We start from the raw sequence: 57,179 nt of genomic DNA, 5'->3' as shown, positions 1-57,179 counted from the left end.
CACCTCAACCTTGGGTTGGCCGACTGTGCTATCCAGCGCATGGGCCTGACGATTGCTGTTACTGACGCAAACATCATCCAGATCAAATAGGGAAATCTCACCCACCCCGGAACGTGCCAGCGCCTCGGCTGCCCACGAGCCCACGCCGCCAATACCAACCACCGCCACATGCGCAGCCGCCAGCCGTTCGGCACCCAAGCGACCATAAAGACGGGCAATGCCGGCAAAGCGTTGTTCATCCACAGGCATTCTTTTCTCTCACAAGCCAGACGCGGCGCGCATTATAGGTAGCGTACAGCTAGCACCCAAGCACTCTATTGCGCATCCTGCGGCGAACCGATGAACAGCAGTAGCAAATAGCCATAAACTGAACCTTATGGGTGCTGCGGCGTCCCATCAAAATGCCCACAGGCCGGGCTATACAGCCCTGTAGCGGCGGCGTAGCATGCGCCACCCGACGCCCGTCGTTTTTCACTGCCCATTCGCTGGACCTGCTCACTATGCCTTCGCGTAAGTTTGGACTGAATCTCGTCGTATTCTTGGCGATTGCCGCCTTGTTCACCGGCTTCTGGGCGCTGTATAACCGCCCGGTAACAGCACCTGATTGGCCGGAACAAATCTCCGGTTTCTCTTTCTCGCCCTTCCGTACCGGGCAGAATCCACAGCAGAACACCTACCCCAGTGACGCCCAGATGCGTCAGGACCTGGAACTGCTGAGCCGGCAGACCGACAATATCCGCACCTACTCGGTTGACGGTGACCTCGGCAAAATTCCTTACCTGGCAGAAGAGTTCGGCCTGCGGGTAACCCTGGGTATTTGGATCAGTCCAGACCTGGAGCGCAACGAAAGGGAAATCGCCAAGGGCATAGAGATCGCTAATGATTCGCGCAGCGTCGTGCGCGTAGTAGTCGGTAACGAGGCCCTGTTCCGCGAGGAAGTAACGCCAGCAGAGTTGGCCGCCTACATCGACCGCGTGCGCGCAGCAGTCAAGGTGCCGGTAACCACTTCAGAACAGTGGCATATCTGGGAAAAATACCCTGAGCTGGCTGATCACACCGACCTGATCGCCGCCCACGTACTGCCCTACTGGGAGTTCATCCCAATGGAGGACGCCACTAAATTCGTCCTCGACCGCGCCAGGGACCTGAAAAAACTCTTCCCGAAAAAACCGCTGTTGCTTTCGGAAGTAGGCTGGCCGAGCAACGGTCGTATGCGCGGCGGTGCTGACGCCTCGCAAGCCGACCAGGCCATCTACCTGCGCACCCTGGTTAATGCGCTGAACGCTAAAGGCTACAACTACTTCGTTATCGAGGCATTCGACCAACCGTGGAAGGCCAGCGACGAAGGCTCGGTCGGCGCTTATTGGGGGGTCTACAACCTCGACCGGCAACCCAAGTTCGCCTTCACCGGGCCGGTGGTAGCCATTCCACAATGGCGCCTGCTGGCTATCGGTTCGGTCGTACTGGCGCTGCTCAGCCTGACGCTGCTGATGATCGACGGTAGCGCCCTGCGCCAGCGCGGCCGCACCTTCCTAACTTTTGTCGCCTTCGCTGGCGGCTCTGCCCTGGTGTGGATCGGCTACGACTACAGCCAGCAATACAGCACTTGGTTCAGCATGCTCGTCGGCCTGCTACTCGGCATCGGTGCTTTTGGCGTATTTATCGTGCTGCTCACCGAGGCTCATGAATTAGCCGAAACCGCCTGGACCCTGGCTCGCCGCCGGCCTTTCTGCCCAGTGGTTAGCGACAGCGCCTATCGGCCCAAGGTGTCAATCCACGTGCCCTGCTACAACGAGCCGCCGGAGATGGTCAAGCAGACCCTCGATGCCCTCGCTGCACTGGATTACCCGGACTACGAAGTCATCATCATCGATAACAACACCAAGGACCCCGCCGTATGGGAGCCTGTGCAGGCTTACTGCGAAGTGTTGGGCCCACGCTTCCGCTTCTTCCACGTGGCACCGATTGCCGGCTTCAAGGGCGGCGCGCTGAACTACATCCTGCCGCACACCGCGCCGGATGCCGAAGTCGTGGCCGTTATCGACGCCGACTACTGCGTGGACAAAAACTGGCTCAAGTACATGGTGCCGCACTTCAGTGACCCGAAAATCGCCGTGGTGCAGTCGCCGCAGGATTATCGTGACGGCAACGAAAACATCTTCAAAAAACTCTGCTACGCCGAATACAAAGGCTTCTTCCATATCGGCATGGTGACCCGCAACGACCGTGACGCGATCATCCAGCACGGCACCATGACGATGATCCGCCGCACGGTGATGGATGAGCTGAAATGGGCCGACTGGACCATCTGCGAAGACGCTGAGCTGGGCCTGCGCGTGTTCGAGAAGGGCTACTCCGCCGCTTACGCCCACGAAAGCTTCGGCCGCGGGCTGATGCCCGACACCTTTATCGACTACAAGAAGCAGCGTTTCCGCTGGGCCTATGGTGCCATTCAGATCATGAAGGGCCATGCCCGCAGCCTGTTCCTCGGTAAAGAATCCGAGCTCAAGACCGGCCAGCGCTACCACTTTATTGCCGGCTGGCTGCCTTGGGTGGCGGATGGTCTGAATATCTTCTTCACCGCTGGTGCCCTGCTCTGGTCGGCCGCGATGATCATCGTGCCGCAACGGGTTGACCCACCGCTGATGATTTTCGCCATACCGCCGCTGGCACTGTTCTTCTTCAAGCTGGGCAAGATCCTGTTCCTCTACCGCAAGGCTATGGGCGTTGACCTGGTGCGTTCGTTCCAGGCCGCAATCGCCGGCCTGGCGCTGTCGCATACGATTGCCAAAGCAGTGCTGTACGGGACATTCACCAAAACTATCCCATTCTTCCGCACACCAAAAATGGCCAGCAACCACGGCATCCTGGTAGCTCTGTCCGAAGCTCGCGAGGAAGTGTTCATCATGCTTCTGCTGTGGGGTTCGGCCATTGGTATCAGCGTTGTCCAGGGTCTGCCTAGCGCTGACGTGAAGTTCTGGGTCGCCATGCTGTTAGTGCAGTCACTGCCCTACCTGGCGGCACTGATCATGGCCCTGCTGTCGTCGCTGCCGGCAGCGCAGGCAAGCCCGCAGGAAACCGCCGCTGCCAGCTGATTAGAGGCGGGCTTGAATGCCAGACGGCGGCCAATGGCCGCCGTTTTGCTTTAAGATGGCGACCTTTCCGCTTGATGCCGCCCCGGAGCCGCAATGACCACCCACGCCACGCCCCTCTCCCCGACGCTGGAGCTTGCCTGCGAGCTGATTCGTCGCCCATCCGTCACCCCGCTCGATGAAGGCTGCCAGGAGCTGATGACGCGCCGCCTGGCCGCCTGCGGCTTCACCATCGAGTCGATGCGGATTGAGGACGTGGACAATTTCTGGGCCAGCCATGGCAGCCAAGACGGTCCAGTACTGTGCTTTGCCGGGCACACCGACGTAGTGCCAACTGGCCCAGTACAAAGCTGGCAGCACCAACCTTTCGATGCCCTGATTGATGAACACGGCATGCTCTGTGGTCGTGGCGCAGCGGACATGAAAGGCAGCCTGGCGTCGATGATCATCGCCGTTGAGCGCTTTGTCGCCGAATACCCAAATCACAAAGGCCGTATCGCCTTTCTGATCACCAGCGATGAAGAAGGCCCCGCGCACCACGGCACCAAAGCCGTAGTCGAGCGCCTGCGTGCACGTAACGAACGCCTGGACTGGTGCATCGTCGGTGAGCCGTCGAGCACCACCTTGATTGGTGATGTGGTGAAGAACGGTCGGCGCGGCTCGCTCGGCTGTACCCTCACCGTACGTGGCAAGCAGGGCCACGTAGCCTACCCGCACCTGGCCAAAAACCCGATTCACCTGGCCGCACCCGCGCTGGCCGAACTGGCCGCCGAACACTGGGACGAAGGCAATGCATTCTTTCCGCCGACCAGTTTCCAGGTCTCCAACCTGAATGCCGGCACGGGCGCGACCAACGTGATCCCTGGTGAACTGACGGCGATCTTCAACTTCCGCTTTTCCACCGAATCCACCGTAGACGGCTTACAGCAGCGGGTTGCGGCGATTCTCGACAAACACGGCCTGGACTATCACCTGAACTGGGCGCTATCGGGCATGCCATTTCTCACAGAACCCGGCGCACTACTCGACGGCGTGGCCGCCAGCATCAAAGCGGTAACCGGCCGTGACACTAAGCCCTCGACCAGCGGCGGCACCTCCGACGGGCGCTTTATTGCCACCCTCGGCACCCAAGTGGTCGAACTCGGTCCGGTCAACGCCACTATTCACCAAGTCGACGAGCGCGTATTGGCCAGTGATCTGGATGTGCTCAGCGAAATCTATTATCAAACCCTGGTGAACCTGCTCGCATGAGCCTGACCTGCCCCATCTGCCAAGGCGTACTGAGCCTCGTTGACAATGGCGTGGCCTGCCCGGCCAACCATCGCTTCGACCGTGCCCGCCAGGGCTACCTGAACCTGTTGCCCGTGCAGCATAAAAACAGCCGCGACCCTGGCGACAATGCCGCCATGGTCGAAGCACGCCGGCGCTTCCTCGACGGTGGCCATTACGCGCCGCTGGCCAAGCGCCTGGCCGAACTGGCTGCTAGCTATAACCCGAGCCGTTGGCTAGACATTGGCTGTGGCGAGGGTTACTACACCGCGCAAATCGCCGACGCCTTACCACAAGCCGATGGCTATGCCCTGGACATCTCCCGCGAGGCAATCAAGCGCGGCTGCAAGCGCGCCCCCCAGCTCAACTGGCTGGTGGCGAGCATGGCCCGCGCGCCGCTCAGCGATGCCAGCTGCCAGCTGCTCGCCAGTGTTTTCAGCCCGCTAGACTGGCAGGAAGCCAAACGCCTGCTCGCCCCCGGCGGTGGCCTGCTGCGCATGGGGCCAACACGTGAGCACCTGATGCAGCTGCGGCAAAAGCTTTATGACGAAGTGCGTGACTACGATGATCAGAAACACTTGGAGCTGATCCCCGCAGGCATGCGCCTGGCCCACAGCGAAACCCTGACGTTCAACCTGCAACTGGATAGCAGTGAAGCCCGCGCCGATCTGCTGGCCATGACCCCACACGGCTGGCGCGCCAGTGCTGAACGCCGTGCGGCAGTCGTTGCCGAACCCTGCGAAGTGACCGTTGCCATCCGCTACGACTGGATCGAGAAGCTATGACCATGCGCCAACCGGACATCGAGATTTACCTGAAAGACGCCGACCACAACGCTATTGGTGAGTGGCTGAGCAATGCACTGGGCAGCTGCACGCCCTGGCAGCAGAAAGGCCAAACCTACAAATGCACGGCCGGTGACGTACCGGTCACTTGGCTGCCTAAGGCTGTCGGTAAATGGCACAGCCTGTTCCTGGAAAGCGACGCCACGCCCTGGGCCGACGACCTCACCTGCGCCAAAGCGGCCTTCGCCGCACTAAATGTCGAAGTGCGCTGCGCACCGGGCGGCTGGCAGGAAGAAGAAAGCGACGAACAAGCCGACCGCTGGATGCGCATCAGCGCCGATGGCGTGGAAGAAATCACCTGGCGGACAGGTTAACGGCGCAACTCACAGCTGTTGCGGCTTAAGCAACCTAGGGCACTCGATTTTTAGCTTATGGCTATTGTCAGTCGACCAGCAGCTTGGTCCCAGCACCTGAGCAATGCCTGATAAAAAGTCAGTCGCAGCAGTAACTTGCCAGCCCGCAAAAAAAACACTACACATAAAGACAATTAAAACCCATCAAACTTGGCACCCTTATGCAGCTGTGGTTTAACACATCATTACAACGAAAAATAAACGGCTTACTAGCAGTGCTGCTGTCCTTTCTTTTTGTCGTTATTATTTATTCAATCTATAAACTAAAGCTGATAGATGCTGAAATGCATGAAGTGGCAGAACTCGACGTCCCGCTAACAGAAGTAATCAGCGAACTAGAGATGATGCAACTTAAACAGCACTTACTCATTGAGCAATTCCGCTTAAAAAACAATAAAATCAAAAAAAACCTGGAACCTGAAGAGGCCTTTGCCACACAGCGCGAAGCACTGAAATACTTACTAGATAGAGCCGTACGCGTCCTCAATAAAAGCCTACAACAGCATCAGGTACGTTTTGCGCCGACAGAACATCAACAGATATTAACCAGCATTGAACAGTTTCATCAGCAGAGTGATAGCTTCGAGAAAAGTCTACAACTTGCTTTAAAGGCAGGAAGCACCACAGAACAACGCTGGCGACAGCTTGAAGAGCAGACAGCCAGCTTAGACCAAAGAATTTCTGCCGTTTTACAGCACATGGATAAGCTAACGCTGAAAGCCAGCCGATATACCGACAAACACGAAAATGAATTTATGCTGGTGAATACCAGTCTTGGCTTCTGTGCTTTTGTCCTGGGACTATACCTGACCTTTTATATTATGCAGATTTTCCGCCTACGCATTGGCCGTATCCAGGCTGGAATTAAAAACGTGCACAACGCTATTGAGCAAGGCGCGCCGATTGAAAACCTGCACTTTAATCGCCCAAATCATCAGGACGAACTGAGCGAACTGGAAAATGATCTAAAAATGATGGTGCAGCGCCTCTCAGAAGAGATCACTAACCGTAAGGAAATAGAGGAGCAACTCCTAGTACTGGCTACCCGTGACAAGTTAACTGGCGCATTTAACCGACATAAATGGGACGAGCAGTTACGCATGGAGCTCAGTTTAGCGGAGCGTGGCGGTATCTTTAGCATTGCGCTATTGGATGTGGATTACTTCAAAAAAGTTAATGATCAATTTGGCCACCACATCGGCGATAAGGTACTGCAAGTCTTAACTGAGCGGATCAATCAGCGACTGCGTAAAACAGACCGCTTATTTCGCATGGGCGGTGAAGAGTTTGTAATTCTGCTGCCGCAGCAAACAGCAGATGCTGCCTGCCAGATGGCGGAACTACTCAGGGAATATATTGCAACCCTGAACGAGCCTGAACTACCCACATTCACCATAAGTTTTGGCGTTACTCAATACTGCGCCGGGGATGATGATGACTCGATATTACGCAGGGCTGACCAAGCCTTGTACAAAGCTAAGAACACAGGCCGTAACCAGGTACAAGTGAGCTAGTCACCGGCGTACTCACTTGCGTTAAGCAGAAAAAACCCCGCCGAGGCGGGGTTTTGTTTAACCGGGCGTTTACTTCTTGCCCAGTTTCTTCAGTTCTTCGTCACGCAGCTCGCGGCGCAAGATCTTGCCGACGTTGGTGGTTGGCAGAACATCGCGGAACTCTACGGACCTTGGCACCTTGTAACCGGTGACGTTAGCGCGCATGTGTTCCATGACCTGCTCTTTGGTCAGGGTTTCCCCCGGTTTGACCACTACGAAGATCTTGATCGCCTCGCCCGACTTCTCATCCGGCACACCAATCGCTGCGCACTGCAGCACGCCCGGCAGCGTAGCCAGCACGTCTTCCAGCTCGTTCGGGTATACGTTAAAACCGGACACCAGAATCATGTCCTTCTTGCGGTCGACGATGCGCATGTAACCGTCTTCCTGGATTACTGCGATATCGCCGGTTTTCAACCAGCCCTCGGCGTCGAGGATTTCGTCGGTGGCTTCCTGGCGCTGCCAGTAGCCCTTCATCACCTGCGGGCCTTTTACGCACAGCTCGCCAATAGAACCCAGCGGCTGCTCGACACCTTCGTCGTCAATCACCTTGCACAAGGTAGACGGCACCGGAATACCGATGGTGCCGATCTGGATATTGCTGAACGGGTTAACCGAGGCCACGGGGCTGGTTTCGGTCATACCAAAACCTTCGCAGATCGAACAACCCGTGACCTGCTTCCAGCGCTCGGCGGTCGCCAGCTGCAGAGCCATACCGCCGGAGAAGGTGGCCTTCAGGGTGGAGAAGTCCAGCTTGCGGAAGTCCTCGTTATTGCACAGGGCAACGAACAGGGTGTTAAGACCGACAAAACCAGTGAACTTGTACTTGGCCAAGTCCTTGGTCATCGCTGGCAGATCACGCGGGTTGGTGATCAGCACGTTGTGCCCACCAATCAGCATCATCGCCATGCAATGGAAGGTGAACGCGTAGATGTGATACAGGGGCAATGGGGCGATCAGCACTTCACTGCCTTCGCTCATTTCCGCGCCCATCAGCGCCTTGACCTGCAGCATGTTGGCGATCAGGTTACGGTGGGTCAGCATTGCACCCTTGGCCACACCGGTGGTGCCACCGGTGTATTGCAGCACGGCGATATCGCCATTGTTCGGCGCGGCGTCCTTGGACGCCTGACCGCGGCCCTTGGCCATGGCTGCAGTGAACTTGACGGCATTCGGCAGGCTGTAGGCCGGCACCATCTTCTTCACGTGCTTGACCACGCTGTTAACCAGCAGGCGCTTGAGCGGCGACAGCATGTCACCGACTTCAGTGATGATGACCGTTTTGATTGCGGTTTTCGGCAGTACTTGCTCAACCAAATGAGCCATGTTGGCCAGGCTGACCAGGGCCTTGGCACCGGAGTCATTAAATTGGTGTTCCAGCTCGCGTGCGGTGTACAGCGGGTTGGTGTTGACCACCACCAGGCCGGCGCGTAGCGCACCAAAAACCACCACCGGATACTGCAGCACGTTCGGCAGTTGTACGGCGATACGGTCGCCGGGCTGCAGGTTGGTGTTTTGCTGCAAGTACGCAGCAAAGTTGCCGGATAATTCGTACAACTCACCATAGGTAATGGTTTTACCCATGTTGCTAAAAGCTGGCTTGTCGGCGAAGCGTTGGCAGGACTCTTTCAGTACCGCCTGAATATTCGGGTACTGGTCAGGATTGATTTGCGCAGCAATCCCAACGGGATACTTATCCTTCCAAAAATTTTCGATCATGGAAGCCCACTCCTCGGCAACAGCTGGTCTTCACCGTGCATAGACGGTTGTTTATTGTAGATTTGCGTGTTTCTTGCGATTTGAACGACAAAAAATTGCCCGAAGCAATTTTTGCAGATGCGCAGCAACGGCCCAAAAGGGTAGTAGCCATGGATGGCAGATCACAAAAAATCCGCCCGAGAGTAGCAGCTTTGCCAAACAGCGACCAGCACCAATAAGCGCCTATCCGGTCAAAAAAGTGACCGCAAACAAAAATCTGGTCACTTTCATTAACTGGACTGAGAGGCCCGAGCTACAGGCCTCACAAGCGGATCAGGCGATATCGCGTAGCTCGCGACGGAGGATCTTACCCACCGGGGTCATCGGCAGGGCATCACGGAATACGATCTGCTTGGGCACTTTGTAACCCGTGAAGTTTTCCTTGCAGTAAGCCTTGAGTTCTTCAGCGCTGAGGCTGCTATCACGGGCTACCACAAACAGTTTGACCACTTCCCCAGACTTCTCATCAGGCACACCGATGGCCGCACAGCTGGCGACTTTGGGGTGAGCCATGACCACATCTTCAATCTCGTTGGGATACACGTTGAAGCCCGAGACGATAATCATGTCCTTCTTACGATCGACAATGCGCACAAAACCGTCGGGGTCGATCACCGCCACATCACCGGTTTTGAACCAGCCTTCGGCATCCAGCACTTCAGCGGTCGCTTCCTCGCGGTTCCAATAGCCTTTCATCACTTGCGGGCCTTTGATGCACAGTTCGCCACGTTCACCCAGAGCTTGTTCCACCCCATCATCATCGATGACCTTAAACGCTGTGCCCGGTACCGGAATGCCCACAGTGCCTAGGCGCGCTTTGTCACCATAGGGGTTGGTACTGGCTACCGGTGACGTTTCGGTCAGGCCATAGCCCTCGCTCACCGGACAGTTGGTCATCGCCTGCCAACGCTCGGCCGTGGCTTTGACCAATGCCGTACCGCCCGAATTGGTCAGTTTGAAGTGGGAAAAGTCCAGATTTTTGAAGTCTGGGTGATCCATCAGGGCCACGAACAAGGTGTTTAATCCCAACAGCGCCGAGAACTGCCACTTGCCCAGTTCCTTGACGAACCCGCTTATATCCCGTGGGTTGGTAATCAATACGTTGTGATTGCCATTGACCATCATGCACATACAGTTCGCGGTAAACGCATAGATATGGTAGAGCGGCAGCGGCGCAATCATGATCTCTTGGCCTTGCTTCATCAGCGGGGTACCGTCTTCACCCAGCTGCGACAGGCAGGCATCAACCTGCAGCATGTTGGCCACCAGGTTACCGTGGGTCAGCATCGCGCCCTTGGCCACCCCCGTGGTGCCGCCGGTGTATTGCAGCACGGCAATATCTTGCTGGTCGACTTTGACCGCCTTGAGGGCGTGACCCTGGCCCTGCTTGAGCGCCCCTTTAAAGGAAACAGCCTGCGGCAAGTAATAGTCGGGGACCATTTTCTTGATCTTTTTCACCACAGTGTTGACCAGCCAGCCTTTCAAGCTCGGCAGCAGGTCACCCATTTTGGCTTCGATCAAGTAGTCGATTTCAGTGTCCGGCAGCACGTCCTGCACCAACTTGCCGAACATATTCAGGTACACCAACGCGCGCACCCCTGCATCTTTGAACTGATGACGCATCTCGCGGGCGGTGTACAGGGGATTGGTGTTAACCACAATTAGGCCGGCACGCATCGCACCGAATACCGCAATTGGGTACTGCAACACGTTGGGCATCTGTACCGCGATGCGCTCGCCCGGTTGCAGGTCAGTGTGCTTTTGCAGGTAGGCAGCAAAGGCCGCCGAGAGCCGATCCAGTTCGGCATAAGTCAGGGTCACACCCAGGTTGCTAAAGGCGGGACGGTCGGCGAACTTCTTGCACGAACGCTCGAATACCTCAATTACCGACTTGTATGCACCCAGGTCGATGTCATCAGGTACCCCAGCAGGACGCTTGTCGCTCCAGAAATCAGGCTGCATTATTTTTATCCTCTTGCCCTGAAATGATCCCATCCGCTGAACGGAGTTGGCTGGAAAGTAACAGCTAACGTCAGGCAGGCAAATAGCCTGGCAGCGTCATTGACGCACTGAATCTTACTGCTTCTTGCGCAACTATCCTGCCGCCCGCCGTAAGACGGGACAAACCGTCCGCCAGCGCTGGCGAGCCGCGCCGAAGTGCAGCCTCTGTGCTCATCACGTGGTCGGCATCGCGGCCTAAACTGGACTCACCCCATCCGGACTTTGCGCCGTGCCGCGCGGGGTGCACAATGCACCGTTCATGCAGGCTCAAGGGACTCGCCATGCTCCACCAAGCGTTCTGGCTCAATAGCACCGATGCAGCGCCCCTTTACGTCAACCGTTGGTATCGCGAGCAATCGCCCAAAGCCTTGCTGATGCTGGCCCACGGCATGGCCGAGCACAGCGGGCGCTATGCGCGCCTGGCTGAAGCACTAGTGGCGCAAGGCTTTGAGGTGTATGCACATGATCAACGCGGACATGGCAAAACCGCCGAGCACGGCCTGCTTGGCCACTTTACCGACAGTAAAGGTTGGGAACTGGTCGTCAATGACCTGGCCAACCTCAACCACCATATGCGCCAAGCCCATCCGCAGGTGCCCATTTTCCTGTTGGGTCACAGCATGGGTAGTTACATCAGCCAGGCTTACCTGATGCATCACAGCTGCAGCCTGCAGGGGGCAATTCTCTCCGGTTCCAACTACCAGCCTGTGGCGCTATACCGTGCTGGCCAACTGCTCGCCCGCTTCGAGCGCTGGCGTCAAGGCCCGCTGGGACGTAGTTCATTGCTGGAGTTCATCTCGTTTGGCTCGTTCAACAAGGCCTTTAAGCCCAATCGAACAGCCTTCGACTGGCTGAGCCGCGATCCTCTGGAAGTCGACAAGTACATCAATGACCCGCTGTGCGGCTTTCGCTGCAGCAATCAGTTGTGGATTGACCTGCTCGGCGGCCTGCAACAGATCACCCCATTGCAGAGCCTGGCGCAGATCGACACGGGCCTACCGTTGCTGGTTATCGGCGGAGCCTGTGACCCGGTCAGCGATGGCCACCGTCAGCAAGACCTGACTAACGCCTTGCGTGACGCGGGCCATCAGCACGTACAGCTCAAAATCTACCCGGATGCGCGTCACGAACTGCTCAACGAGAGCAATCGCGACGAAGTCACCACTTATCTCATCGACTGGTTGCAGCAGGCCCTCAGCCAGCCGCGCCAGTGCCATTCACAGACTCAAGAGAGCCGCCCATGACACAAAGCAGTAATACACCCTATGACGTTCTCGAAGTCGGTCAAACTGCCAGTTACAGCAAGACCGTCAGCGAGCGTGACATCCAGTTGTTTGCCGAAGTATCCGGCGACCACAACCCAGTGCACCTGGATGCCGAATACGCCGCCACCACCATGTTCAAGCAACGTATTGCCCACGGCATGTTCAGCGGTGCGCTGATCAGCGCCGCAGTTGCCTGCGAGCTGCCTGGCCCGGGCACCATCTATATCGGTCAAACCATGCGTTTCACCGCGCCGGTAAAACTTGGCGACACCCTGACCGTGCGCCTGGAAATTCTTGAGAAGCTGCCGAAGTTCCGCGTTCGCGTTGCCACCCGCGTGTTCAACCAAGACGATCAAATGGTCGTGGACGGCGAAGCAGAAATTCTCGCGCCGCGCAAAGCGCAGACCGTAGAACTGACTAAACTGCCGCCGATCACCATCGGCTAAGAACTGGCCTCGGATCTGCTGCGCCACTGCGGCGCAGCCCCGCTACACAACCGCGCCGAGGCAATCCGCTTCGACGCCTCTGGAGAAACCCATGTCCCTGTCCATGTACCAAGCATCCATCCCGGTATTCACCCGCCAGCTCAACAACCTTTCAACCATCCTCGGCATCGCAGCAGCCCACGCTGAAGAGAAAAACATCGAACAAAGCGTATTCCTCAATGCCCGCCTCGCGCCTGACATGTTCGCACTGAGCCGCCAGGTGCAGATTGCCTGTGATGGCGCCAAGGCCGGCGCTGCTCTGCTGGCAGAAGTGGAAGCACCGAGCCATGCCGACGACGAAACCAGCTTCGCCGAACTGCAAGCGCGTATCGCCAAGACCCTAAGCTTTCTGCAAAGCCTCAGCGCTGCGCAGATTGATGGCAGCGAAGAACGCACCGTGACCCTCAAACGTCGCGACAAAGAAACCCACTTCCAGGGCCAGGCATTCCTGCTCGATCACGTGCTGCCGAACTTCTACTTCCACCTCACCACCGCCTACGCCATCCTGCGTCACAACGGCGTGGCTATCGGCAAGCGCGACTTCCTCGGCACCCGCTAAGCTGCAGACCGCTAGTCCGCCACACGCACGCTAGCGGTCATCCCGGCACTGAGCAGTAAACCCGGTGGCACGGAACGCAGTTTGATCCGCACCGGGATGCGCTGAGCCAAGCGCACCCAGTTGAAGGTCGGCTCGACATTGGCGAGCAACTGACCGTCTGGGCTGGCATTGCGGTCAGTGATGCCATGACTGATGCTCTGCACTTCCCCTTCTAGCGGCTCGCCGGAGCTCATCAACCAAACCTCGACCGGCGCACCGATGCGAATCTGCGGCAGCTTGGTTTCCTCAAAATAGGCCTGCACGTAGAACGATGCATCATCCACCAGCGCCATTACCGGCTGCCCAGCGCTGACGTAATTGCCCTGTGCTAGACGCAGGTTGGTGATCTGGCCATCGCGTGGCGCGCGCAATTCACTGCGCGTCAGGTTGAGTTCGGCTAGACGCACCATCGCCTGAGCCTCGCGGTACTGACCACGGGCAATCTGCGCGGTGATTTGGGCATTCTCGCGCACCTCAGCACTTATCGCCTGCGGCCCCAGACGGGCACGCCGCGAGGCCTCATGCTCGCGTAAGCTCAACTCCTCCCGGCGCGTTTCGGCCACAGCCTGAGCTTGTTGCAAGGCCGCCTCAAAGCGCTCACGGTCAATGCTCATCAGCAGATCACCGCGCTTGACCTGCTGATTGTCCTGAACCGCCAGGGCCACTACCGCACCGGAAACATCCGGGGCGATGGTCACTACATCAGCGCGAATCCGCGCATCGCGGGTCCAGGGCGAGTACAGGTAATAGCTCCACAACCAAGAGCCGGCCAGCAATGCCAGCGCGACCACGGCCAACGTGATGCCTACACGGATCGTCGAACGCATACAGCCACTCCTTTAATGTCCCAGTAGCGCCACAACAGCGGCCAGGACGCAAACATACAAGGCACAGTCAAACAGTGCTTCGTGCCAAATCCAGCGCGACACGCCGACCCGCTGCAAGCCCAAACGCAACAAGCCAGTCAGGCCTAGCGCCAATAACGCATAGATCAACATCGGGCTGAGCAGAACCCCGCCCAGCGACCACTCACGCAATCCCATCAACTTCTCCTCGCTGCAGGCACCAGTGCCGCCAGCCACTTTGCAGTTGCAACAGCGCCGCCTGCGCCAAACGCCGGTCGATGCTTTGTGCCGCCTCACGCAACGCTTGTAACAGCTGCGCGACAGCCGGGTCCAAGGCAGCGGCCTGCTCGGGCGTGGGGCCTTTCAGCAGAAGTTGCTCAAAGCGCCGCAGAAAGCGCTCCTCGGCTAGCCCCAGGGGCGTGTCGGCAGCCGCCAGGCAGGCGCGCAGATGCAGCAGTTCGTCGCCAATATCGAGGCTGGCGACACCATCATCCCAGCGACTGCGCGAGCGACTGGGCAACGCCGGATAATGGCGCGCCAAGAGCAGTAAGCGGTCGGCAATACGCCCACCAAACCAGTTTTCGGCCCCGGCCAGGCTACGCCGGGTCAGGCGCGCGAGATCCTCCAGGGTCGCTTTGAGCAAACGCTGGCCATGCCACACGGGGTCGCGCAGGCCGATCAAATGGAAGGCCATAACCGCGCAGCCAACGCCAATCAATATGGCCTGCGCCTCATTGAAGAAGAACGCGACGTCATAACGCATGCTGTTCTGCGGCGCGCAGAGCACGATGAAATGCAGGCTGAAGGAAGTCGCCGTGGCGCCCAAAGATGGGCTGGCCATACCCAGCGCGGCGAAGAACAGCGGCACCCCGAGCGCCAGGCAGAGCATGGCAAAGCTGCTGAGTTGCGGCAGCACTATTTGCCCGACGAAGAACGCCACGGGTAAAGCGACGAAGATCCCACGCAAAAACATCATGCCGATCTGCGCCGCATTTTCGCGGCTGGCAAATAAGCTGCAAACCACCGTGGCAAGTAGCAAAGCACCGCTAGCAGCCGTCCAGCCAGTGGCCAACCAGAATGCCGACAGGACGAGAAAAGTCAGCGCGCTGCGCGCACCGTAGACCAGCGCAGTTTGCCAGTCGCGGTGCCAGGACAGCGCAGCCGGCGCATCGACCGGCGCTTCACCACGTTCGACGGCACGCAATGCCTGACTGGCCTCCTGTAAACGCTGTAGTAACACCGCCAGACGCTCCAGGCAGAACTGCTGCTCGGCCGTCAGTTGTGGCTCATGGGCGGCCTTGCGCAGCTGTTCGCCAAGCGCCGACAAGTCGTCGGGCAGTTCACCATCCAGCAGTTCGCGCACCGTATCCAGCCAAGGCAATAGCGCGCGGGCTTGCTGCTCATCAAGCTGCCGCCATTGCCGCTCCACCCCGCGCGCCAAGCGCAACACACTGAGCAGGTCACGGCTGAGCACCCGCAGTGCCATGGCCCGCTGCCGACCGCGACTACCTTCAAACCAGGCGTGCTCGCGCTGTGCGTCCACCGCAACGATGCGCCCGAGCACCTCCAGCAAGCCCCGCCGGGCCTCAGGCTCACCGCGCAAGGCCTGACTGGCCGCCTTGATTCCAGCCTGCCAGGCTGCACGCGCCTGTTGTGCCAGCTGACGCTCGACCCGCTGCGGCCAAAGCAAGGCACTGACCAACGTGGCACAGAGAATACCCAAGGAAATTTCCGTACACCGCGCCACGGCCTGATCGAACACCGTCAGCGGCTGGTCAATCGCTGGCAAGCCGATGATGGCCACCGTGTAGCCCGCCAGCACAAAAGAGTAAGCCCAAGCGCTACGCAGCATGGTCGACGCTGCCGTACATAGCGCCAGCCACAGGGCCAGAGCCCCTATAAATAACCAGGGCATTTGGGCAAACAGCCCCACCATGACGACCGACATGAGTGTGCCGACAAGCGTGCCGAGCAACCGCGCCAGACCTTTCTGCACCACCATGCCGGACAACGGCTGGGCGACGATAAAGGCGGTCATCAGCGCCCACTGCGGTTGCTCCAGGCCGAACCGCATAGCGCACCAAAGCGCCAGTCCTCCGCCCAACAGGGTCTTGATAGCGAACTGAACGGCATGGGGGCTAGGCGCAATAAAGGCCAGCAGGGAAGCACGCATGGCGGATACCGAGAGGAACTCAATAAGACAGTAGCGGATTGTCCGCAGAGAGCCTACAGAGCAGGCTAACTATTAGCCTGCTAATGTTAATCCATCACGCTCGCGCAGAACATGCCTCGGTTAAATTCAATGCCCTGCCCTGCCTTGCCACTCCACGATCCGCATCGCACGCGCACAATTGCTTGTTGCGCTTACAACTGCGCCAAATGTCCAGCCTGGCGATGCGCCTGCAAATACGGCAATACCGCCGCCAGCAGCGGCTCCTTGAACGCCTCCTGAAAGCGATGGGCCAAGCCCGGAATCAACTTCAACTCACTGCCCTTGATATGCGCGGCCACATGCACGCCATGCATCACTGGCAGCAACGGGTCGGCCGTGCCATGCACCACCAGGGTTGGTACGCGCAGGCGGTTGAGCAGTTCGACCCGGCTCGGCTCAGCCAGGATCGCCAGCAATTGGCGCTCTACACCTTCTGGGTTGAAGGCACGGTCGTAAGCGATTTCGGCCTGATGCAACAACAGCGCACGATCATCCCTGACCTCCGGGCTGCCCAACGCTGCCAGCAGATCGGCCTGTTGCTCCAGGGCCACTTCACGGCTCGGTGCCTCGCGCCGGGCCAGCAAGGCGAGCAATGCCGGGCTGGGTGCAGGTAAACCCTGAGCACCGGAACTGGTCATGATCAACGTCAGGCTCTGCACCCGCTCAGGAGCAAGATCGGCCATGTGCTGGGCAATCATCCCGCCCATACTCGCACCCAACACGTGAGCCTGGCGAATGCCCAATACATCCAGCAAGCCCAAGGCATCCTTGGCCATATCGCGCAGTCCGTAAGGGGCGCTTACAGCAAGACCCAACCGATAGCGCAAGGCCTCATAGGTCAGATTGATAGTGGGCGGCGTATGGGCCCAGCTGCTCAGGCCGACATCACGGTTGTCGAAGCGAATCACCCGAAAGCCCTGCTGACACAGGCGCACGACCACCTCATCGGGCCAGTGGATCAACTGCCCACCCAAGCCCATCACCAACAACAGCGCCGGGTCACTGTCACGCCCGATACTTTGATAGGCCAGGCTCACCTCACCCACGGCAGCCATTTGCGTCGGTACTTGCACATCACAGCGCTGCGCTGCAAAAACCGGTAGGCCGCACAACAGTGCAGCGAGAAGAATCAACCCACGCATAACATCACCCAATGCCGGGACAGCAGAACGCAGCACCCCATTAAGACGCCAGTGTGGTGATGTCTGTACAAGCGCACTGCCACACAACCGTGACAGTTTGATGAAGGGAGACGAGCGGTTGCCTGGCACCCACAAAAAATTGCAGCCGCTACACCTTTATGGATGCAGACAGTCGCGGCTAAAGCCCCTCCCACGGTCCGTTTGCTGTTGTGGGAGGGGGCTTTAGCCGCGATAGAACAGCGCTTAGGCCAACTCAGTACGCAGCTGACGGGCCGCTGCCACCATGTTCACCAGCGCCGCTTCGGTCTCGGGCCAGGCGCGGGTTTTCAGGCCACAATCCGGGTTGACCCACAGACGCTCAAGCGGGATGCGCTGCGCGGCCTTGCGCAACAAATTGGCCATATCGGCCGTGTCTGGCACCCGTGGCGAGTGAATGTCGTAGACGCCCGGGCCGATGTCGTTGGGGTAGTCGAAACGCTCGAAGGCCTCCAGCAGTTCCATGTCCGAGCGCGAGGTCTCGATGGTGATGACGTCGGCATCCATGGCGGCGATGGAGTCGATCACATCGTTGAACTCGCTGTAGCACATATGCGTATGGATCTGCGTTGCATCACCCACACCCGAGGCGCACAGGCGGAACGCCTCGGTGGCCCAATTCAGATAAGCCTGCCACTGTGCCTGACGCAGCGGCAGGCCTTCACGGAAGGCGGCTTCGTCGATCTGGATGATCTTGATGCCCGCCGTTTCCAGGTCCAGCACTTCGTCACGAATCGCCAGGGCCAACTGACGCGCCTGTTGCTCACGGGAAATATCGTCCCGTGGAAAGGACCACATCAGCATGGTCACCGGGCCGGTCAGCATGCCTTTCATAACTTTCTTGGTGAGAGTCTGTGCGTAGCCAATCCACGCTACGGTCATGGCCTTGGGGCGACTCAGGTCGCCATAGATGACGGCCGGTTTGACGCAGCGCGAGCCGTAGCTCTGCACCCAACCGAAGCGGGTGAAGGCGTAGCCATCAAGCTGCTCGGCGAAATACTCAACCATGTCATTGCGCTCGGCCTCACCGTGCACCAGCACATCCAGGCCGAGGTTTTCCTGTACCTCGACGGCATGGCGAATCTCGCGGTGCATGGCTTCGGTGTAGTCCGCCAGCGACAGCTTGCCGGCCTTGAACGATTGGCGCGCTAGACGGATTGCTGCAGTTTGTGGAAACGAACCGATGGTGGTGGTCGGCAATGCCGGTAACTGCAAGCGCGCCCGCTGCTGCTCGATACGTGTGGCAAATGGCGATTGACGTTGGCTGTCAGAGGCAGTAATCGCGGCCAGGCGCGCCTGCACGGCCGGTTTGTGAATGCGCGGCGATTGCGCACGGCTGGCCTGCACGGCATTGCTGACTGCCAATTCGGCTTGCACCTGAGCATCCTGCGGGTCATTCAGGGCCGTCGTCAGCAGCGCGACTTCCTCGCACTTCTGCACGGCGAAGGCCAACCAGCTTTTCAGCTCATCATCCAGTTGGTCTTCACGGTTCAGATCAACCGGGCAGTGCAACAGCGAGCAGCTCGGTGCCACCCACAGGCGTTCGCCCAGGCGCTCCTGAGCCTGCTGCAGAACCTCCAGCGCCTGCTGCAGATCAGTGCGCCAGACGTTACGCCCGTTGACCACCCCCAGCGACAGCACCTTATAAGCCGGCAAGCGGTCGAGAATGGTCGGGAACTGCTCAGGCGCACGCACCAGGTCGATATGCAAACCATCCACCGGCAGGCTGGCGGCCAGGCCGAGGTTGTCTTCCAGGCCAGCAAAATAGGTGGCGATGAGCTTCTTGCCCGGCTCGCGCTGCAGCAAGTTGTAGGCGCGCTCGAAGGCATTCTTCCAGTCTTGCGGTAGGTCCAGCGCGAGAATCGGCTCGTCAATTTGCACCCACTCCACACCCAGCGAGGTCAGGCGTTGAAGGATTTCGCCGTAGACCGGCAGCAGCCGCTCCAGCAGGTCCAAGCGCTCAAACTCGCTACCCTTGGCCTTGCCCAGCCACAAGTAAGTCAGCGGACCGATCAGTACCGGCTTGACCTTGTAGCCCAGAGCGTGCGCCTCCCCTACCTCATCGAACAGTTGCTCCCAGCTCAGCTGGAACTGCTGATCGGCCGTGAACTCAGGGACCAGGTAGTGGTAGTTGGTGTCGAACCACTTGGTTAGCTCTTGTGCAGAAGCGGGCTGCGCATGCGTACCAGCGCAGCAAGTGTTCTGACTGACGCCACGCGCCATGCTGAACAAGGTATCCAGCGTTGGCTTGCCACTGAGCGGGCGGAAGCGTTCGGGGATCACGCCGAAGGTCAGCGAGTGAGTCAGCACCTGGTCATACCAGGCGAAATCGCCGACCGGCAACAGGTCAATGCCCGCCTCTTTCTGCACCTGCCAGTTAGCAGCACGCAGCTCGCGCCCAACCGCCTGCAAACCGGCCTCATTAAGCTCACCGCACCAATAGGCTTCCAGGGCTTTTTTCAATTCACGGTCGCGGCCAATACGCGGAAAACCGAGGGAATGGGACAAGGCCATGTCAGAACGCTCCAGCAACTGAATAAGATGGAGGCTATTCTCGGCAACCTCTACGAGTGAAACAAACTCAACATATTCGTCTTGATCTACAGTTTTATTCATGTAGGGTGAGTGACGTTTTATCCATCCACCAGCCATCGCATAGCCTTCTGCTGGATCAACACAGCACCACCTACCCTTCTCTGAGGCCCGCCATGCTTGAGTTCCGCCACCTAAAAACCCTGCATGCCCTACGTGAAAGCGAAAGCCTGGTGGACGCCGCCGAACGCCTGCACCTGACGCAATCGGCACTGTCGCACCAGTTCAAGGAGTTGGAAGAGCGTTTGGGCATGCAGCTGTTTGTGCGCAAGACCAAACCCGTGCGGTTTACCAGCGCTGGGTTGCGCCTGTTGCAACTGTGCGACACGGTATTGCCACTGTTGCGCGGTGCCGAGCGCGACCTAGCGCGCCTGGCTGGCGGCACTGCGGGTCGCCTGCATATGGCGATCGAATGCCACAGCTGCTTCCAGTGGCTGATGCCGACCATCGACCAGTTCCGCGATGCCTGGCCGGAAGTGGAACTGGACTTAGCCTCGGGTTTCTCCTTCGCCCCGCTACCGGCTTTGGCCCGTGGCGACCTCGACCTAGTGGTAACCAGCGATCCGCTGGAACTGGCCGGCATCACCTATGTGCCGCTATTTACCTACGAAGCCATGCTGGCCGTGGCCAACCAGCACCCGCTGGCCAGCAAACCGTGCATCAAGCCGCAGGACCTGGCTACGGAAACCCTGATCACCTACCCGGTGGAACGCGACCGCCTGGATATCTTCACCCGTTTCCTCGAACCCGCCGATGTCGAACCCGCCCAGGTACGCACTTCAGAACTAACGGTGATGATGATGCAACTGGTGGCCAGCGGGCGCGGCGTTTGCGGCCTGCCGAACTGGGCGCTGCATGAATACAGCTCGCGCGGTTATGTGACTGCCAAGCGCCTGGGCGACAAAGGCCTGTTCGCCACCCTGTATGCCGGCATCCGCACCGATATGCTCGACGCACCGTTTATGCGCGACTTCCTGCTAACGGCCAAGGACACCTCATTTGCCAACTTGGAAGGCGTCAGCGTGGCACGCTAAACCAGCAGTCAGCACCACCGTAAGATGACTTAGCCACGCAGCGCGATAACTCATCATTTACGTGATGGGTATCGCTGCGCACAACCTGCGCGGCCGCCCCTTCCTATCGAATTCGCTCGGCAGCCAAGAGCCGCCACAAGACAACGAATTGACCGCATTCTGGGCCTTACAGCCCACGTTGCTAGGGCAAACGTCACGCGATTTCGCTGAGTAACCCAAGCAAGACGTCAACATCCGCTGCAACCGCGGCAAAGCCTGTTACAACTGTCGAGTGGCAAAATATGACCGGCGGTCATAGGATGACCACCGGTCACGACTATCGATAACTCGCTCATGCGCTATCAAGATCAACTTTTCGAACAACGCGAAAACCTCATCCTCGACACCGCTCGCCAACTCTTTGCCGAGCAGCCCTGGGATCGCGTCACCATTGCCGAAGTAGCCCTTGCCGCCGGTATCGGTAAAGGCACGGTGTACAAACACTTCCCCAGCAAAGAAGCGCTGTATGCGCGCCTGGTACTCGACCTCAACCGGATCAACCTGCGCGAGCTGCGCGCCCTGCATGCCGCCAGCTCAGCACAAGATGCCATGCACAAGGTTATCCGCCGCGCCTTCGAACAGATGCTGGCCAATCCGATAGAAGCGCAGCTGTGCTTGCACTGCGACCGCCTGGAGTTCCAAGAGCGCCTCGAAGCACCATTGCGCCAGTTGTTTCTCGACTTGGAAGGCGAATACCAGCTGTTCTTCGCCGACTTACTCAGCACCACGTTCGACAACCAGACGCTCAGCCAAGCCGACACGCAAAACCTGCTATGGGGCGTAGAAGCCTGCATAAACGGCGTAATGACGCGCATTGCCTCGGGTGGTTTCACGCATTGGGCCGAGCCTATTGCCCTGGATGACTACTTCGCCCGCGTTACCGATTTCATTATTGCCGGCCTACGCGCGCAGGCCAGCGAACTAATTGCGCAACCGCATCGTCACGAGTAACTGCCATGTTCAGTCAACTATCCAAACGTCCCTGGTTGATCGCGGTTGCCATCAGCCTGCTACTGCTGTTGTGGCTGCTCAGTGGCTCCCTGTTGAAAACCCAACAAGCCGCCAGTGCTGATACCCCCGCCCAAGAACAAGGCTTGACCAAGGTTGAGGTGCAGTGGCTGGAAGCCAGCCCAATGCAACGCCAGCAAGTCATCCAGGGGCAAGTCGAAGCCTGGCGGCGCGTCGAGCTACGTGCGCAGATCAGCGGTACGGTTCTTCGCCTGGATCACGACAAGGGCAGCACCGTCAAACAAGGCCAAGTACTGCTCAGCCTGTCCACCGACAACCGCCCAGCCCAGGTGGCCAAAGGCGAAGCCGATGTACGCCAGCGCGCCGCCGATGCCAGCGCCGCCGAGCGCCTACGGCAACGCAACCTGGTCTCCAGTAATGAACTGATCCGCCTGCAGAGCGAGCTGGCCAAGGCCCGTGCCGAACTCGACCTGGCGCGCATTCAACTGGGCAATACGCAGATCAGCGCGCCCTTTTCCGGGGTGTACGACCAACGCATGGTCGAGTTGGGGGATTTCGTCCAGCCGGGACAAAGCCTGCTGACATTGGTCGATATCAGCCAGCTCAAGGTCAGCGCGCAAATTGCGCAACAAGACGTCGGCCAACTCCACCTTGGCCAGCCAGTAAAGGTCGAGCTACTCGATGGCCGCGAACTGCAGGGTGAGCTGCACTTTATCGCCGCTGCCGCCGATCCCGACTCACGCAGTTTTCGCATTGAGGTCAAGGTGGCTAATCCGCAAGCCATGCGCCTGGCCGGTGCCAGCGCGACCCTGCACATTCAAACCGGCGAAGCCCTGGCGCATCGCCTGTCGCCAGCCCTGCTGAGCCTGGATAAAGCCGGCCGGCACGGCGTTAAGTGGGTCAATGAACAGCAGCAGGTGGTCTTCACCCCAGTGCAGCTGATCAGCGTCGATGACCAGGGTGCCTGGGTCAGTGGCCTGCCAAACAAGGTCGCACTGATCACCCTCGGCCAGGGTTTTGTCGTGCCTGGCCAGCAGGTCATCAGCCAGTTGGCCAAAGGGAGCAACTGATATGCACAGCTTGATTGCGGCGGCGCTGGATCGCAGCCGCACCAGCTTGCTGGTGTTGCTGTTTCTGATGATTGGCGGAGTGGCGGCCTACTTCGTGATCCCCAAGGAGTCCGACCCGGATGTAAGCATCCCAATCATTTATGTATCGGTAAGCCTTGAAGGGATCAGCCCGGAAGATGCTGAACGCTTGCTCGTACGCCCGCTGGAGCAGGAGTTGCGCAGCCTCGAGGGGATAAAGGAAATGCGCTCCATGGCCAGCGAAGGCCATGCTTCGGTGACCCTGGAATTCGATGCTGGCTTCAATGCCAAGCTGGCGCTGGCCGATGTGCGTGAGAAAGTCGATACAGCCCGCAGCAAGCTACCGGAGGAAGCAGACGAGCCGACAGTCAATGAAGTTAACGTGGCGCTGTTTCCGGTGTTGTCGATCGGCTTGTCCGGACCGATTGCCGAAACCGAGCTGGTGTATATCGCCCGTCGCCTGAAAGAAAACGTCGAAGGCATCGCCGAAGTGCTGTCGGTAGAAATTGGCGGCGACCGGGAAGACCTGCTGGAAATCGTCGTCGACCCGCAGGTGCTCGACAGCTACGGCATCGATTACAACGAGCTGTTCAATCTGGTCAGCCGCAACAATCGCCTGGTGGCCGCCGGCAGCCTGGACAACGGTGCCGGACGCATGAGCATGAAAGTCCCGGGGGTAATCGAAAACCTCGAAGACGTGCTGTCCATGCCGATCAAGGTCGTGGGCAATAGCGTGGTGACCTTCGGCGATGTCGCCACCATTCACCGTACCTTCAAAGACCCCACCGGCTACGCACGGATCAATGGTCAGCCTGCCGTGGTGCTGGAGGTCTCCAAACGCAGCGGCGCGAACATCATCGACACCATCGAGCAGGTCAAGGCACTGATGCTCAAGGCCCAACCGCTGCTCCCGGAAGGCCTCAAAGTCAGCTACATCATGGACCAGTCGCAGCAGGTCAAAACCATGCTCAGCGACCTGCTCAACAATGTGCTGACCGCCATCGTTATGGTGCTGATTCTGGTGGTAGCGAGCATGGGCATGCGCTCGGCGCTGCTGGTCGGGCTGACCATTCCCGGGGCCTTTCTGACGGGCATCCTATTGATCTGGATGCTCGGTTTCACCCTCAATATTGTCGTGCTGTTCAGCCTGATCCTGGTCGCTGGCATGCTGGTAGACGGCGCTATCGTGGTGTCCGAGCTGGCTGACCGCTACCTGCATCAGGGGCAAACCCCTCGCCAGGCCTGGGCCAATGCGGCCACGCGGATGGCCTGGCCGGTGATTGCCTCCACCGCTACCACCCTGGTGGTGTTTTTACCCTTGCTGTTCTGGCCAGGCGTGGTCGGGCAATTTATGAAATACCTGCCAGCCACGGTAATCGTCTGCTTGCTCGCTTCCCTGACTATGGCCTTGGTGTTTCTACCGGTACTCGGTGCGGTAACCGGCGGCCAACCGCAGCCACAAGCAACCCAGCCCAGCCGCGCTGCAGTGGGTTATCGGCGACTGCTGGGCACCCTCCTGCAGCGTCCCGGCCTAACGTTACTGGGCATGCTCGCGCTCATTGCGCTGATTTATACAGCCTACGGCCGTTTCAACCATGGCGTGGAGTTCTTCCCCGAGACCGAGCCGGAGAATGCACAAATTTGGTTGCGTGCCCGCGGCGACTTATCGGTGCAGGAGAAGGACGCTCTACTGCAACAGGTGGAAAAACGCCTGCTCGGCATGAGCGAGGTCAAGGCTTTGTATGCGCGCTCCCTCGCACAGCCCGATGGCCAACTCGGCGCGGACGTGATCGGCACCCTGCAATTTCAGTTCGTTGAGTGGAATGAACGCCGTTCAGCCAGCAAAATCCTCGCTGACATGAGCGCGCGCACAGCGGATATTCCCGGCATCATTCTGGAGTTTCGCAAGCAAGAGGGCGGCCCAAGCAGCGGCAAGCCGGTCAAACTGCAAATCAGCTCACTTGACCCAGCCAAGACCGATCAGTGGGTCGAGCGGCTGCGGGCCAGCATGCAAGAGCTGGGCGGTTTCAAGGACATCGAAGATGACCGTGCCCTGCCGGGTATCGAATGGCGGGTAAAGGTCGACCGTGAAGCCGCCGCGCGTTTCGGTGCGGACGTGCTGAGCGTAGGCAACGCCGTGCAGATGGTCACCAATGGCCTGAAGCTGGCGACCTACCGACCAGAAGACGCCACCGACGAAGTGGATATTCGCGTACGCCTACCGGCCAACTGGCGCTCCCTGGATCAACTCGGCCGACTGACCCTGCGCACTACGGCTGGGCAGGTCCCGCTGAGCAACTTCGTCTCGCTGCAACAAGCCCCCAAGGTCGGCACGTTGCGCCGGGTCGATGGCAATCGCACCATTACCCTGCAAGCTGACATGGCCGAAGGCGCTCGCCTGGATGAACGCCTGCACGCTCTGCGGTCAGCAATCGGTGAAGTGCCGAGCGATGTGCAGGTGAAATTCGCAGGCGAAGATGCCGATCAACGCGAGGCCGCTACCTTCCTCGGCAGCGCTTTTGCGGTGGCCATTTTTCTGATGTTTATCATTCTGGTGACCCAGTTCAACAGCATCTATCAATCGCTACTGGTGCTTTCAGCCATCGTCCTGTCAACGGCTGGCGTGCTGATGGGCCTTCTGGTTAACGGTCAGTCATTTGGTATCGTCATGGTCGGCATGGGGCTGATCGCTCTGGCTGGCATTGTGGTGAACAACAACATCATCCTGATCGATACCTACAACCAGTTACGCCGCCAGGGCCTGGAGCCGCGTAAAGCCGCGCTAGAAACCGGCAGCCTACGCCTACGTCCAGTATTGCTCACGGCAATCACTACGGTGCTGGGGCTGATCCCGATGGTGATTGGGGTCAACGTCGACCTGCTCACCCCAAGCCTGGGCTTTGGTGCACCGTCGACCCAATGGTGGACGCAACTGTCCAGCGCCATCGCCGGCGGTCTGACGTTCGCGACCGTACTAACCCTGTTGCTGACGCCTTGTCTGCTGGTACTCGGCTCGCGCTTCGAGCGTCGCCCGCCGCCGCTAGAAACCTTTGACGACGACCTGCTCGACCTGCCCGAGCACCTGCTGGCCAACAGCACCAGCAATACAAAATTGCAGCACACGCCATAAACCCTAGGCCCAGGTCAGTAATGGCCTGGGCAGTAGCTTACGACTGGGTAGTCGGCCCAACAGCCCGTACACTCAGCCCACTACTGCCGAGGACCTCGCATGCGCACGCTTTACCAATTCCCGATTTCCCACTACTGCGAGAAAACCCGCTGGCAGCTGGATCACAAGGGCCTCGATTTTCAGGTCGACAACCTGTTCCCCGGCCTGCATCGCCTAAAGAGCAAGCGCCTGGCGAACATTGTAACCCTGCCGATCCTCAAGGATGGCGAGCAGGTAATCGGTGATTCCACGCAAATCGCCCTCTATCTGGAACAGCGCTACCCGGAACGCCCACTGCTGCCGGCTGATGCCGCACAACGCGCCGAAGTACTGGAGCTAGAAGAACAGTTCGACCGCCTTGGTGTGCATGTACGTCGCTGGCTGTACGGCCAGATCAAGCAGTGGGATTCGGTGATGCACGCCATGCTCAAGGTCTACCGACCCATGCTGGGCCTGCGCGATCTGATGAAGCCGGTGCTGATTCACGGTGTGCAGCGCCTGTATGGCGTGACTCCGCTGCGCGTGGCCAAATCCAGGGCCGAGCTGCTTAAGGGGCTGGCGCTGATCGAATCACGCATCAACGGCGACCCATCACGCTATCTGGTGGGTGAACAACTAACACTGGCCGACATCAGCGCCGCTGCGCTGTTCGCGCCACTATTCACCCCGCCAGGCACACCCTGGGCAGAGATTGCCGGGCATAATGCCAAGACCCAGGCTTTTCTTGATGAGCTACACGCCCACCCGGCCGGCCAGTGGATACTGCGCCGTTATGCCGAAGACCGTCAGCGCCGCAGCTGAGCCGTTTCAGTAAAGGAGTCAAACAATGAACATCAGCGATATTCCCTTCGGCGTCACCGACTGGAGCCAGATCGAATGCAGCGAACATGCAGGTGAACGCGGCACGGCCTATTGGCGCACGCAGGTGTTTGGCACGGTGCGCGTGCGGATGGTCGACTACAGCGCGGGTTATCTGGCCGATCACTGGTGCCACAAGGGGCACATCCTGCTGTGTCTGGAAGGCGAACTGCATACCGAGCTGGAAGATGGTCGGCGTTTTGTTATGACCGCAGGCATGAGCTATCAGGTGGCCGACCAAGCCGAAGCCCACCGTTCCTCGACCGAGACAGGCGCACGTCTGTTTATCGTCGATTAAAACCACACGTGTTGAGCCGGCATACCCGCCTCAGTTGCGCTCAGAATTCAGCAGTAACAACAGCGACACCGGCTGCTCACTCTCCGGATGTAAAGGCTCTTGCAGCCATTGCAAGCGCCAGCCTGTTTCGCTGAACAACCCCAACCAAGACTCCAGCGTGCGGAAAAACCAAGGCATGGGCTCGGCAAAACCCTCGCCAAAACCGGCAAAGGTTTCCACCCGCCACCCGTCGCGGTAACCCGCATCATTGCAGGCGCGCCAAGGGTGCAAGGTTTGGATAAGCAAACGACCATCGGCGGCGAGCAAGCCATGCAAGGCTTTCAAGGTTGGCGCAAGGGGTTCTTCCAGCAAAGCGAAGTTGCACACAATCACATCAAAACGCCCCAGCAGCTCGGCCTGGCTCTCCAGCTCGGCATAACCGCAAACACGGTATTGCGAAGCGCCAGCCGCTGCCTGCTGCGCCACGGCGATCAAGGGCGCTGAGGCATCCACGCCGACGGCTTCGATATCATGCTCAACCAGCCCACGGCATAACCAACCTTCACCACAGCCCAGATCCAGCACACGCCTAGGTGCCAGGGCCAGAATCGCCTGAACTATGGCGGCATCGGTGACCAACCGACGGCTCTCAATACGCTGCTCACGCACCGCTGCGGTCCAGGCATCAGCATTAGCCTGCCAACTGAGGTTGAGTTGCTCCCGATGATCGCGCTGCATCGCTCACTCGCCACCCGTTTAGTCGCCCACTTCAAACAATCTGCCTGGCACATAGGCCGCTGGCAACAATCCTGCGCCTGTTCACAGCATGATGTAGCGCCGCTGATCACTTATTAGCACTGCACACGGAAAATTGCAGAGCGGATTTCACGTCTGCCAAACACATCCCGGCCCTCTAGCATACCTACAGCTAAACTGCAGACAGTGGCCAAGTGAGAGGAACTCAGTGAGCAAACCTGCTGAGGCGATTCAGCAACCGGTCAAACCTCAGGGTGAGTACATCAGGCGAAATGAACATGGGCGCATCATCACAACCGAACATCATCCCAGCGCCTGCCGGCTACCAGCCTCGCCAGCAACCCGTAGCGCATAAACGCCGCCGCACGCTGAAAATAATCTTCTGGCTGTTAATCCTCGGATTATGTGTGACAGCGGGCCTGTTTATCGCCGAAGAACTGCGCACTTCACGCTATCAAGCGCAAGAGCTCAGCCGCTACGCGAAAACGCTTAGCTATGAGCTCAAGCCGGGACCAAGCACGTCGATCATTTACCCCAAGGAGGGCCCCTTCGACACACGCCAGGGTTACACCTACCTGCCCCTGATGCTGGAACGTCTCAGTAAGCGCAACTTTATCGTGCAACAGCAGGCGCAGTTCTCGCCGGCCTTACTCGACTATGCCCAACGCGGCCTATTTATCCCCTACCAGGAGAAGACCCAGAGTGGTTTGCGTATCAGCGACTGCCGCGGCACGCCGTTCTATACGTTCAGCTATCCGCAGCAACGCTACTCAAGCTTTAGCGACATTCCACCGTTGGTAGCCGGCAGCCTACTGTTCATTGAAAACCGCGACCTGCTCAACCCTCAACAACCAATGGCTAATCCAGCGGTGGACTGGCCACGGTTTGTTATGGCAGCTATCTCCCAGGTCGGCAAGCTGCTGGATATGCAAAACCAATCGGCAGGCGGCAGCACCCTAGCGACCCAACTGGAGAAGTACCGTCATTCCCCAGACGGCCTAACGTCTTCTGCCACAGAAAAACTGCGGCAGATGATCTCCGCCAGCGTACGCGCCTACCAAAACGGCCCGCAAACACTGGCTGCGCGGGAGAACATCGTGCGCGACTATCTCAACAGCGTGCCACTCTCTGCCGCCCCCGGGCATGGCGAAGTGAACGGACTGGCCGACGGCCTACGCATCTGGTTTGGAGCAGACTTCGCCCAGGTCAACCTGCTGCTCGACCCGGCCCATTCACAGGATGCCAGCCTAGCGGATCGCGGCCTTGCGCTACGCCAGGTGCTCGCCCTGATGATTGCCCAGCGCAGGCCCTCCTACTATCTGGCCCAAGGCCGCAATGACCTCGCCAGTCTGGCGGACAGCCATATTCGCCTGCTGGCAGAGGGTGGCCTGATCGACGCTGACTTGCGCGATGCGGCGCTGCAACAAACGCTCAGTTACCGCGACTGGGCCATGACGCCCAATCTACAGCCGGTAGACAGTAATAAAGGCATCAGCGTCTCGCGAGCGCGGCTTTCAGCCATGCTCAACATGCCACTGTATGACCTGGACCGCCTTGATCTGAGCGCCACCAGCACCCTCAACAACGACCTACAGCAAGCGGTCAGCCAGTATTTACAGCAACTAGCTGACCCAACATTTGCCGGGCACGTCGGCCTGTTTGGCGAGCGCTTGCTGTCACCGGAAAAAACCGCTGACGTACGCTACAGCTTCACCCTCTTCGAACGCACGGAAAATGGCAGCGTGGTCCGGGTGCAGACCGACAACACTGACCAGCCATTCGATATCAACGAAGGCAGCAAATTGGAACTGGGCTCTACCGCCAAACTGCGCGTTCTGGCCACCTACCTGGAGATCATTGGCGAACTTCACCAGCGCCTTGCCGGACAAAGCCCCAGCGAGCTGCGCGCAATCAATGCCCAGGACAACCTCACCCACTGGGCCATCAGCTACCTGCAAGGCAATCCCAGCGCCAGCTTGTCCGCCATGCTTGATGCCGCGCTGGAGCGTAAATACTCCGCCAGCCCGAATGAGCGCTTCTTCACTGGCGGCGGCATTCATACCTTCAACAACTTCCGCCGCGAAGATAACCAGCGCATCGCCAGCATGCGCGAAGCCCTACGCGAATCACTCAACCTACCGTTCATCCGCCTGATGCGTGACTTGGTGCGTTACACCACCTATCAGGGCCCGAATAACAGTGCCGAGCTGCTAAAGGACGATAAAGACCCGCGCCGCCTGGCCTATCTGCATGATTTCGCCGACCGTGAAGGCACCACCTTCCTGCTGCGTTTCTGGCGTAAATACCAAGGCCAACCTGAGCAGCAGCGTCTGGACAGCTTTCTCAACGGCCTGCGCCACACGGCGGTTCGACTGGCGGCCGTGCATCGCTACCTGATGCCCCATGCAGACGAGGCCAGCTTCGCCGCCTTTCTACGCAAGTACCTGCCTCAGGAAAAACTCAGCGACGCACGTATCAGCGAGTTGTACAAAAAATACAGCCCTGGGGCATACAGCCTGCCGGATCAAGGCTATATCGCCCGCGTTCACCCACTGGAGCTGTGGTTGCTGCACTACCTGATCGAGCAGCCGCAAGCCAACTTCAGCGACGCCATCGCGGCCAGCCAGGATGAGCGCCAAGAAGTCTATGGTTGGCTGTTGCGCAGCAGGCATAAGAGCGCGCGTGACAGCCGTATCCGCATCATGCTTGAGGTCGAAGCCTTCCTCGATATTCACCGGCGCTGGCAGAACCTTGGCTACCCCTTTGCGCATCTGGTGCCATCGTTAGCCACGGCTATTGGCAGCTCTGGCGACCGTCCGGCAGCGCTGGCAGAACTGATGGGGATTATTCAAAACAATGGCATTCGCCAGCCCACGGCACGCATCGACAGCCTGCACTTCGCTGCCAACACGCCCTATGACACCCTCGTGGTACGTGAGCATATCGAGGGCAAGCGAGTCATGGCACCCGAGGTCGCGAGCGCATTGCGCAGTGCGCTTGCCGATGTGGTCGAGGCCGGTACGGCGCGGCGTTTACTCGGTAGCTTCACTCTGGCAGATGGCAACCCCCTTACCGTCGGTGGCAAAACCGGTACTGGCGATAATCGAATTGAAACCATTGGTACAGGAGGACGCGTGCTCAGCTCACGGGCGATGAACCGTACCGCAACCTTTGTGTTCTACCTAGGGGCCAATCATTACGGCACGCTCACCGCATTCGTTCCTGGCCGAGCAGCAGAGAACTTCCGCTTCACCTCGGCACTTCCTGTGCAGGTACTCAAGGGGATGGCCCCCATCCTGCTGCCCTACCTGGAACCTAACTCACACAGCTTGTGCCAGCTAGCGCAAAGCCAAGGAGTTAACCAATAAAAACGGGAGGCCACTGGCCTCCCGTTTTACTAGCAAACACAAACACGTCATTTTACTTTGTAAATGATCCCAGGGCTGCACTGCACCATTTGATAAAGGTCAGGCAACCCGTTGAGCGCCTCAGAGGCTCCCAGGAACAAATAGCCGCCGGGCTTCAACATGGCGTGAATGCGCGTAAGGATATCTTTCTTCACTTCAGCGGAAAAATAGATCAGCACGTTACGGCAGAACACCACATCGAACTTGCCCAAGCTGGCGTAGCTATCCAACAGGTTCAGTGGGCGAAACTCAATACGAGTACGGATAGCCGGCTTGATCACCCAGCGCCCTGGCCCCTTGGGGTCGAAGTAACGCTGCAGTCGCTCTTGGGACAAGCCACGGCCCATCGCCAGACTGTCGTACTCACCCGACTTACAGTTGATCAGCATGGACGGCGACAGGTCGGTGGCCACGATCTGCACACCCGCCTTGAGCTGACCAATGTTGGTCTTCTCGAATTCGTCGATGGTCATCGACAGCGAATAGGGCTCCTGCCCCGAAGAGCAAGCAGCCGACCAGATACGCATACGCTGACCCGGGCTGGCCTTGATCATCTCCGGCAGTACTTTATTTTTCAGTACGTCAAAAGGATAAGTGTCACGAAACCAAAGCGTTTCGTTGGTGGTCATTGCATCGACCACCTGCTCACGCAGGCCGCTTCGGGGCTGGTTTTGCATGCGCTGCACCAACTCACCCAGCGTTTTGATGCTGTTCTGCTCCATCAGTTTGTTGAGTCGGCTGGAAACCAGATACTGCTTATTGGTGCCAAGCAGAATGCCACAGGCTTTTTCCAGGAAAGTCCGGAACTGCTCAAAATCCAAATTACCTGTAGACACTCACAAGGCCTCGACAAACATATATTTAACTGAGGGCAAAGCCCTCAGTCCCCTGCCGCAAGATTGATGCGGTCAGCTACACGTGCAGCCAGATCATCGGGGCGGAACTTGGCGAGGAAATCATCCGCGCCCACCTTCTTGACCATGGCCTGGTTAAACACCCCAGAGAGCGAAGTATGCAGGATGATGTGCAACTTTTGCATGCGCGGATCAGCACGAATCTCCGCCGTTAGGGTGTAACCATCCATTTCAGGCATTTCGATATCGGAAATTAGCATGAGGAATTCCTCCTCAGGCTTCTTGCCCTCTTCGACCATGGCCTTTAGATAATCTAGCGCCTGACGACCATCATTAAGTGCCACGACCTCCACGCCAACAGTCTCGAGACAGCGAGTCACCTGCTTACGAGCAACCGATGAATCGTCGCAGGTCAGTACGCGCTTACTCACTGCGCGCGCCTGTGTCTGGGCATCCAGCACGCCCTCAGAGATCACTTCTGATGTTGGGGCTACTTCAGCAAGGATTTTCTCGACATCGATGATCTCAACCATCTTGTCATCCAAGTGAGTAACCGCCGTCAGGTAGTGATCACGCCCAGTTCCCTTGGGTGGTGGATGAATCGACTCCCAGTTCATGTTGACGATGCGTTCGACCGACTGCACCAAAAAACCCTGCACCTTGGTGTTGTACTCGGTAATGATCACAAAACTGTTTTCGATATTCGCCAGCGGCTTATTCCCCGTGGCCATGGACAAATCAAGAATCGGAATGGTACCGCCACGAATATTGGCCACACCACGAACAACCGGACTGGATTTGGGCATGATGGTGAGTTTCGGGCACTGCAGCACCTCCTTCACCTTGAACACGTTGATGCCATACAACTGATTGCTGTTCAGACGAAACAACAGTAATTCCAAACGATTCTGGCCAACCAACTGAGTTCGCTGGTTAACCGAATCCATCACACCGGCCATACCCAAACTCCTTATTTGAGTAACAGATTGCTGTCAGCGTAGCAGGCGGCACGCGCCTTGCTATCTAACCCATATGAATACTGAAACGACAACTAACCGACACTCTCGGGAAACGTGCCAACGCTGGCTCGCAGTTTTACCCGCTTTGCTAGCACTCTGCTATAGCGCTACGGCGACTGCGGAGGCCACAAGGCCTGAACAACTTATCGGCGCTGGCGAGGTTTTTCTTGAGCAAGCGGTGAGTGATTATTTACAGCGTAGCAACATCGCCGGTCGCCATGAGATTGAAATTAACCGGCTTGACCCACGCCTGCGCCTGCCGCTGTGTGAGGAACCACTAACCACCACCCTGGAAAGTCCCACTGAGCCGGTTGGCCGCGTAACCCTACGCGTACGCTGCGATGGCAACACACCCTGGACAGTATTCGTACCAGGCCAGGTGCGTTTATACAGGGAAGTTGTGGTCGTTAGCCGGCCGCTCAAACGCAATAATTTGGTGACAAACAATGATGTGATACTCGCCGAGCGAGATGTCGGCTTACTTAATCAGGGTTATCTGACAGCGCTGCCTCAGGCTATTGGCAAAAAATTGACGCGACCCATGCTGCCTGACCAGGTGCTCGCACCAATACACGTACAATTAGCCGAGGCCGTGCACAAAGGCGACCAGGTTGTGATCAGTGCACACAGCGGTGGAATCAGTGTGCGAATGCCCGGTGAAGCCCTCTCTGACGGCGCTATAGGCAAACAAATCAGCGTACGCAACCAGCGCTCAAATCGAGTTATAAGAGCCCGGATAGTCGGCCCCGGACAAGTCGAAGTGGCGATGTAGGCATGAATCTTGACTACGTTTTATGCATTGAGCGGCTGAAGATTTTCCACACTGCGTTTAGACTGTTATTCGACGCACACCTTTTGCCCTAAAGTTTTCTTGGGTAGCGCCGACAAGCTAGGCAAGCGTCCAAACACTGTTCGAGGTTTTGCATCATGGTTATCGACATCAACCGGCTCAACAATGCCCCTACGCCAGCAAATTCGGGGCGTACCGGCAGTGCCCAGGCAGGCGACAAGAGCGAAGCCATGGGTAGCAAACAAGCTAGCACCGCCGCCAACCCAGCAACCCAGGCCCCACAAGCCGGGAAGATCGGCGAATCAGTACAACTAAGCAGTGATGCTCAGCAGCTACAAAAGGTCAGTGAGAAGCTACGCGACCAGCCTACAGTCAATAAAGAGCGGGTCGCCCAGCTCAAGCAAGCTATTGAAGACGGTAGCTACCAGGTCGACAGCCCGCGCGTTGCCAGTAAACTGCTTAATTTCGAGTCCCAGCGCTAGTCATAGGGCTGCGCTGGGGGTATTGGTCGCCCAACGGACATTTCACGCGCAAGCGCTGAAATGTCGTTACCCCCGAAGAGCCCACAATGCACGATAATAAGCTGCTTGAACTGTTCACCCTCGATATCGGCACCGCCGAGCAGTTGCTTGAACTGATCGACACGGAATTCCAAGCTCTCAATGAGCGCGATCTTCCGCGCCTGCAAACTATCCTGAGTGACAAGCTGCCACTACTCAATCAGCTTGATCAACACGGCAAGGAACGCAGCCAACTGCTTGCCAGCTTAAATCTAAGCACTGACCGCGCAGGCCTACAGGTACTTGCAGCGCAATCACATAACGGCACCTTGTTGCTCGAGCGCGGCGACCAGCTCAGTGCACTGCTAGAACGCTGCCAGGCTGCCAATCTGCGTAACGGCCGACTGATCCACGCCAGTCAAACGTCAGCCAAGAGCATGCTCGGCATTCTGCGTGGCAATGAGACACCCAGCCTCTATGACAGCCGTGGCAGTACCGCTAGAATCGGCCAGCAGCGCCCGCTCAGTCAGGCCTGAACCTTCTAAAAAGGCACAAGGACACACTGCCAACCAAACAGCAGCGTGCCAATGCCATAGCTTTTGCCCGGAGTGTAATGGACCGTGTCCAGCCCTTTTAGCCAGGAAGATGGCCCACAACCCCCAAAGGTGCTCAAGACACCAGTGGAAATAGTGGCCAACCTGCGCCAGCTACAGCAGAACCATGACCCTTTGCTAATCACCTTTGCAGAGCGTAACCAGCGCTTTAGAAGCTATGTCATCGATGTTGATCGCGACAAAAAACTGGTGATACTCGACGAGTTGGTACCAAACGACGGTGAGCGCTACTTACTAAACGGCGAAACCTTCCATGTCGAAGCCTTCCATGACGGCGTACGCGTAGCATGGACGTGCGAACAGACTGTGCGCATCGCGGAACATGAAGGTACACGCTGCTACTTTAGCCCGATGCCGCCGGAGGTCACCTACCACCAGAGGCGTAGCGCCTTCCGCGCACCACTCAAGCAAAGCGACCTAATCAAGATAGAGCTGGCTGGTAATAAGTTGAAGACCGCCATACCAGGACAGCTACTGGATATCTCTGCAACCGGCTGCAAGCTGCGTATTCCCGGCAATATCAGCACTAGCCTGCAGGCTGGCCAAGTGTACGAGCGTTTTACCGCGAGATTTCCATTCGGGGCAATGACTACCGCCATTGAGGTACGCCACATACAGTATGAAGATAAGCTCGACACCACTTTTATCGGCGCTCGTTTTCATCGCATAAATGGCCAGGAACAGCGCCTGGTTGAGCGCTTTGTCTATCAACTACAACGCGAAGCGCGCCGCTTTGATAACGACGGATTGTTCTAGTTCTAAATAAGAATCTTCAATGCCGCTAACCGCGGCAGATCCTCAGGTCGATCCACATCCCACAACACAGGCAGCAGCGCTGGACGCCAACCCAGCTGCTGCAAGCGCTGCTGCGTCAACTCGAACACCCGCTCAGTCCCCCATGGCATATCGCTAAATAATGTCGTCGCCATGCTGCGCAGCCCCAGCAAGACATAACCACCATCTTCGGCCGGACCAATCACCACCGATTGCTCATGCAAGGCACTACAGGCAGCCTGCAGATAGTTACCGTCAATGGCCGGGCAGTCATTGCCAATCAGCATTACCGCATCGCCTTCCGCCAGCCCCAGAGCCGCAATACGCCGCATTCGCTCGCCCAAGTCACCTGCAGGCTGCTCGACTATCGTCCAACCCAACCTCTCAGCCGACGCTTGTAATTCAGCATTGGGCAGGCCATCCAGCCACAGAAAACGCCCACTGAAACCATACGCAGGCAGATTCAGTGCCCGCTCAAGCAGCACCTGCTGCAGGTCGCAAGCACCTTGCGCACCAAGAGCAGGAATCAGCCTAGTTTTCACCCGCCCAGCGACCGGCGCACGCGCCAGCATATGCAAAGAAATGGAGAGACTCACAGGAATGACCCTCGGCGGTACTGCCGCGCCAGCTTTTCCGGGCTGACGCCGCAGTAATAAGCTAAACGCAGGCACCACATCAGCACGACGGTACGCCAAATACCGTGTTGCTCCCAACGCCTGCTGGAGGTTGACAAGGGAGGACGCAGGCAACGCGGCCGTGCCTGCAATCTCAAGCGGCGACACAGCTGCAGGTCTTCCATCAACGGAATTTCGGCGTAACCACCCAGCGCCAGAAAAGCGCTTTTGCTGACAAATACGCCTTGATCACCCGAGGCGACGCCAGTAAGACGCGAACGCAAGCTGATCATCCAGCCAATAACCCACAGCGCTAATCCTGGACCAGAAAGGCGCACGTCAAAACGCCCCCACAAGGGCCGCTTCTGCAGCGCATCCTGCAAACGTCTTAGTGATTCAGCACTGACCCGCGTATCGGCATGCACAAACCATAGGTATTCACCCTGTGCCAGCGCCGCACCAGTATTCATCTGCAGTGCACGGCCAGGCTCAGACTCAAGCAGTAGATCCACCCTACCCTGCGCCAACACACAGGTCTCGTCGCTGCTGCCACCATCCACCACGATCAGCTCGGCACCTGCCGCACGCAGATTCGCCAAATCACTCAGCAGATAGGGCAAAGCCTGCGCCTCATTGCGCACAGGTATGACCACGCTGAGTAGCGGCGTCACCCACGCACCTCTGTCTCAACTGGCGACTCATCAGACGCATCGTCGCCAGCATCCTGCACCACGGTAGTTTCGTGCATCTGCTCCTGCACCACCTGCTCGTCAACGCGTGGGTCAAGCGCTGCAGTCAACGGTGAACTGGTCGTACTGTCAGGCATCGGAATGTGATGCAACGGCGCATCATCAACCTGATGCAGATTGGTAACGTGCTCAGGACGTATACGCAGCACCAGAATCAATGCACAGCCGATGACGAAGGCATACAGCATGTTTGCGCCGAGAAAGCGCATCAGCACACCAGCCAACAACGGCCCAATACTGGCCCCTATGCCGAAGGTCACCAGCAGCATAGCGGTCAGTGAAACCCGTCGTTCGGCCTCGACATGGTCATTGGCCAGTGCCACCGCCAGCGGATAGAGGCTAAATTGCAGAGCGCACACCACAAAGCCGCCAGCGAACAACAACGGCAAGCTAGCCTCCGGCATCAACGCCAGCGGCAGCGCTGCCAAGGCTAACAATGCTGCGCAGCCGCGAATCAGGCGCACACGATCATGCCGATCAGATAGCCAACCCAGCGGCCACTGCACCACCAGGCCGGCGATAATGCAGCAGCCCATAAACAGACCAACCTGCTCAGTGGACAAGCCCATGCGCGTGCCATACAAAGGTGCCAAACCGTAGAACGAGCCTATCAGCAGTCCCGCCACAATGATGGTGGTCAGTGACAGCGGCACCCGATAAATAAAGAAGCGCATTTCCAGCGGAGCCGGATGCAGAGGCGCCGGGTGTAATTTACGAGTCAAGGCAACCGGCACCAGACACAGGGCAAAGCACAACGCCACCAGCATCAGCAGCTCAAGGCCCAGCGTCGGATGTACGACAAGCACAAGCTGGCCGAGGATCAAACCAAGATAGGAGGCCCCCATATAGCCGGCGAATACCTTCCCACGCTGGCTGGTTTCGGCCTGCTCATTGAGCCAGCTCTCGACCACCATGTACTGGCACATCATGCCCAAGCCCACCAGCATCCGCAGCAGCAACCAACTGGGCAGCCAATCACTCAGGCCATGGCCAAGCACGGCCGCTGTCACCACGCCAGCACAGGCGACATAAGCGCGAATGTGGCCAACTCTGGCGATCAACCGATGACCAAGCTTGCCGCCCAGCACCAACCCCAGGTAGTTGGCCGCCATCAACGCGCCCACCCACAGGCCATCAGCGGTTTCAGCCAGACGCAATGCCAGGTAGGTACTCAACAAACCTGAGCCCAACAGCATTAATAACGTAGCGAAATACAACGAACTGAACGATTTGAGAATCACAGACATGAGGCGGCACATGGCTCCATAGGGGCCACCGAGCGCATACTCGGCGGTCAGATTTTAGACATGGGCCGCCAATACACGACGCTCCCACGGGGTAATTTCATCGTAGAAGCTGGTGAGCTCCATCGTCTTGCTGGCAATGTAACCTTCGATGAACTCCTTGCCGAACAGTTCCAGCGCCAGCTCACTGCCCTTGAGACGTTCAATGGCAGCGTGCATGGTACAGGGTAGAGCCAACTCATCCGGCACTTCGAACTCACCCTGTAGCGGCGCACTTGGCTGCAGTTGCTGCTCAATACCATGCAGCCCAGCCGCCAGACTCGCCGCTAAAGCCAGATAGGGATTGGCGTCAGCACCAGGCAGGCGATTTTCCACTCGTCGCGCCACCGGCGCACTCGCCGGAATGCGCAAGCCCGCTGCGCGATTATCCTCGGACCAACATGCGTTGTTCGGCGAGGCATAAGGATGACAAAGGCGTTGATAGGAGTTCACATGGGGCGCAAACAGTAGCGTGAAATCCGCCATCGCGGCCTGCTGCCCAGCGATAAACTGATAAAACGCCGGCGTGGCCTGCCCATCGGCAGCGCTAAAGATATTCTGCCCACTGCCCTGCTCAATCACACTCTGATGGATATGCATGGAACTACCCGGCGTATGCGCCAGCGGCTTAGCCATGCACACCACATTGAGGCCATGCTTGAGCGCCACTTCCTTGAGCAGATGCTTGAACAAAAAAGTCTGGTCAGCAAGTAGCAGCGGATCACCGTGCAACAGGTTGATCTCGAACTGACTGACACCCATCTCATGCATAAAGGTATCGCGCGGCAACCCCAAGGCCGCCATGCATTGATAAACCTCATTGAAGAAAGGGCGCAGGCCATTGTTGGAACTGACGCTAAAGGCCGAACCACTCTCTTCACGCCGACCATCCAGCCCCAGCGGTGGTTGGAACGGTTGCAGCGGATCAGCATTGCGGGCAAACACGAAGAATTCCATCTCGGTTGCCACCACCGGCTGCCAGCCATGACTGGCATAGCGCGTAACCACGCGCTTAAGCAGCCCGCGAGTTGAGAGGCCGGAGCTGCGTCCGTCAAGTTCATCCGCATCGCAGATGGCCAAAACCCGTGGCGTCGCACTCCAAGGTAGCCGGTGAATCTGCCTGGACTGAGCATTCAGGAGCAAATCACCATCATCACCGCCGTAGAAACGCGCAGCCGGATAACCACCCATAATGCATTGCAGCAATACCCCACGCGCCAACTGCAGACGCCGTCCCTCCAGAAAGCCAGCCGCCGTCATCACCTTGCCACGCGGCACACCATTGAGATCGGGGGTCACACATTCAACTTCATCAACACCATGCAGCAGCTCAGCCAGAGCGGCCCGCCCAAGGATACTCATCTGCTGTTGCCCTTAATTAATGCTGGATGCCGCAGCCAGCGGCGAGGCGTACAAAATACGCACCAGGCGTTTGATATTTCAAGCAAAGCAACGCTTAAGAGATGGTAAGACGCCCTCAACTAGAAAATTTATCGATTAATTTGATTAATTTAATCGCCTATTAAATCTCTATTAACCCCTTAAAAAAACAACCATAAAACTCGTAACTTATTGTTTATAAACAAATTAAACCCACTATCAATCATGTCGATTATTACCATGAACGACCCAAACTTCTTCATCTAATTTTCATACGTATCATTGGCTCCGTACTCACTTACTACCGCCCTCACGAGGAGCCTGAACATGAAAAAGCAAATTATCACCGCCGTAATCCTGAGCAGCCTATCCATTAGCGCCTTTGCTCTGCCGCAGAACAACCCACAACCACTGCTCGGCGAACTGCAAGACAGCAGCGTTAAAACCCTACTGGGCTTTGGCAGCAACCTGCAGACTGAAGGCGGTGCTGATCGCGTGCACGAGCGTCAACTTGAACGTCTACGTGTAGCAGAAGGTGGTGCTGACCGTGTGCACGAGCGTCAACTTGAACGTCTGCGTGTAGCAGAAGGTGGTGCTGACCGCGTGCACGAGCGTCAACTTGAACGTCTGCGTGTAGCAGAAGGTGGTGCTGACCGCGTGCACGAGCGTCAGCTTGAACGCCTGCGTGTAGCCGAAGGCGGTGCTGATCGCGTGCACGAGCGTCAACTTGAACGTCTGCGTGTAGCCGAAGGCGGTGCTGATCGTGTACACGAGCGTCAACTTGAACGTCTGCGTGTAGCAGAAGGTGGTGCTGACCGCCTGAGCGAACGCCAACAACTACTGATGCGCACTAGCTAAGTAACACTCTGCCTAGGCATATAGCCCCCTCTGGGGGCTTTATACGTTCAAAGTCGATCAAGCTGCGCCAACCGATCTTCCAGCACCGCCACCCTTGCCTCCAGCGCTTCTATGCGTGCGTCCTGCGCACCACCGGTACTAGGCCGATGAGGCTCACTGCTCCGGGCATCTAAGATTGCCTGCAAATCCGCTGGATCTCCCAGCACATGCATATAGCGGTCTTCCCGCTGCCCACTCTGGCGTGGCAATAGACAAGCAAGGCCACGACTACTCAGGCGCTCAAGGTGATGCTGCACCTGCTCCGTATCATCAAAATTGTGCATGCGATTGCTGCGCGTAAGCAGCTCATTGAGCGTCTGCGGACCGCGCAGCAACAGTAAGCCAAGCAACACCACCTGAGCTGCCACCAACTCCAGCGCCTTATCGGCTCGATGCTCCCAACGGTCTGCTCGGCTGCCCATCACCAGTCGCGCCATTTCACGCCCTTCCAGGCTTCGCAAAGCTTGCCCGACTTGACCAGCGGTAAGGTTCAATACGGGCTCACGACTGGTTTTCTGATTGCAGGCCAGTAACAGAGCATTGAGCGTCAAGGGATAGGCTTCCGGGGTGGTCAGCTGTTTCTCAATCAGGCACCCCAGCACGCGCGCCTCAACGGCTGTTAGGGTTTCAACAGCTACGGCCGGCTTCTCTTCGTTGGACATAACAACCTCGTAACCTGACAAAGGCTCTAACCTAGCCCAGCTGATCGCAGGTTGATAGATCCGCAGTTGGGCCCACTGCAACAGCCACAGCGCGAACAGCTTGACCACTGTGATAAAGTCGCGCGCTATTTTTCAGCGTGGTCGTGTTTCATCCCCCGCGAAAAGCCTCATAAGCGCACCGCAACAGCCATGCATCCGACTCCAACCTCACAGGTTCGGCAGGTAATAGAAGAGATGCAGGCCTGTTCGCCAAGTAGAGATGCATCTCATGCCCACTGCCCAACACCCTCTTTTACAGCTACTCAATCGCACCAGCCTGGTGCTGCAAATTGTCATAGGCCTGCTTGCCGGTATCGCTCTGGCTTTGGTCTTCCCGGGCGCAGCACCCAGCGTTAGTTTTCTCGGCACAGTGTTCGTTTCCGCACTGAAGGCCGTTGCGCCTGTGCTGGTATTTATTCTGGTGGCAGCCTCAATCGCCAATCACCAGCAAGGCCAAGAGACGCACATCAAGCCCATTCTGCTGCTTTATCTATTCGGCACCTTCAGCGCTGCGCTGATTGCTGTCGCGGCCAGCTTTGCCTTCCCGTCTAGCCTGACACTGGTCAGTAACAGTGCAGAACTGTCGCCACCCGGCGGCATCAGTGAAGTATTGAAAACCCTGCTGCTGAATGTGGTGGATAACCCAATCAATGCCCTGCTCAAAGGTAATTTTATCGGCATCCTGGCCTGGGCCATCGCTCTGGGTTTCGCCTTCCGGCATGCCAGTCCAAGCAGCAAACAGCTGCTTGCTGACCTTTCCAGCGCAGTAACCAGCATCGTCAAATTAGTGATCCGCCTGGCGCCACTGGGGATCTTCGGTCTAGTGGCCGCGACCCTGGCAGAGTCGGGCATGTCCGCCCTGCTCGACTACCTGCACCTGCTGCTGGTCCTGGTAGGCTGCATGCTCTTCGTCGCCCTGGTGGTCAACCCGGCTATCGTGCTCTTCAAGACACGCCGCAATCCTTACCCGCTGGTACTGACCTGCCTGCGCGAAAGCGGCTTGACTGCATTTTTCACCCGCAGCTCAGCTGCCAACATCCCGGTTAACCTGCAACTTTGCCAACGCCTGGGCTTGCATGAAGAAACCTATTCGGTATCGGTCCCTTTAGGCGCGACCATCAACATGGCCGGCGCGGCAATCACCATCACCGTACTAACCCTGGCCGCCGTGCATACCCTGGGTATCGCTGTCGACCTACCAACAGCGCTTCTACTCAGCCTGCTCGCGTCGATTAGCGCCTGCGGTGCGTCGGGCGTGGCCGGTGGCTCGCTGCTGCTGATTCCGTTGGCCTGCAGCCTATTCGGCATCCCCAATGATGTGGCCATGCAAGTCGTCGCGGTCGGTTTTATCATCGGCATCGTGCAGGATTCGGCCGAAACAGCGCTGAACTCTTCGACCGACGTGCTATTTACCGCTGCTGCCTGCCGAGCGGCCCAGCCACGCCATTAAAACCGCCAACATTGCCAAAGGCTTACCCATGGGTAAGCCTTTTTTATTGAACAAACGATAAACCTCACCCTTGCGGCGTTTGCCTGGCCGAACGATTACGGTAGGCTTTGCCGCTTCTTTATAAGGAGTAATCCCCATGGCCCGCGCCACTGCCCGTCACATCCTGGTTGCCACTGAAGACAAGTGCAACGAACTGAAAACTGCCATCGAAGCTGGTGCTGACTTCGCCCAAGTCGCCAAAGACAACTCCAGCTGCCCATCCAGCCGCAGTGGCGGCGACCTCGGCTCGTTCGGCCCAGGCCAGATGGTCAAAGAGTTCGACACCGTAGTATTCAGCGCCCCAATCAACGTGGTGCAAGGCCCGGTGAAAACCCAGTTCGGTTATCACCTGCTGGAAGTTACCAGCCGCCAGGACTAATCCTGCCTGATCGCTGGGCCATTGCGGCCCAGCGCATCACACTTGCGCGCACAAACGCCCTAACACCGCGCAGCTGACCAACAGCCGCAAACCCTGAGCACTAAGCCAGGTATACTCGCCGGCCTTTTCCTCTCGCTCACGCGGTGCCATTACATGCCAGACACATCAGCAGTTGAACCAACACATACCGTTCAACCTGTCGAGAGCTCGGCAAAGCCCAGCGACGATACAACGCCCGCCAACGCCCAAAAAGCCCGTGGTTTCTCCTCGCTATTCAGTGCCGCCAAGGCCGCGGCAGGCAAACAGGACGACCAACCCTGGCACCAGAAAGGCAGCAAATCTGCGCATGAAAAGAAAATTGGCCCAGCCCCAAGTGGCACTCGCCGCTCTATGGGTAAGCGCTAGGGTCTGTTCCCGTTTCATTCACGGCCGCGCCGGAGCCTGTTTTTGCGCGAGACAAGGCACGAGACACGAAGTTTGGTTGTTCCAAATGAGTGTCGAGAAACGCAGTATCGCGCTAAAACAGGCCCGGCCCTTTGGGTTGCGCGGGAAATGGCCCCCGCTGTTGTTGCAGGACTTGGCAAGGGAATGACCATTACCTGCGTCCTGCGCCTAACCGGGGGCCATTTCTCGCAGCAACGCGGCTCGCGATGAAACGGGAACAGACCCTAGGCAAGCCGGGCGCGTAATCGCGCCTGCAGCCAGCCGCCAAAGACATTAAGCAACAAGCCAAGCATCACCAGCAGCGCGCCCACTAACTGCAGCGCGCTCAGATGCTCATCAAGCAACAGTGCCGCTGAAGATATTCCCACCACCGGCACCAGCAGCGAAAACGGTGCCACCTGGCTGGCCGGATAGCGCGACAGCAAACGACTCCACAAACCGTAGCCAAGAATGGTGGCACCAAAGGCCAGGTAGGCCAGCACCAGCATGCTGTCCAGGTTAAAGCCACGTAGAGCAGACTCAATCACCTCTGGCCCTTCCAGCAACCAAGACAGTGCGAAAAACGGCAGCGGCGGTACCAAACTGCCCCACACCACCAAGCCGACCAGATCCACCCTGCCCAGCTTGCGCGTAATGATATTGCCCAACGCCCACATGGCCGCGGCACAGAGCGTCAGGGCAAAACCTGCCAAGGTCATCAAACCGTCACCCTGCATGCCAATCAGCAGCAAGCCACCGGCAGCCACCAACAGCCCAAACAGGTTAGCCAGACGGAAGCGCTCGCCGATCAGCAGCACCGCAAACAACAGGGTAAAAAACGCCTGTGATTGCAGCACCAGCGAAGCCAACCCGGCCGGCATCCCAACGGACATCGCCGAGAACAAAAAGGCAAATTGACCAAACGAGATGGTCAAACCGTAAGCCAGCAGCCAGCGCAGCGGTATTTGCGGGCGTTTGATAAACAGCACGGCTGGGAACGCCGCCAACAAAAAACGTAATGCCCCCAGCAACATCGGCGGCATCTCGTGCAGACCGATCTTGATCACCACGAAATTAAGCCCCCAAACGATGATCACCACCAGGGCAAGCAATAAGTCCTTGGGCTGCATAACACTCTCTCAAATAGCAGGTAATCCCATATTAGAACCGTCACAAGTAGCAAAACGCCCATACAGTAGCCCGGCAAATAAGCCATACAGCAGCCTCAGGGCATGCGTATTCGCCTGATTGCTGTAGCAAAGGTGCCGCAAACGCCTCGAAGGGCTAGAATCGCCCCCCTTAGAATTTGTTTCGGGTCTTGCGAGCCAGACTGAGACCACTTTTAACGCGGTTTCGCCGACGCGCAGCAGAGCCGAGACCCCTCTATTAACCCCGCAACGACGAGAAAACCCATGGGCGCACAGTGGAAAGCCAAACCTAAAGAAGCCGCCGCCAATGCCAGAGGCAAGATCTTCGGCCGGCTGGTCAAGGAAATCATGATCGCCGCACGCAACGGTGCCGATCCGGACCTCAATCCCAAATTGCGTTTAGCGATTCACCAGGCAAAAAAAGCCTCGATGCCCAAGGAAACCCTCGAGCGGGCGATTAAAAAAGGCGCTGGCCTACTGGGCGATACAGTGACATTTCATTCAGCTACCTATGAGGGCTTCGCCCCGCATCAGGTGCCAGTGATCATTGAGTGCCTGACCGACAACATCAACCGCACCGTCGCGGAAGTCCGCGTGCTGTTCCGCAAAGGCCAAATGGGCGCCTCCGGCTCAGTGACCTGGGACTTCGACCACGTAGGCCTGATCGAAGCGAGCACGGAGACTGACGCCGACCCGGAAATGGCCGCCATTGAAGCCGGCGCACAGGATTTCGAGCCAGCCGAAGAAGGCAACACGCTGTTCATCACCGAACCGACCGACCTCGACGCCGTCTGCCGCGCGTTGCCGGAACAGGGCTTCAACGTCAACTCGGCGAAGATTGGCTATATCCCAAAAAACCCAGTCACCAGCCTCACTGCCGAGCAACTGGAAGAAGTCGAAGCCTTCCTCGAAGCACTCGACGCGCACGATGACGTGCAAAACGTCTATGTCGGGCTTTCCGGCTAACTGACGGGCATCCAAGAGCCGCTATGCAGGACGCACAGCAGGCCAACGAGTTGCGTGCAAAGCGTGCGCAGCTCGTCAATCCGGCAGATTAGCCGCCCCATGCGTTATGCAAAACGAGTAGAATCGCCGGCCGCCGCGCAGCCAGCGCCCGGCGTGTACACAAGGACGTAGTCTCACAGGAGTTTTACCGTGCACAAGTTTCTTACTCTGGCCGCCTGCCTATTGCTCGGTGCATGCGCCAGCAACCCGCAGACGATCTACCAGCAAGAAGTGATGGCAGGCACAAGCCCAATGGCCAAAAGCGCCCTTGAAGCCATCCATAACACCCAAGCGATCCCACTGCCGCTCAATCCTGGCCTGCTAGCAACGCAATGGCCGATCAGCGCTGACGAGCCACGCCTGGATTTCGGCAGCTCGATTTCCAACTACCGGATATTTTCCCTGCAGCTGAAAAAGGGCGAACGCTACACCCTCAACGTAAGCTCACTGTGCAACACCCCCTGCCTCGGCGTGAGCAAGTTCGCCCTGAAGCCTCGCGCCATGCTGCTGGATGCCTACGGCACAGTGATTGCCGACAAACCTTCGCGCGCTTCGGCCGTAGTCGGTCAGCTCAACATGAGCTGGGATGGCGAAGCCCCTGAAGATGGCACCTACTACCTGCTAGTAGCCGCTGACAACGAGGACCTTGGCCAAACAATCGTGATCGACGATGTCTGGGTCAACAACTCGCCATTGATGGCGGTTCAGGTTGACATGCAAAGCTCACCATTCGGCAAAATCAGCGCGTTCTCCAGTACCCGCCGCAAGTGACTCTGCAACATACCCGATAGCAAAACCCGCATCCCTGCAGCGCTAGGCACCGACTACTGAGGTGCCTAGCGCTGCGCGTTACCGTGCAACACCCTATCAAGGATGAGCCATGAAAACTCTGCATTACCTTGCCGCAGCACTGCTCAGTCTGAGCCTAACCGGTTGCGTATCGTTCATCCCGGCCGGCCCAATTGGCGACCCTAAACAACCAGCTAGCTTCACTCAGCCCCGCGCGGTGATGGTCGATGACGTACAGATCACCGACAACAAGGTCAACGAAAACCTGCGCAAGACCCTGAGCAGCCAATTTACAGAGCAGTTGAATAACCGCATTGAACGCGGTGAGTACTTCACGAACGTTATCAGCTTTCCCGCTAAGCTCGGTGAACAGGACGTGCGGCTCCAACTCAACCTCACCTCGCTCAAAGGCAAACGCACGCCTCACCCTGCCTACTTCCCTGGTGCACTGCTGACGCTAACGGTATGGATCTGGGTCAACGGCCCCATTTATGTCGACAAATATGACCTAGCCGGAGACCTTTCGATTACTGATGCTCAGGGCAAACTGCTCGCCAGAAGCCACCAGCAGGTCAAGCTCGACCAGAATACCGGGCTCTGGGATAACGACTATTTCAACATGTCGCTCGGTTCAGACCAACTCAACCAACTGATCGAAGAGTTGCTGCAGGACAGCACACGTCAACTCGCTCGCCCCTAACAAGGATGTTACGCATGAAACCATTATTTGCAGCGCTACTCGCCGCAACCCTCTTGTCGTTGACAGGCTGTCTTTCCTATTCGCACCACGACCTGGCCCAAGTTGAGCAGTGGCCCTTGACTGCTGTTGAGCAGCCAGCCCAGTCGGCCTATATCAAAGTCGATAGCCAATACCTGTTCAATGAGCAAACTCGCGCCGGCGGCTTTAACCAGGCAAACCTGGAGAAACTGGTCGTCAAGCAGTATCAGGACAGCGCGCGCTTCAGCAGCGTTACCACAGCCAAGCAGAATTCAGATCTGTATATCAGCGTGCGAGTCAGCAACCACGAACGCGGTAGCCTAGCCAGTGCCTTCATCACGGGCTTCACACTGTTTGTTATACCGGGCAAGTTCAGCAATGAACTAACCATGGAAACCACCTTCAAGGACAGTGACGGCAAGGTACTAGGACGTATTGAGAAGCGCGAAACCATCACGACCTGGATGCAACTGCTACTGATCGTTGCAGTGCCCTTCAATGAGTCGATCGACCCCATACTCAACCAACTGACTCAGAGCAGCCTGGAAGAAGCCGCACGACAGAAGCTGATCTGACCACGCTTAGCAGATGCCACGTACCTAGTGGGCTTGGCATCTGCGCCATCACCTGCACCACCCACCAACTTATTGATCCACCGCAAGATGCTCTGCTCAGAGCGCTTTAGCCTAGGCCGATGACTTTCTGAGGGCTTGCCCTCCAACTGCCATCGATGAGGCCTCCATGAGCATCACCTCTACCAGCATCTGCGCCGCTGCCGACCAACTGCAAGGGTTTGTCGGTTTCAACGCGAAAACCGGGCGTTATATCGTGCGTTTCTCCGAAGATTCCTTCGGCCTCGATGTGCTGGAACAAAGCATTACGCCTACCTGTGAGTTCGTCTGGCGCGCCTTTGATGGTGAGCTGATGAACCTCGACCGCGCGCGCCTGCAATTGCTGTTGGAGCAAAATATCGACGACCGCCTGAATATCAGCGAACCGCTGCGCGTCTACGTACGTCGCACCGACCTTGCGGAAATCAGCGCCGAACGCCGTCGCCTCAACGCATAAGCAGCCAATAAGCTGCGATGGCCGAATAGACCTTGGGTTGTTCACTTACACCCCCACAGCAGCTGCCTACGGAAGACTATGCTCGACAGGCCGATTTCATTCACCTGGGGGCCTGCAATGTTCGATGTGCTGATCAAGAATGCGCTGTTTTTTGATGGTAGCGGCGCACCGGGAGTGCTGCGCCACCTGGGTGTCCGCGACGGCAAACTACTGCGTATAAGCGCCAGCGCCCTGGATGAAGCTGGCTGCAGTCAGGTTATCGACGCGAGTAACCGCTGGGTAACACCTGGCTTTATCGACATGCACACCCACTACGACGCGGAGCTGGTGGCAGCCCCGGCGCTGAAAGAGTCGGTGCGCCATGGCGTGACCACCGTGATGATTGGTAGTTGCTCGATCAGCATGGTGCTATCTAGCCCGGAGGACTGCTCGGACCTGTTCACCCGTGTCGAGTCAGTACCACGCGAACATGTGCTGCCACTGCTGCAGGCGCGCAAGACCTGGAACAGCGCCAGCGAATTCGCAGCCTTTCTCGATCAGCATCCACTGGGCCCGAATATCTGCTCGTTCCTTGGCCACTCCGACCTGCGCGTCGCCGTGCTCGGTTTGGAGCGCGCTGTTGATGCCAAGGTGCGCCCCAGCGAAAGCGAACTGCAGCAGATGGAGCGCCTGCTGGAGGAGGCTCTGGACGCTGGCTTACTTGGCCTGTCGAGTATGACCAACCCCTGGGACAAGCTCGACGGCGATCGCCAACGCTCGAAATCCCTACCCTCGGTGTATGCGCCCTGGGCCGAGTACGCGCGGCTGAACAAAATTTTGCGTCGACGCGGACGCATCCATCAGGGCGCGCCGAATCTGGTGACCAAGCTCAATGTGCTGGCCTTTCTCTGGGACAGCATCGGCGGTTGGTGGCGCAAGCCGCTGAAGACCACCCTGATTACTCTGATGGACGTCAAAGCTGATCCCTGGCTGGCCTCTGTGCTTGGCCCATTAACCCGCGGGATCAACCGTCTTGCACGCGCGGATTTTCGCTGGCAGACCCTGCCCGTGCCCTTCGAAACCTATGCCGATGGCATGGAGTTCGTGGTCTTTGAAGAATTTCCCGCCGGCCAGGCCGCGTTGCACTTGGCCAGCCATGACCTGCGCAGCCAACTGTTCCAAGACCCGGCCTACCGCCTGCGTTTTCGTCAGGATGTCGAGAAGAAGTTCGGCCCACGGGTCTGGCACCGCGACTTCGATGATGCCTGGATCGTCGAGTGCCCAGACGCCAGTGTGGTTGGAAAAAGCGTTGGCGAACTGGCCAAAACCCGTAACGAGCACCCCGCCGACCTGTTTCTCGACTTACTGGTAGCCCACGGGCCACGCCTGCGCTGGCGCACTGTAATCGCCAATCACCGCCCAGAAGTGCTGGAAAAACTGGTCTGCGAACCCAGCACCCTGATCGGCTTTGCCGACTCTGGCGCGCATATCCGCAATATGGCTTTCTATAATTTCGGTCTGCGCCTGCTCAAGCTAGTACGTGACGCTGAGTCACGCGGCCAACCAGTGATGCCGATATCAAGCGCTATCTGGCGTCTGACTGGCGAACTGGGGGAATGGTTTGATATTGATGCAGGCCGGCTCTTTGAAGGTGCCCGTGCCGACGTGGTGATCATCGACCCAAGCGCGCTGGATGACTCGCTGGCCAACTACCAGGAAGCCCCCATGGACGCCTTCGGCGGCCTGCAGCGCATGGTCAACCGTGGGTCAGCGGTGGATGCCGTGCTGATCAATGGACGAATTGCTTACCAGCATGGTGAGTTCGCAGATGATCTCGGTAACAGCCGAGGTTATGGACAGTTTCTGCGCAGCAAGGCGTAGACAGCAGCAAAAACATACGACGCCAACCTGTTTCACCTACTGCAAGTGCAGTGTCTTACAGCGGCGAGGTCAGTTCAGCGCCGCGGGTACATCCAAGGTGCCCTGCACAACATTGCGCGAGTGGATGCCAAAGCGCTTGAACAGCTCGGCCAATATCTGCTCAAGCAACGGATCAGCTTCGGTATGGGCCAACTGATTACCGCCACTAAACCCAGGTGCCGCCGCTGGCTTGCGTGCTAACCACTGGCCGACTAACTCATCAAGACTATCGGCACTGGCATAAGACTCGGCCGCCACCACCTGCTGCGCGTAATCCACCGAGTAGGCCGGGTAGCGCTCCTGCGGGCTCTGCGTATAAGCCTGCAACAATGGCGACGCCGCCTGTTCGCCCATTAACTGCTGCATGCGTTCCAGCTGATATTCCTCGATGGCAGTATGCCGATCTGCTACGCGAGTAATCGCCGCCTCGCGCCCCTCGGGATAACCGGCAGCCTCTTTAAGGGCAATAACAACCAGCTCCGGCGTATTGAACCCAGGTACAGCCTTGGCATGGTAGGGCTGGGTCAGGTCCTGCATGTAGTGCAAGGCCCAACCGAGAAAGCGGTAACCCCAGTAGTCATGCCCGCTGGCCAACGCCAGTCGAGCCAGACCGGTGTACTGATAGCTTCGCCAATGTGGCAACGTACGCCGCAAGTAAGGTGCGGCCTGATACACCAACTCTGACTCGTGGTAATAGCCAATATGAAAAGGTGCCTGCGAGGAATACTCGAAGCGCGCATCACCAAATGGCTGCGGACCAAAGTTGTATTGCCCGCCTACCTCACCGGGGTTGTCACTGAACAGATTGATGTCATGACCGTAATCCGGCTCGTCAGCCGCGCTACTCAGCACCTGCACAGCACTCACTGCCTCACCGGGCCGTAAAGCCAGGTATCGCCAGTGACTCCAGGGGCCAATTTTGCGAAACACCAACACCTGCTCAGCTGCCAAGCGCGGTCGGCCTTGATCAGACTGCCCTGGCAACTGCTGCACAAAACCGGCCAGGCGGATCTGCGGATTGACCCGTAGCGCATGCAAAAACGCATTGAGCCTATCGCCACTATCCGCCGCACTGAAGCGCAAAGCATCCGGGCGCAGCGGGTAATCCGCAAAATGCTCACGGGCAAAGCCTTCCTGCTCATCCAGTAGTCGCTCGATAGCCGGCGCCTGATCATCAAGGAACGCCTCCAACGGCTCGTAGCTCAACGTGCGCTGCAACTCGGGCATCTCCTGCAGCGCCAGTTGGCTGCCCAATGAATGATTGGACCACGCCAATACGCTCAGCGAATGACACGCCAGGCAGCAAGCAGATAACAACAGCAACAATGGCTTCACAAAAACTCCAGCAGCAACGGCCATGCAAAGAGGCGCAGCCTAACGCCACAGCGACAACCCGACACTGTCGTATCAAGTCAGCCTACTCACCAATCGAGCAACCTACTCACAACACCTCTGCTATTCGGCAACCATCGGCGTAGACTCACAGCACCAACCTCGCTCGGCAGCGGGAGCTGGCACGCTCCAGAACATTCAACCACGACGTTGTCAGAGGTGAAGATCATGAGCAAAGGTATGGACTCAAAGAAACAGGCCAAGAAAAAACCGCTGAAAACTGCCAGCGAAAAACGCCTGGAGAAAAAGGGCAAGCAAAGCAGCAGCAACCTGCTGGGTAGCCACTCCGCCACCTGAAATAGTCCGGCCTGGCGCAAGGATCGACTTGCCGCCAGGCACACTCACCTGACACGCTTGCGCCATGCACTACCGTCTTCTCCCTCCCCCACTAAAGCCACTGGCCGACAAGTTCTACCGTGCCCAGCGTTCGCCCATGCGCGCCAGCGCAGGCGCACAGATCTGGGTGGCCGAACAACAAGAAATCGTCGCGGCCCTGTGTCTGCAAACCGTTAACGGCGGACACTGGCTCACCAGTCTGTTGGTCGCCCCAGCGCAACGCCGCCAAGGGTTGGCCGCACACCTGATCGAAACAGCCCTAACCGAATGCAGCGCACCGGTGTGGCTGTTCTGCCACCCGGAGCTAAGCGACTTCTACCTGCGTCAGGGGTTTACCCTTGCCAATGATATGCCTGCGGTATTGGCCGATCGCCTGCTACGTTATCAGCGCAGCAAACGCCTACTGGCATTTTCCCGCCACCCCGGTTAGGCACGACTGAACAGACAGTGGCGCGTACTGGCATTTTGCTAAATTTTCCTATTGCTATCGGCGGGTAAAGCTCTGCATGCTTGGCTCATAACAACTACAAAGCTGGCAACCTTTATGCGAACACCGCGTATGCTCAGGCGCCTGCGTAAAAATGTTCAGCTGTCCATCATCACCCTGATGGGCTTGTTCGGCATACTGGGTATTACCCCCTATGCCATATACCGATTGAGCACCGGCAACTACCTGGTCGGCTCGGCCGATAGCGTAATCGTGGCATCCACCGTCCTAGCCTTGATTTATGCCTGGCGCACCGGCGATACAGTCAAACCCGGCATCTACTTGGCAGTCATTTTTTCCGCAGGGGCGACCCTGATCGCCATCAACCTGGGTATCAACGGCCTGTTCTGGATCTATCCGCTGATCCTCTTTAACTTCTACATGGTCTCGCCGGGCAAGGCCCTGCTGGCAACCATATTGGTACTGCTCAGCCTGGTAACTTACGGGCAACTCAAGCCCGGCAGCGTATTTGAAAGCCACTACCAGATGGTCTCGTTTCTGGTCACCAGCATGACAGCCGGCACCCTCAGCTTTATTTTTGCCTACCGCACCAACAGTCAACGTGACCGGCTGCAACTACTGGCCACGCATGATTCGCTAACCGGCGCACGTAACCGTAGGGCCATGAATGAAGAGCTGAAGATCGCAGCCTCCACCTATCGCCGCCATGACAATACTTACGGCGTACTAATCATGGACCTGGATCACTTCAAACAGATCAACGACAGCTATGGCCATCAAGCCGGCGACCAAGTATTGATTAACTTTGTCGAGCTGATCAAAAACGTCTCGCGCAAGGAAGACCGCTTGTTCCGCTTCGGCGGTGAGGAATTTCTACTGCTGCTGCCTAATACCGAACGAAGTGGCCTGCTGGCAGCCGCTGAGCACCTGAGGCAGCAGGTTAACCAGCATCTGCGCGGGCCTGGCGGGGGCGTGAGCATGTCGATTGGCGGCGCAATTCTGCGCCGCGACGAGCATTGGCGAGACCTGCTGCAACGCGCCGATCAACGCCTGTATCGCGCTAAGAGCGCCGGACGTAACTGCGTCATCATTGATGATGCGCCGATCACCGACACGCTATCCGCCAGCTGAAACCATGCGACGTTGCTTACCGAGCCTACTGCAGAGAAATTGCCTCCCTCAGTGATTGGCCTGTAACAACTCGGGCTAGTCTCTGTCTATTGGCCACACCTCATAGAGACTACCGTCATGCAAAGACGCTCCCTGCTCAAAGCGTTGGCCCTGTTGCCCGCGCTGCCCCTGCTCGGTAATGCACCGCTAAGCCTGGCGCAAGCCATCGCCAGCAGCATCACACCGCTGGATAAACCTCATGACGCTTGGCGCAAACTGCTGCCACCTGAAGCCTATGCCGTACTGTTCGAGGAAGACACCGAAGCCCCGCGCAGCAGTCCGCTAAATCAGGAAAAGCGCGACGGCACCTTCGTCTGTGCAGCCTGCTACCTGCCGCTGTTCGCTAGCCAGGACAAATATGAAAGCGGCACCGGCTGGCCCAGCTTTACCAAGCCGATTGACGGGCACATGAATACCAAGCGTGACTTCAAACTGTTCTTCCCACGCACCGAATACCACTGCGCACGCTGTGGTGGACACCAGGGTCATGTCTTCGATGACGGCCCCAAGCCCCGTGGCGAGCGCTGGTGCAATAACGGTGTAGCCCTGCGTTTTATCCCTGAAGGCGAACCTTTACCCGAGTTGCGGAGCTGAACATGACCACAATCACCTCTTCCTGGCGCAACACCCTGCTCAACAGCGCCATCCTACTCCTCGGCGGCCTGCTAGCCGCCTGTGAGCCCATGGCTGCGCAAGCACCACAAGCAGCGCAAACACTGGCTACCGCACAGTCTGTAGAAAACCCCGGCGTCGCAATTTTTGCCGGCGGTTGCTTCTGGTGCACCGAGTCGGACTTCGACAAAGTGCCAGGGGTGATTGAAACCACCTCCGGCTATATTGGCGGGCATATCGAGAACCCTAGCTACGAGCAGGTCTCTGCTGGTAACAGCGGCCATCTAGAAGCGGTACGCGTGCGCTTCGATCCAAGCAAAACCAGCTACGCCAAGCTACTCGAAGCGTACTGGCCAACCATCGACCCGGTTACAGCCAATGCTCAGTTCTGCGACCACGGCACGCAATACCGCAGCGCAATTTTCTACAGCACAGCGCAAGAACAGCAACTGGCCGAAGCCTCCAAAGCTGCGCTAGATAAGTCTGGCCGCCTGCCTGGCCCGGTGGTTACGGAAATCCTCCCGGCCACCACCTTTTATCCCGCCGAGGACTACCACCAGAACTACTACCAGCGAAATCCGTTGCGCTACCACTACTACCGTAACGGCTGTGGCCGCGACCAACGCCTGGAACAGCTCTGGGGCAAGAAGCACTAAGCAGCGCGCATCAGTTGGCGCAAATGCCAACTGATGCGTATGCATTTAGCTACTTGATCGAACACTGATATTCGGGTCACTGGGTTTGCTGGCTTCCTTGGTGTGGCGCTGAACACTGACCATCACCACCTGAGTTAACGGCGACGATCCTGATATTGCGTGCTCTGGCCTGGGTACTGCTGTACCTGGTAGCCACCAGGATATTCGATGCTCTGCTTGATAGATCCGCGACTCTCTATCGACTGACTGTCATAGCGCTGCTCATGACGTTGCAGGCCATCGGGTAAGCGCTGACCACCGTAAAGGTTATGGTTTTCAATCTGCTGAGAGCTGCCGATGCTGCCGCTGGCACCGGGGCTGATATAGGTTTTGGGAATAACCCGCAGCGTCTGCGGCGCTTGCTGCTCGGCATAAAGCGGCGTGACCAGCAGCAAACACACCAGGCTGACTGCATATCTGCACATCGTCATAACAACCTCTGCGCCATGCACGCAAAACGAACCTGAAGATTAGGCAGCCGAGTCACTCAACAGTTCACAGCATTGAGCACGCCAGGAAATCGGACGCGACAGCCATCAAACCTAAGACCTTCGCATTACGAGTGCCGCCGATGGCCTAACAGCGCGGCTCACTGGACAATCCAGTGAACCTCACTGCTGACAGAATCAGTTGCTGGGCAGTTCGATGCGGTCTTCGTGGATCACAATGCGACCCTGCTTGTACAAACCGCCGATGGCTTTTTTGAAGTTACCTTTGCTGACCCGAAACAGTCCGGCAATTTCCTCAGGCGAACTTTTGTCATTCACCTTGAGTACCCCATCGTGCTCACGCAGCTTGGCCAGAATCTGTTCGCCAAGACTGCTGGCGGCTTCTTGACCGACCGGCTGCAGGCTCAGGCTGATCTTGCCATCCGCGCGAACTTCCTTGATGAAGCCCTTCTCCTGCATACCGTTGCGCATAAACTTGAACAGCTCATTCTTGTGGATCAAGCCCCAATGCTTGCCATTGATAATGGCCTTGAAGCCCATATCAGTGGACTCAACCACCAGCAGATCAACTTCCTGGCCAGCGGTGTAATTCGCTGGCACGTTATCCAGGTATCGATCCAGTCGTGCAGTGGCGGTAATGCGTTTGCTGCGCTTATCCAAGAAGACATGCACAACGCAATAATCACCCACCTGTAGCGGGCGTTTCTCTTCGGAGTGCGGCAGCAATAAATCCTTCGGCAAACCCCAATTAAGGAATAAGCCCACACGGTTTATATCTACAACTTTCAAACTAGCGAACTCACCCACCTGAACTTTTGGCTTTTCAGTGGTGGCAATCAACTTGTCTTCACTGTCCAAGTAAATAAAGACATTCAACCAATCTTCTACTTCACTTGGGGTGTCACTCGGGATATAGCGTTTTGGCAATAAAATTTCGCCATCCGCGCCGCCATCCAAATACAGGCCGAAGTCGGTGTGCTTCACAACCTGCAAACTATTCATCCGTCCAATTACCGCCATGATGCCCTACCCTCATTACCAAGCCGGCATTCTAGCCGAGTCGCCCCTGAATTTCTCGACCTAGCGGCCCTCACACCATCCCTGACGGACAGCTACACGAGGAACCCGACAAATGGGCCAGGTGCCAACACACACGCCAAAGAACTCAGCACTACTGGCCTATTTCTATTAAAACAACCACTTAGGGAAACTCTGAAAAAGACTTCCTGATTTTGGCAAAATACCCAGACTCCACCCGCTGAGTTTTCCGATGAAGCAGATGACCTTCGCCGACGCCGAGTACGCCGGTAAGCGCAAGCAGACCCGCAAAGAGTTGTTCCT

The 57,179-nt window shown here is 57.7% G+C and carries 53 protein-coding genes (1 of these 53 running past the window's edge); 33 read left to right on the top strand and 20 right to left on the bottom strand.

Translation table 11 applies throughout. The features are described 5' to 3' along the window. Positions 1-249, bottom strand: the start of a protein-coding gene (gene tcdA, locus VCA57_RS11070) for a tRNA cyclic N6-threonylcarbamoyladenosine(37) synthase TcdA (RefSeq protein ID WP_411185082.1). The gene continues 561 nt to the left of window position 1, outside the view; 249 of the gene's 810 nt are visible here — the first part of the coding sequence; it begins with the start codon at positions 247-249; its stop codon lies beyond the left edge, outside the window. Positions 250-500: 251 nt separating this feature from the next. Between tcdA and VCA57_RS11065 the strand changes: the two genes are divergently transcribed. The 5 genes from VCA57_RS11065 (at position 501) to VCA57_RS11045 (ending at position 7,073) form a co-directional block, all read left to right on the top strand. After that, a complete protein-coding gene (locus VCA57_RS11065) occupies positions 501-3,095 on the top strand; it encodes a glycosyltransferase (protein WP_411185081.1) in 2,595 nt (864 codons plus the stop codon). Positions 3,096-3,188: 93 nt separating this feature from the next. Then, positions 3,189-4,343, top strand: coding sequence for a succinyl-diaminopimelate desuccinylase (gene dapE, locus VCA57_RS11060; RefSeq protein ID WP_411185080.1), 1,155 nt, complete (start codon positions 3,189-3,191; stop codon positions 4,341-4,343). Beyond that, the gene (locus tag VCA57_RS11055) at positions 4,340-5,146 is read left to right on the top strand and encodes a putative RNA methyltransferase (RefSeq protein WP_411185079.1); all 807 of its coding nucleotides are present in this window, start codon (positions 4,340-4,342) and stop codon (positions 5,144-5,146) included. Before dapE ends, VCA57_RS11055 begins: the two co-directional genes overlap by 4 nt. Positions 5,147-5,148: 2 nt before the next feature. Next, on the top strand, positions 5,149-5,520 hold the full coding sequence (locus VCA57_RS11050) for a hypothetical protein (protein WP_411185510.1): 372 nt from the start codon (positions 5,149-5,151) through the stop codon (positions 5,518-5,520). Between the two features lie 200 nt (positions 5,521-5,720). Further along, positions 5,721-7,073, top strand: a complete 1,353-nt coding sequence (locus VCA57_RS11045) for a GGDEF domain-containing protein (RefSeq protein ID WP_411185078.1) — start codon at positions 5,721-5,723, stop codon at positions 7,071-7,073. 69 nt (positions 7,074-7,142) lie between these two features. On the opposite strand, the gene fadD1 is transcribed toward VCA57_RS11045, so the two are convergent. Further along, complete coding sequence (fadD1, locus tag VCA57_RS11040; protein WP_411185077.1) at positions 7,143-8,831, bottom strand: long-chain-fatty-acid--CoA ligase FadD1; 1,689 nt, start codon at positions 8,829-8,831, stop codon at positions 7,143-7,145. A 312-nt stretch (positions 8,832-9,143) separates the two neighbouring features. Then, entirely contained in the window at positions 9,144-10,832 is a 1,689-nt protein-coding gene (fadD2, locus tag VCA57_RS11035) for a long-chain-fatty-acid--CoA ligase FadD2 (RefSeq protein ID WP_411185076.1), read from the bottom strand. Between the two features lie 320 nt (positions 10,833-11,152). Between fadD2 and VCA57_RS11030 the strand changes: the two genes are divergently transcribed. The 3 genes from VCA57_RS11030 (at position 11,153) to VCA57_RS11020 (ending at position 13,180) form a co-directional block, all read left to right on the top strand. Then, positions 11,153-12,115, top strand: a complete 963-nt coding sequence (locus tag VCA57_RS11030; RefSeq protein ID WP_411185075.1) for an alpha/beta hydrolase — start codon at positions 11,153-11,155, stop codon at positions 12,113-12,115. Then, positions 12,112-12,582, top strand: coding sequence for a MaoC family dehydratase (locus tag VCA57_RS11025; protein WP_411185074.1), 471 nt, complete (start codon positions 12,112-12,114; stop codon positions 12,580-12,582). Before VCA57_RS11030 ends, VCA57_RS11025 begins: the two co-directional genes overlap by 4 nt. Positions 12,583-12,673: 91 nt before the next feature. After that, entirely contained in the window at positions 12,674-13,180 is a 507-nt protein-coding gene (locus VCA57_RS11020; protein WP_411185073.1) for a DUF1993 family protein, read from the top strand. Between the two features lie 11 nt (positions 13,181-13,191). On the opposite strand, the gene VCA57_RS11015 is transcribed toward VCA57_RS11020, so the two are convergent. The 5 genes from VCA57_RS11015 to metE all read right to left on the bottom strand — a co-directional run bounded on the left by VCA57_RS11015 (position 13,192) and on the right by metE (position 19,968). Next, the gene (locus tag VCA57_RS11015; RefSeq protein WP_411185072.1) at positions 13,192-14,046 is read right to left on the bottom strand and encodes an efflux RND transporter periplasmic adaptor subunit; all 855 of its coding nucleotides are present in this window, start codon (positions 14,044-14,046) and stop codon (positions 13,192-13,194) included. 12 nt (positions 14,047-14,058) lie between these two features. After that, positions 14,059-14,262, bottom strand: coding sequence for a DUF1656 domain-containing protein (locus VCA57_RS11010; protein WP_411185071.1), 204 nt, complete (start codon positions 14,260-14,262; stop codon positions 14,059-14,061). Continuing rightward, on the bottom strand, positions 14,249-16,237 hold the full coding sequence (locus tag VCA57_RS11005) for an FUSC family protein (RefSeq protein WP_411185070.1): 1,989 nt from the start codon (positions 16,235-16,237) through the stop codon (positions 14,249-14,251). Before VCA57_RS11005 ends, VCA57_RS11010 begins: the two co-directional genes overlap by 14 nt. Before the next feature lie 191 nt (positions 16,238-16,428). Further along, the gene (locus VCA57_RS11000; RefSeq protein WP_411185069.1) at positions 16,429-17,418 is read right to left on the bottom strand and encodes an alpha/beta fold hydrolase; all 990 of its coding nucleotides are present in this window, start codon (positions 17,416-17,418) and stop codon (positions 16,429-16,431) included. A gap of 243 nt (positions 17,419-17,661) precedes the next feature. Further along, positions 17,662-19,968: a 5-methyltetrahydropteroyltriglutamate--homocysteine S-methyltransferase gene (gene metE / locus VCA57_RS10995; protein WP_411185068.1), complete on the bottom strand. Its 2,307-nt coding sequence runs from the start codon at positions 19,966-19,968 to the stop codon at positions 17,662-17,664. 194 nt (positions 19,969-20,162) lie between these two features. Between metE and metR the strand changes: the two genes are divergently transcribed. From metR to VCA57_RS10965, 6 genes are all read left to right on the top strand, one after another. Next, positions 20,163-21,080: a transcriptional regulator MetR gene (gene metR / locus VCA57_RS10990; RefSeq protein ID WP_411185067.1), complete on the top strand. Its 918-nt coding sequence runs from the start codon at positions 20,163-20,165 to the stop codon at positions 21,078-21,080. A 333-nt stretch (positions 21,081-21,413) separates the two neighbouring features. Beyond that, positions 21,414-22,070, top strand: a complete 657-nt coding sequence (locus VCA57_RS10985) for a TetR/AcrR family transcriptional regulator (RefSeq protein WP_411185066.1) — start codon at positions 21,414-21,416, stop codon at positions 22,068-22,070. 5 nt (positions 22,071-22,075) lie between these two features. Beyond that, positions 22,076-23,158: an efflux RND transporter periplasmic adaptor subunit gene (locus tag VCA57_RS10980; protein ID WP_411185065.1), complete on the top strand. Its 1,083-nt coding sequence runs from the start codon at positions 22,076-22,078 to the stop codon at positions 23,156-23,158. Position 23,159: 1 nt separating this feature from the next. Beyond that, positions 23,160-26,306 carry an efflux RND transporter permease subunit gene (locus VCA57_RS10975; protein ID WP_411185064.1) on the top strand — a complete coding sequence of 1,049 codons (3,147 nt, stop codon included), beginning with the start codon at positions 23,160-23,162 and terminating at the stop codon, positions 26,304-26,306. Positions 26,307-26,405: 99 nt separating this feature from the next. Then, positions 26,406-27,146 (top strand): glutathione S-transferase family protein, encoded by a 741-nt coding sequence (locus VCA57_RS10970; protein ID WP_411185063.1) that lies wholly within the window; start codon positions 26,406-26,408, stop codon positions 27,144-27,146. Positions 27,147-27,171: 25 nt separating this feature from the next. Continuing rightward, positions 27,172-27,501 carry a DHCW motif cupin fold protein gene (locus tag VCA57_RS10965; RefSeq protein WP_411185062.1) on the top strand — a complete coding sequence of 110 codons (330 nt, stop codon included), beginning with the start codon at positions 27,172-27,174 and terminating at the stop codon, positions 27,499-27,501. Positions 27,502-27,531: 30 nt separating this feature from the next. On the opposite strand, the gene VCA57_RS10960 is transcribed toward VCA57_RS10965, so the two are convergent. Next, complete coding sequence (locus VCA57_RS10960; protein WP_411185061.1) at positions 27,532-28,218, bottom strand: class I SAM-dependent methyltransferase; 687 nt, start codon at positions 28,216-28,218, stop codon at positions 27,532-27,534. 296 nt (positions 28,219-28,514) lie between these two features. Between VCA57_RS10960 and VCA57_RS10955 the strand changes: the two genes are divergently transcribed. Beyond that, positions 28,515-31,604 carry a transglycosylase domain-containing protein gene (locus tag VCA57_RS10955; RefSeq protein WP_411185060.1) on the top strand — a complete coding sequence of 1,030 codons (3,090 nt, stop codon included), beginning with the start codon at positions 28,515-28,517 and terminating at the stop codon, positions 31,602-31,604. Between the two features lie 47 nt (positions 31,605-31,651). Here the strand turns inward: VCA57_RS10955 and cheR are convergent, their stop codons facing one another. Together cheR and VCA57_RS10945 are read right to left on the bottom strand one after the other, a co-directional pair. Continuing rightward, positions 31,652-32,479: a protein-glutamate O-methyltransferase CheR gene (gene cheR, locus VCA57_RS10950; RefSeq protein WP_411185059.1), complete on the bottom strand. Its 828-nt coding sequence runs from the start codon at positions 32,477-32,479 to the stop codon at positions 31,652-31,654. A gap of 44 nt (positions 32,480-32,523) precedes the next feature. After that, positions 32,524-33,456 (bottom strand): chemotaxis protein CheV, encoded by a 933-nt coding sequence (locus VCA57_RS10945; RefSeq protein WP_411185058.1) that lies wholly within the window; start codon positions 33,454-33,456, stop codon positions 32,524-32,526. A gap of 73 nt (positions 33,457-33,529) precedes the next feature. On the opposite strand from VCA57_RS10945, the gene flgA reads away from it, so the two are divergent. From flgA to VCA57_RS10925, 4 genes are all read left to right on the top strand, one after another. Further along, positions 33,530-34,288, top strand: coding sequence for a flagellar basal body P-ring formation chaperone FlgA (flgA, locus tag VCA57_RS10940; protein WP_411185057.1), 759 nt, complete (start codon positions 33,530-33,532; stop codon positions 34,286-34,288). Positions 34,289-34,443: 155 nt separating this feature from the next. Continuing rightward, positions 34,444-34,788 (top strand): flagellar biosynthesis anti-sigma factor FlgM, encoded by a 345-nt coding sequence (gene flgM, locus VCA57_RS10935; protein WP_411185056.1) that lies wholly within the window; start codon positions 34,444-34,446, stop codon positions 34,786-34,788. Between the two features lie 86 nt (positions 34,789-34,874). Beyond that, positions 34,875-35,342, top strand: a complete 468-nt coding sequence (locus VCA57_RS10930; RefSeq protein ID WP_411185055.1) for a flagella synthesis protein FlgN — start codon at positions 34,875-34,877, stop codon at positions 35,340-35,342. Positions 35,343-35,426: 84 nt separating this feature from the next. Continuing rightward, positions 35,427-36,176, top strand: coding sequence for a flagellar brake protein (locus tag VCA57_RS10925; protein WP_411185054.1), 750 nt, complete (start codon positions 35,427-35,429; stop codon positions 36,174-36,176). Between the two features lie 2 nt (positions 36,177-36,178). Here the strand turns inward: VCA57_RS10925 and VCA57_RS10920 are convergent, their stop codons facing one another. Genes VCA57_RS10920 through VCA57_RS10905 form a run of 4 tightly spaced genes read right to left on the bottom strand, consistent with a single transcriptional unit; the run spans position 36,179 to position 40,100 of the window. Then, positions 36,179-36,790, bottom strand: a complete 612-nt coding sequence (locus VCA57_RS10920; RefSeq protein ID WP_411185052.1) for a TIGR04282 family arsenosugar biosynthesis glycosyltransferase — start codon at positions 36,788-36,790, stop codon at positions 36,179-36,181. Beyond that, positions 36,787-37,479, bottom strand: coding sequence for a TIGR04283 family arsenosugar biosynthesis glycosyltransferase (locus VCA57_RS10915; protein ID WP_411185051.1), 693 nt, complete (start codon positions 37,477-37,479; stop codon positions 36,787-36,789). The genes VCA57_RS10920 and VCA57_RS10915 overlap by 4 nt, the downstream gene beginning before the upstream one ends. After that, the gene (locus VCA57_RS10910; protein ID WP_411185050.1) at positions 37,476-38,804 is read right to left on the bottom strand and encodes an MFS transporter; all 1,329 of its coding nucleotides are present in this window, start codon (positions 38,802-38,804) and stop codon (positions 37,476-37,478) included. Before VCA57_RS10910 ends, VCA57_RS10915 begins: the two co-directional genes overlap by 4 nt. A 54-nt stretch (positions 38,805-38,858) precedes the next feature. Further along, entirely contained in the window at positions 38,859-40,100 is a 1,242-nt protein-coding gene (locus VCA57_RS10905; protein WP_411185509.1) for a glutamine synthetase family protein, read from the bottom strand. Positions 40,101-40,547: 447 nt separating this feature from the next. Here VCA57_RS10905 and VCA57_RS10900 point away from each other — a divergent pair, with 447 nt between their 5' ends. Next, the gene (locus tag VCA57_RS10900; RefSeq protein WP_411185049.1) at positions 40,548-41,078 is read left to right on the top strand and encodes a hypothetical protein; all 531 of its coding nucleotides are present in this window, start codon (positions 40,548-40,550) and stop codon (positions 41,076-41,078) included. Between the two features lie 47 nt (positions 41,079-41,125). On the opposite strand, the gene VCA57_RS10895 is transcribed toward VCA57_RS10900, so the two are convergent. Further along, entirely contained in the window at positions 41,126-41,779 is a 654-nt protein-coding gene (locus VCA57_RS10895) for a YceH family protein (protein ID WP_411185048.1), read from the bottom strand. A gap of 268 nt (positions 41,780-42,047) precedes the next feature. Here VCA57_RS10895 and sstT point away from each other — a divergent pair, with 268 nt between their 5' ends. Both sstT and VCA57_RS10885 read left to right on the top strand, forming a co-directional pair. Then, the gene (gene sstT, locus VCA57_RS10890; protein WP_411185047.1) at positions 42,048-43,268 is read left to right on the top strand and encodes a serine/threonine transporter SstT; all 1,221 of its coding nucleotides are present in this window, start codon (positions 42,048-42,050) and stop codon (positions 43,266-43,268) included. Positions 43,269-43,404: 136 nt separating this feature from the next. Next, positions 43,405-43,686, top strand: a complete 282-nt coding sequence (locus tag VCA57_RS10885) for a peptidylprolyl isomerase (RefSeq protein ID WP_411185046.1) — start codon at positions 43,405-43,407, stop codon at positions 43,684-43,686. A 668-nt stretch (positions 43,687-44,354) separates the two neighbouring features. On the opposite strand, the gene VCA57_RS10880 is transcribed toward VCA57_RS10885, so the two are convergent. Further along, positions 44,355-45,239 carry an EamA family transporter gene (locus VCA57_RS10880; RefSeq protein ID WP_411185045.1) on the bottom strand — a complete coding sequence of 295 codons (885 nt, stop codon included), beginning with the start codon at positions 45,237-45,239 and terminating at the stop codon, positions 44,355-44,357. Between the two features lie 282 nt (positions 45,240-45,521). Here VCA57_RS10880 and VCA57_RS10875 point away from each other — a divergent pair, with 282 nt between their 5' ends. From VCA57_RS10875 to VCA57_RS10850, 6 genes are all read left to right on the top strand, one after another. After that, positions 45,522-46,223 carry a YebC/PmpR family DNA-binding transcriptional regulator gene (locus VCA57_RS10875; RefSeq protein ID WP_411185044.1) on the top strand — a complete coding sequence of 234 codons (702 nt, stop codon included), beginning with the start codon at positions 45,522-45,524 and terminating at the stop codon, positions 46,221-46,223. A gap of 189 nt (positions 46,224-46,412) precedes the next feature. Further along, entirely contained in the window at positions 46,413-47,033 is a 621-nt protein-coding gene (locus tag VCA57_RS10870) for a hypothetical protein (protein ID WP_411185043.1), read from the top strand. Between the two features lie 109 nt (positions 47,034-47,142). Beyond that, the gene (locus VCA57_RS10865) at positions 47,143-47,751 is read left to right on the top strand and encodes a hypothetical protein (RefSeq protein ID WP_411185042.1); all 609 of its coding nucleotides are present in this window, start codon (positions 47,143-47,145) and stop codon (positions 47,749-47,751) included. A gap of 14 nt (positions 47,752-47,765) precedes the next feature. After that, entirely contained in the window at positions 47,766-48,344 is a 579-nt protein-coding gene (locus tag VCA57_RS10860) for a hypothetical protein (RefSeq protein ID WP_411185041.1), read from the top strand. A gap of 166 nt (positions 48,345-48,510) precedes the next feature. Then, complete coding sequence (locus tag VCA57_RS10855; protein ID WP_411185040.1) at positions 48,511-48,837, top strand: DUF2025 family protein; 327 nt, start codon at positions 48,511-48,513, stop codon at positions 48,835-48,837. Positions 48,838-48,954: 117 nt separating this feature from the next. Further along, entirely contained in the window at positions 48,955-50,697 is a 1,743-nt protein-coding gene (locus tag VCA57_RS10850) for an N-acyl-D-amino-acid deacylase family protein (protein ID WP_411185039.1), read from the top strand. 69 nt (positions 50,698-50,766) lie between these two features. Here VCA57_RS10850 and VCA57_RS10845 read toward each other — a convergent pair whose 3' ends face one another. After that, positions 50,767-52,071: a phospholipase gene (locus VCA57_RS10845; protein WP_411185038.1), complete on the bottom strand. Its 1,305-nt coding sequence runs from the start codon at positions 52,069-52,071 to the stop codon at positions 50,767-50,769. 225 nt (positions 52,072-52,296) lie between these two features. Between VCA57_RS10845 and VCA57_RS10840 the strand changes: the two genes are divergently transcribed. The 5 genes from VCA57_RS10840 to msrA all read left to right on the top strand — a co-directional run bounded on the left by VCA57_RS10840 (position 52,297) and on the right by msrA (position 55,350). Continuing rightward, positions 52,297-52,425, top strand: a complete 129-nt coding sequence (locus VCA57_RS10840; RefSeq protein WP_411185037.1) for a hypothetical protein — start codon at positions 52,297-52,299, stop codon at positions 52,423-52,425. 64 nt (positions 52,426-52,489) lie between these two features. Beyond that, positions 52,490-52,894 carry a GNAT family N-acetyltransferase gene (locus VCA57_RS10835; protein ID WP_411185036.1) on the top strand — a complete coding sequence of 135 codons (405 nt, stop codon included), beginning with the start codon at positions 52,490-52,492 and terminating at the stop codon, positions 52,892-52,894. Between the two features lie 114 nt (positions 52,895-53,008). Continuing rightward, positions 53,009-54,043 carry a GGDEF domain-containing protein gene (locus VCA57_RS10830; protein WP_411185035.1) on the top strand — a complete coding sequence of 345 codons (1,035 nt, stop codon included), beginning with the start codon at positions 53,009-53,011 and terminating at the stop codon, positions 54,041-54,043. 117 nt (positions 54,044-54,160) lie between these two features. Then, entirely contained in the window at positions 54,161-54,676 is a 516-nt protein-coding gene (gene msrB, locus VCA57_RS10825) for a peptide-methionine (R)-S-oxide reductase MsrB (protein WP_411185034.1), read from the top strand. A gap of 2 nt (positions 54,677-54,678) precedes the next feature. Further along, positions 54,679-55,350, top strand: a complete 672-nt coding sequence (gene msrA / locus VCA57_RS10820; RefSeq protein WP_411185033.1) for a peptide-methionine (S)-S-oxide reductase MsrA — start codon at positions 54,679-54,681, stop codon at positions 55,348-55,350. A gap of 134 nt (positions 55,351-55,484) precedes the next feature. Here the strand turns inward: msrA and VCA57_RS10815 are convergent, their stop codons facing one another. Both VCA57_RS10815 and VCA57_RS10810 read right to left on the bottom strand, forming a co-directional pair. Continuing rightward, positions 55,485-55,820 (bottom strand): hypothetical protein, encoded by a 336-nt coding sequence (locus tag VCA57_RS10815; RefSeq protein ID WP_411185032.1) that lies wholly within the window; start codon positions 55,818-55,820, stop codon positions 55,485-55,487. Positions 55,821-56,015: 195 nt separating this feature from the next. Further along, on the bottom strand, positions 56,016-56,858 hold the full coding sequence (locus tag VCA57_RS10810; protein WP_411185031.1) for a S1 RNA-binding domain-containing protein: 843 nt from the start codon (positions 56,856-56,858) through the stop codon (positions 56,016-56,018). Between the last annotated feature and the right edge of the window lie 321 nt (positions 56,859-57,179).

Source organism: Pseudomonas sp. (assembly GCF_046581935.1).
Taxonomy (GTDB): domain Bacteria; phylum Pseudomonadota; class Gammaproteobacteria; order Pseudomonadales; family Pseudomonadaceae; genus Aquipseudomonas.
Note: the sequence above shows the minus strand (reverse complement) of the source record. Positions and strands in the feature narration are given on the sequence as shown.

What these genes read in the sequence shown, in the direction of transcription:
- VCA57_RS10880 (WP_411185045.1), bottom strand. Translation starts at nt 45,239, where the DNA reads ATGCAGCCCAAGGACTTATTGCTTGCCCTGGTGGTGATCATCGTTTGG.
- VCA57_RS10970 (WP_411185063.1), top strand. Translation starts at nt 26,406, where the DNA reads ATGCGCACGCTTTACCAATTCCCGATTTCCCACTACTGCGAGAAAACC.
- VCA57_RS10850 (WP_411185039.1), top strand. Translation starts at nt 48,955, where the DNA reads ATGTTCGATGTGCTGATCAAGAATGCGCTGTTTTTTGATGGTAGCGGC.
- VCA57_RS10855 (WP_411185040.1), top strand. Translation starts at nt 48,511, where the DNA reads ATGAGCATCACCTCTACCAGCATCTGCGCCGCTGCCGACCAACTGCAA.
- VCA57_RS10875 (WP_411185044.1), top strand. Translation starts at nt 45,522, where the DNA reads ATGGGCGCACAGTGGAAAGCCAAACCTAAAGAAGCCGCCGCCAATGCC.
- VCA57_RS10865 (WP_411185042.1), top strand. Translation starts at nt 47,143, where the DNA reads ATGAAAACTCTGCATTACCTTGCCGCAGCACTGCTCAGTCTGAGCCTA.
- VCA57_RS11015 (WP_411185072.1), bottom strand. Translation starts at nt 14,046, where the DNA reads ATGCGTTCGACGATCCGTGTAGGCATCACGTTGGCCGTGGTCGCGCTG.
- VCA57_RS10895 (WP_411185048.1), bottom strand. Translation starts at nt 41,779, where the DNA reads ATGTCCAACGAAGAGAAGCCGGCCGTAGCTGTTGAAACCCTAACAGCC.
- VCA57_RS11055 (WP_411185079.1), top strand. Translation starts at nt 4,340, where the DNA reads ATGAGCCTGACCTGCCCCATCTGCCAAGGCGTACTGAGCCTCGTTGAC.
- VCA57_RS10930 (WP_411185055.1), top strand. Translation starts at nt 34,875, where the DNA reads ATGCACGATAATAAGCTGCTTGAACTGTTCACCCTCGATATCGGCACC.
- VCA57_RS10965 (WP_411185062.1), top strand. Translation starts at nt 27,172, where the DNA reads ATGAACATCAGCGATATTCCCTTCGGCGTCACCGACTGGAGCCAGATC.
- VCA57_RS11050 (WP_411185510.1), top strand. Translation starts at nt 5,149, where the DNA reads ATGCGCCAACCGGACATCGAGATTTACCTGAAAGACGCCGACCACAAC.
- metR (WP_411185067.1), top strand. Translation starts at nt 20,163, where the DNA reads ATGCTTGAGTTCCGCCACCTAAAAACCCTGCATGCCCTACGTGAAAGC.
- VCA57_RS10905 (WP_411185509.1), bottom strand. Translation starts at nt 40,100, where the DNA reads ATGACGGCGGCTGGCTTTCTGGAGGGACGGCGTCTGCAGTTGGCGCGT.
- flgM (WP_411185056.1), top strand. Translation starts at nt 34,444, where the DNA reads ATGGTTATCGACATCAACCGGCTCAACAATGCCCCTACGCCAGCAAAT.
- VCA57_RS10810 (WP_411185031.1), bottom strand. Translation starts at nt 56,858, where the DNA reads ATGGCGGTAATTGGACGGATGAATAGTTTGCAGGTTGTGAAGCACACC.
- VCA57_RS10975 (WP_411185064.1), top strand. Translation starts at nt 23,160, where the DNA reads ATGCACAGCTTGATTGCGGCGGCGCTGGATCGCAGCCGCACCAGCTTG.
- msrB (WP_411185034.1), top strand. Translation starts at nt 54,161, where the DNA reads ATGCAAAGACGCTCCCTGCTCAAAGCGTTGGCCCTGTTGCCCGCGCTG.
- VCA57_RS10885 (WP_411185046.1), top strand. Translation starts at nt 43,405, where the DNA reads ATGGCCCGCGCCACTGCCCGTCACATCCTGGTTGCCACTGAAGACAAG.
- VCA57_RS10900 (WP_411185049.1), top strand. Translation starts at nt 40,548, where the DNA reads ATGAAAAAGCAAATTATCACCGCCGTAATCCTGAGCAGCCTATCCATT.
- VCA57_RS11020 (WP_411185073.1), top strand. Translation starts at nt 12,674, where the DNA reads ATGTCCCTGTCCATGTACCAAGCATCCATCCCGGTATTCACCCGCCAG.
- metE (WP_411185068.1), bottom strand. Translation starts at nt 19,968, where the DNA reads ATGGCCTTGTCCCATTCCCTCGGTTTTCCGCGTATTGGCCGCGACCGT.
- VCA57_RS10955 (WP_411185060.1), top strand. Translation starts at nt 28,515, where the DNA reads ATGGGCGCATCATCACAACCGAACATCATCCCAGCGCCTGCCGGCTAC.
- dapE (WP_411185080.1), top strand. Translation starts at nt 3,189, where the DNA reads ATGACCACCCACGCCACGCCCCTCTCCCCGACGCTGGAGCTTGCCTGC.
- VCA57_RS10830 (WP_411185035.1), top strand. Translation starts at nt 53,009, where the DNA reads ATGCGAACACCGCGTATGCTCAGGCGCCTGCGTAAAAATGTTCAGCTG.
- VCA57_RS10860 (WP_411185041.1), top strand. Translation starts at nt 47,766, where the DNA reads ATGAAACCATTATTTGCAGCGCTACTCGCCGCAACCCTCTTGTCGTTG.
- VCA57_RS10945 (WP_411185058.1), bottom strand. Translation starts at nt 33,456, where the DNA reads ATGGCCGGTGTGATGGATTCGGTTAACCAGCGAACTCAGTTGGTTGGC.
- VCA57_RS11030 (WP_411185075.1), top strand. Translation starts at nt 11,153, where the DNA reads ATGCTCCACCAAGCGTTCTGGCTCAATAGCACCGATGCAGCGCCCCTT.
- fadD1 (WP_411185077.1), bottom strand. Translation starts at nt 8,831, where the DNA reads ATGATCGAAAATTTTTGGAAGGATAAGTATCCCGTTGGGATTGCTGCG.
- sstT (WP_411185047.1), top strand. Translation starts at nt 42,048, where the DNA reads ATGCCCACTGCCCAACACCCTCTTTTACAGCTACTCAATCGCACCAGC.
- VCA57_RS11010 (WP_411185071.1), bottom strand. Translation starts at nt 14,262, where the DNA reads ATGGGATTGCGTGAGTGGTCGCTGGGCGGGGTTCTGCTCAGCCCGATG.
- msrA (WP_411185033.1), top strand. Translation starts at nt 54,679, where the DNA reads ATGACCACAATCACCTCTTCCTGGCGCAACACCCTGCTCAACAGCGCC.
- VCA57_RS11045 (WP_411185078.1), top strand. Translation starts at nt 5,721, where the DNA reads ATGCAGCTGTGGTTTAACACATCATTACAACGAAAAATAAACGGCTTA.
- VCA57_RS10960 (WP_411185061.1), bottom strand. Translation starts at nt 28,218, where the DNA reads ATGCAGCGCGATCATCGGGAGCAACTCAACCTCAGTTGGCAGGCTAAT.
- VCA57_RS10985 (WP_411185066.1), top strand. Translation starts at nt 21,414, where the DNA reads ATGCGCTATCAAGATCAACTTTTCGAACAACGCGAAAACCTCATCCTC.
- VCA57_RS10815 (WP_411185032.1), bottom strand. Translation starts at nt 55,820, where the DNA reads ATGACGATGTGCAGATATGCAGTCAGCCTGGTGTGTTTGCTGCTGGTC.
- VCA57_RS10910 (WP_411185050.1), bottom strand. Translation starts at nt 38,804, where the DNA reads ATGTCTGTGATTCTCAAATCGTTCAGTTCGTTGTATTTCGCTACGTTA.
- flgA (WP_411185057.1), top strand. Translation starts at nt 33,530, where the DNA reads ATGAATACTGAAACGACAACTAACCGACACTCTCGGGAAACGTGCCAA.
- VCA57_RS10840 (WP_411185037.1), top strand. Translation starts at nt 52,297, where the DNA reads ATGAGCAAAGGTATGGACTCAAAGAAACAGGCCAAGAAAAAACCGCTG.
- VCA57_RS11065 (WP_411185081.1), top strand. Translation starts at nt 501, where the DNA reads ATGCCTTCGCGTAAGTTTGGACTGAATCTCGTCGTATTCTTGGCGATT.
- VCA57_RS11005 (WP_411185070.1), bottom strand. Translation starts at nt 16,237, where the DNA reads ATGCGTGCTTCCCTGCTGGCCTTTATTGCGCCTAGCCCCCATGCCGTT.
- VCA57_RS10835 (WP_411185036.1), top strand. Translation starts at nt 52,490, where the DNA reads ATGCACTACCGTCTTCTCCCTCCCCCACTAAAGCCACTGGCCGACAAG.
- VCA57_RS10980 (WP_411185065.1), top strand. Translation starts at nt 22,076, where the DNA reads ATGTTCAGTCAACTATCCAAACGTCCCTGGTTGATCGCGGTTGCCATC.
- VCA57_RS11000 (WP_411185069.1), bottom strand. Translation starts at nt 17,418, where the DNA reads ATGCGTGGGTTGATTCTTCTCGCTGCACTGTTGTGCGGCCTACCGGTT.
- fadD2 (WP_411185076.1), bottom strand. Translation starts at nt 10,832, where the DNA reads ATGCAGCCTGATTTCTGGAGCGACAAGCGTCCTGCTGGGGTACCTGAT.
- VCA57_RS11025 (WP_411185074.1), top strand. Translation starts at nt 12,112, where the DNA reads ATGACACAAAGCAGTAATACACCCTATGACGTTCTCGAAGTCGGTCAA.